The organism is Polaromonas sp. (assembly GCF_029945685.1).
Classification (GTDB): Bacteria; Pseudomonadota; Gammaproteobacteria; order Burkholderiales; family Burkholderiaceae_C; genus Polaromonas.
Window position 1 is genome coordinate 170304 of the sequence record NZ_JAQSDA010000009.1, and the last position, 44549, is coordinate 214852.

General features: G+C 64.9%; 42 protein-coding genes and 1 rRNA gene (1 of these 43 only partly in view). 19 read left to right on the top strand and 24 right to left on the bottom strand.

Annotated features, from left to right (window positions below):
- The 7 genes from soxC to soxB form a co-directional block, all read left to right on the top strand.
- A protein-coding gene (gene soxC / locus PSV26_RS07580; protein ID WP_300519740.1) for a sulfite dehydrogenase crosses the window boundary here: on the top strand, positions 1–823 show its 3' portion. The gene continues 545 nt to the left of window position 1, outside the view; 823 of the gene's 1368 nt are visible here — the last part of the coding sequence; the start codon falls outside the window, past its left edge; its stop codon occupies positions 821–823.
- A gap of 19 nt (positions 824–842) precedes the next feature.
- The gene (locus PSV26_RS07585; protein WP_300519850.1) at positions 843–1922 is read left to right on the top strand and encodes a c-type cytochrome; all 1080 of its coding nucleotides are present in this window, start codon (positions 843–845) and stop codon (positions 1920–1922) included.
- A 70-nt stretch (positions 1923–1992) separates the two neighbouring features.
- The gene (gene soxY / locus PSV26_RS07590; protein WP_300519743.1) at positions 1993–2451 is read left to right on the top strand and encodes a thiosulfate oxidation carrier protein SoxY; all 459 of its coding nucleotides are present in this window, start codon (positions 1993–1995) and stop codon (positions 2449–2451) included.
- A gap of 44 nt (positions 2452–2495) precedes the next feature.
- Entirely contained in the window at positions 2496–2807 is a 312-nt protein-coding gene (soxZ, locus tag PSV26_RS07595; protein ID WP_300519746.1) for a thiosulfate oxidation carrier complex protein SoxZ, read from the top strand.
- A gap of 84 nt (positions 2808–2891) precedes the next feature.
- Positions 2892–3695, top strand: a complete 804-nt coding sequence (gene soxA / locus PSV26_RS07600) for a sulfur oxidation c-type cytochrome SoxA (protein ID WP_300519749.1) — start codon at positions 2892–2894, stop codon at positions 3693–3695.
- Between the two features lie 12 nt (positions 3696–3707).
- Positions 3708–4355 carry a sulfur oxidation c-type cytochrome SoxX gene (gene soxX, locus PSV26_RS07605; RefSeq protein WP_300569459.1) on the top strand — a complete coding sequence of 216 codons (648 nt, stop codon included), beginning with the start codon at positions 3708–3710 and terminating at the stop codon, positions 4353–4355.
- A 66-nt stretch (positions 4356–4421) separates the two neighbouring features.
- Positions 4422–6158, top strand: coding sequence for a thiosulfohydrolase SoxB (soxB, locus tag PSV26_RS07610; RefSeq protein WP_300519755.1), 1737 nt, complete (start codon positions 4422–4424; stop codon positions 6156–6158).
- A gap of 288 nt (positions 6159–6446) precedes the next feature.
- Here the strand turns inward: soxB and PSV26_RS07615 are convergent, their stop codons facing one another.
- Positions 6447–7661, bottom strand: coding sequence for a phospholipase A (locus PSV26_RS07615; protein ID WP_300569461.1), 1215 nt, complete (start codon positions 7659–7661; stop codon positions 6447–6449).
- Positions 7655–8191 (bottom strand): hypothetical protein, encoded by a 537-nt coding sequence (locus tag PSV26_RS07620; protein WP_300519761.1) that lies wholly within the window; start codon positions 8189–8191, stop codon positions 7655–7657. Before PSV26_RS07620 ends, PSV26_RS07615 begins: the two co-directional genes overlap by 7 nt.
- A 286-nt stretch (positions 8192–8477) precedes the next feature.
- Here PSV26_RS07620 and PSV26_RS07625 point away from each other — a divergent pair, with 286 nt between their 5' ends.
- A complete protein-coding gene (locus PSV26_RS07625; protein WP_300569463.1) occupies positions 8478–9296 on the top strand; it encodes a phosphate/phosphite/phosphonate ABC transporter substrate-binding protein in 819 nt (272 codons plus the stop codon).
- 28 nt (positions 9297–9324) lie between these two features.
- Here the strand turns inward: PSV26_RS07625 and PSV26_RS07630 are convergent, their stop codons facing one another.
- Positions 9325–11445: an ATP-dependent helicase gene (locus PSV26_RS07630; protein WP_300569466.1), complete on the bottom strand. Its 2121-nt coding sequence runs from the start codon at positions 11443–11445 to the stop codon at positions 9325–9327.
- 134 nt (positions 11446–11579) lie between these two features.
- Here PSV26_RS07630 and PSV26_RS07635 point away from each other — a divergent pair, with 134 nt between their 5' ends.
- Positions 11580–12533 carry an AEC family transporter gene (locus PSV26_RS07635; RefSeq protein WP_300569469.1) on the top strand — a complete coding sequence of 318 codons (954 nt, stop codon included), beginning with the start codon at positions 11580–11582 and terminating at the stop codon, positions 12531–12533.
- A gap of 121 nt (positions 12534–12654) precedes the next feature.
- Here the strand turns inward: PSV26_RS07635 and priA are convergent, their stop codons facing one another.
- The 8 genes from priA to PSV26_RS07675 all read right to left on the bottom strand — a co-directional run bounded on the left by priA (position 12655) and on the right by PSV26_RS07675 (position 21712).
- Entirely contained in the window at positions 12655–14805 is a 2151-nt protein-coding gene (gene priA / locus PSV26_RS07640; RefSeq protein WP_300569472.1) for a primosomal protein N', read from the bottom strand.
- A 365-nt stretch (positions 14806–15170) separates the two neighbouring features.
- Positions 15171–16271 (bottom strand): uroporphyrinogen decarboxylase, encoded by a 1101-nt coding sequence (gene hemE / locus PSV26_RS07645; protein ID WP_300519773.1) that lies wholly within the window; start codon positions 16269–16271, stop codon positions 15171–15173.
- A gap of 181 nt (positions 16272–16452) precedes the next feature.
- Positions 16453–17196 (bottom strand): hypothetical protein, encoded by a 744-nt coding sequence (locus tag PSV26_RS07650; protein ID WP_300519776.1) that lies wholly within the window; start codon positions 17194–17196, stop codon positions 16453–16455.
- A gap of 46 nt (positions 17197–17242) precedes the next feature.
- Positions 17243–17689: a CoA-binding protein gene (locus PSV26_RS07655; RefSeq protein WP_300569553.1), complete on the bottom strand. Its 447-nt coding sequence runs from the start codon at positions 17687–17689 to the stop codon at positions 17243–17245.
- 8 nt (positions 17690–17697) lie between these two features.
- Positions 17698–18336 (bottom strand): thioredoxin family protein, encoded by a 639-nt coding sequence (locus PSV26_RS07660; RefSeq protein WP_300569475.1) that lies wholly within the window; start codon positions 18334–18336, stop codon positions 17698–17700.
- A 40-nt stretch (positions 18337–18376) separates the two neighbouring features.
- On the bottom strand, positions 18377–20530 hold the full coding sequence (locus PSV26_RS07665; protein ID WP_300569556.1) for a thioredoxin family protein: 2154 nt from the start codon (positions 20528–20530) through the stop codon (positions 18377–18379).
- 61 nt (positions 20531–20591) lie between these two features.
- Positions 20592–20930 (bottom strand): DUF167 family protein, encoded by a 339-nt coding sequence (locus tag PSV26_RS07670; protein WP_300519781.1) that lies wholly within the window; start codon positions 20928–20930, stop codon positions 20592–20594.
- Between the two features lie 8 nt (positions 20931–20938).
- On the bottom strand, positions 20939–21712 hold the full coding sequence (locus PSV26_RS07675) for an alanyl-tRNA editing protein (RefSeq protein WP_300569478.1): 774 nt from the start codon (positions 21710–21712) through the stop codon (positions 20939–20941).
- A 17-nt stretch (positions 21713–21729) separates the two neighbouring features.
- Between PSV26_RS07675 and PSV26_RS07680 the strand changes: the two genes are divergently transcribed.
- From PSV26_RS07680 to cutA, 4 genes are all read left to right on the top strand, one after another.
- Entirely contained in the window at positions 21730–23373 is a 1644-nt protein-coding gene (locus PSV26_RS07680; RefSeq protein ID WP_300569481.1) for a DUF4080 domain-containing protein, read from the top strand.
- Positions 23374–23396: 23 nt separating this feature from the next.
- Positions 23397–24203, top strand: coding sequence for a creatininase family protein (locus PSV26_RS07685; RefSeq protein ID WP_300569484.1), 807 nt, complete (start codon positions 23397–23399; stop codon positions 24201–24203).
- Between the two features lie 126 nt (positions 24204–24329).
- Entirely contained in the window at positions 24330–25682 is a 1353-nt protein-coding gene (locus PSV26_RS07690) for a sorbosone dehydrogenase family protein (RefSeq protein WP_300569487.1), read from the top strand.
- 12 nt (positions 25683–25694) lie between these two features.
- Positions 25695–26030: a divalent-cation tolerance protein CutA gene (cutA, locus tag PSV26_RS07695; RefSeq protein ID WP_300569490.1), complete on the top strand. Its 336-nt coding sequence runs from the start codon at positions 25695–25697 to the stop codon at positions 26028–26030.
- On the opposite strand, the gene PSV26_RS07700 is transcribed toward cutA, so the two are convergent.
- The 11 genes from PSV26_RS07700 to PSV26_RS07750 form a co-directional block, all read right to left on the bottom strand.
- Positions 26025–26693: a histidine phosphatase family protein gene (locus tag PSV26_RS07700; protein ID WP_300569493.1), complete on the bottom strand. Its 669-nt coding sequence runs from the start codon at positions 26691–26693 to the stop codon at positions 26025–26027. The genes cutA and PSV26_RS07700 overlap by 6 nt on opposite strands.
- Positions 26694–26822: 129 nt before the next feature.
- Positions 26823–27845 carry a threonine dehydratase gene (locus PSV26_RS07705; protein WP_300569496.1) on the bottom strand — a complete coding sequence of 341 codons (1023 nt, stop codon included), beginning with the start codon at positions 27843–27845 and terminating at the stop codon, positions 26823–26825.
- Positions 27846–28559 carry a VOC family protein gene (locus PSV26_RS07710; RefSeq protein WP_300569499.1) on the bottom strand — a complete coding sequence of 238 codons (714 nt, stop codon included), beginning with the start codon at positions 28557–28559 and terminating at the stop codon, positions 27846–27848.
- Entirely contained in the window at positions 28556–29539 is a 984-nt protein-coding gene (locus PSV26_RS07715) for a PhzF family phenazine biosynthesis protein (protein ID WP_300569502.1), read from the bottom strand. Before PSV26_RS07715 ends, PSV26_RS07710 begins: the two co-directional genes overlap by 4 nt.
- Positions 29540–29580: 41 nt before the next feature.
- Entirely contained in the window at positions 29581–30201 is a 621-nt protein-coding gene (locus PSV26_RS07720) for a glutathione S-transferase (protein WP_300519810.1), read from the bottom strand.
- Between the two features lie 3 nt (positions 30202–30204).
- The gene (locus tag PSV26_RS07725) at positions 30205–30843 is read right to left on the bottom strand and encodes a LysE family translocator (protein WP_300569505.1); all 639 of its coding nucleotides are present in this window, start codon (positions 30841–30843) and stop codon (positions 30205–30207) included.
- Positions 30840–32045, bottom strand: coding sequence for a PLP-dependent aminotransferase family protein (locus PSV26_RS07730; protein ID WP_300569508.1), 1206 nt, complete (start codon positions 32043–32045; stop codon positions 30840–30842). The genes PSV26_RS07725 and PSV26_RS07730 overlap by 4 nt, the downstream gene beginning before the upstream one ends.
- Before the next feature lie 20 nt (positions 32046–32065).
- Positions 32066–32395, bottom strand: a complete 330-nt coding sequence (locus PSV26_RS07735) for a DHCW motif cupin fold protein (RefSeq protein ID WP_300569511.1) — start codon at positions 32393–32395, stop codon at positions 32066–32068.
- Complete coding sequence (locus tag PSV26_RS07740) at positions 32392–32739, bottom strand: antibiotic biosynthesis monooxygenase (protein ID WP_300519821.1); 348 nt, start codon at positions 32737–32739, stop codon at positions 32392–32394. Before PSV26_RS07740 ends, PSV26_RS07735 begins: the two co-directional genes overlap by 4 nt.
- Positions 32739–33683, bottom strand: a complete 945-nt coding sequence (locus tag PSV26_RS07745) for a DMT family transporter (protein ID WP_300569514.1) — start codon at positions 33681–33683, stop codon at positions 32739–32741. Before PSV26_RS07745 ends, PSV26_RS07740 begins: the two co-directional genes overlap by 1 nt.
- A complete protein-coding gene (locus PSV26_RS07750; protein ID WP_300569517.1) occupies positions 33680–34291 on the bottom strand; it encodes a LysE family translocator in 612 nt (203 codons plus the stop codon). The genes PSV26_RS07745 and PSV26_RS07750 overlap by 4 nt, the downstream gene beginning before the upstream one ends.
- A 132-nt stretch (positions 34292–34423) precedes the next feature.
- Between PSV26_RS07750 and PSV26_RS07755 the strand changes: the two genes are divergently transcribed.
- The 3 genes from PSV26_RS07755 (at position 34424) to PSV26_RS07765 (ending at position 37001) form a co-directional block, all read left to right on the top strand.
- Positions 34424–35902, top strand: coding sequence for a PLP-dependent aminotransferase family protein (locus tag PSV26_RS07755; protein ID WP_300569520.1), 1479 nt, complete (start codon positions 34424–34426; stop codon positions 35900–35902).
- A gap of 118 nt (positions 35903–36020) precedes the next feature.
- Positions 36021–36551 (top strand): GNAT family N-acetyltransferase, encoded by a 531-nt coding sequence (locus PSV26_RS07760; RefSeq protein WP_300569523.1) that lies wholly within the window; start codon positions 36021–36023, stop codon positions 36549–36551.
- A gap of 36 nt (positions 36552–36587) precedes the next feature.
- A complete protein-coding gene (locus PSV26_RS07765) occupies positions 36588–37001 on the top strand; it encodes a low affinity iron permease family protein (RefSeq protein WP_300519833.1) in 414 nt (137 codons plus the stop codon).
- 46 nt (positions 37002–37047) lie between these two features.
- On the opposite strand, the gene PSV26_RS07770 is transcribed toward PSV26_RS07765, so the two are convergent.
- The gene (locus PSV26_RS07770) at positions 37048–38664 is read right to left on the bottom strand and encodes a phospholipase D family protein (protein WP_300569526.1); all 1617 of its coding nucleotides are present in this window, start codon (positions 38662–38664) and stop codon (positions 37048–37050) included.
- Positions 38665–38852: 188 nt separating this feature from the next.
- On the bottom strand, positions 38853–40781 hold the full coding sequence (locus PSV26_RS07775) for an ATP-binding cassette domain-containing protein (RefSeq protein ID WP_300569529.1): 1929 nt from the start codon (positions 40779–40781) through the stop codon (positions 38853–38855).
- A gap of 142 nt (positions 40782–40923) precedes the next feature.
- On the opposite strand from PSV26_RS07775, the gene PSV26_RS07780 reads away from it, so the two are divergent.
- The 3 genes from PSV26_RS07780 to PSV26_RS07790 form a co-directional block, all read left to right on the top strand.
- A complete protein-coding gene (locus PSV26_RS07780) occupies positions 40924–41403 on the top strand; it encodes a (2Fe-2S)-binding protein (RefSeq protein WP_300569532.1) in 480 nt (159 codons plus the stop codon).
- Positions 41400–43670, top strand: a complete 2271-nt coding sequence (locus PSV26_RS07785; protein WP_300569535.1) for a molybdopterin cofactor-binding domain-containing protein — start codon at positions 41400–41402, stop codon at positions 43668–43670. The genes PSV26_RS07780 and PSV26_RS07785 overlap by 4 nt, the downstream gene beginning before the upstream one ends.
- 501 nt (positions 43671–44171) lie before the next feature.
- A 16S ribosomal RNA gene (locus tag PSV26_RS07790) occupies positions 44172–44549 on the top strand; the annotation flags it as partial.

The following is a 44549-nucleotide window of genomic DNA, read 5'->3' on the forward strand; positions in this document are numbered from 1 at the left end:
CGAATGCGGCGCCAACACGGCGGTCGAATGGGGCAATGTGGCAGTGCCCACAGTCCAGTACACCCACGGCATGATCTCTTGCAGCGAGTTCACCGGCGTGCCGCTGATCACCCTGCTCGAGATGGCGGGAGCCGACCTCAGGGGCGGCAAGTTCGTCCTCGCCGAAGGTGCTGATGGGTCCTCCATGACGCGCACCATTCCCATGAGTCTCATCAAGTCTGGCGAGGTGTTCGTGGCCTATGGCCAGAACGGTGAAATGCTGCGCCCGGAGCAGGGCTATCCATTGCGCCTGATCGTGCCGGGGGTGCAAGGGGTGAGCTGGGTGAAGTACCTGCGCCGGCTGGAGGTGGGCGACCAACCCTATGCCACCAAGGATGAAGCGATTCACTACATCGACTTGCAGCCTGACGGCACCCATCGGCAGTACGCCAGCATCCAGGAATGCAAAAGCGTCGTGACCACACCTTCGGGCGGTCAGGCTCTGCTTGACAAGGGTTTTTACAACATCAACGGGCTGGCCTGGTCAGGCCGGGGCAAGGTCAAGCGGGTCGATGTGTCGGTGGACGGCGGGCGCAACTGGCGCACCGCGCGGCTGGAGTCGCCGGTGCTGACGAAGGCGCTGACCCGCTTCAGCCTTGACTGGGTATGGGACGGTCAACCTGCCATCATTCAAAGCCGCGCCATGGATGACACCGGTTACGTGCAGCCGAATTACAAGCAGCTTCGCGCGGTGCGCGGTACACGCTCCATCTATCACAACAATGCCATCCAGTCCTGGTTGGTTCAGGCAAACGGCGAGGTGAAAAATGTCCAGGTTTCCTAAAGCGGTTCTGGCCGCTGCCATGCTTGCCCTGGTGAGCCATGCGGGCGCGCAGACCGCCGCCAACTACCCGGGCGTTGGACGCGCCGCAACGCCCAAGGAAATCGCCGCCTGGGATATCGATGTGCGGCCGGATTTCAAGGGTCTTCCGCCAGGATCGGGAACGGTGGCAAAAGGGCAGGAGGTCTGGGAAGGAAAATGTGCGTCGTGCCACGGCGTTTTTGGCGAGTCAGGCGAAGTGTTCAGTCCCCTGGTCGGTGGCACCACGGCAGAAGACATCAAGAAAGGGCGCGTCGCCAATCTCACGACGACAACCTATCCGGGGCGCACCACCCTGATGAAGGTGTCCACCCTCTCGACCTTGTGGGACTACATCAATCGGGCCATGCCCTGGACGGCCCCCAAGTCGCTGACGACCGAGGAAGTCTATTCGGTGACGGCCTTTTTGCTCAACCTGGGGGGCATTGTCCCGGACGACTTCACGCTCTCCAACAAAAACATGGAGGAAGTCCAGAATCGCATGCCCAACCGCAACGGCATGACGACCAGGCATGCGATGTGGCCGGGCAATGAACTTGGCGGTGGCGCCAAGCCTGACACCCGCAATGTGGCCTGCATGAAAAACTGCGCGCCGGAGCCCAAGGTGGCGTCGTTCCTGCCGGACTTTGCGCGCAACGCGCATGGAAATCTCGCGGAGCAGAGCCGACTGGTTGGCGCGCAGCGTGGCGTCGACACGACCAGGCCGGAGGGCTTGGCGCCGATGCCTGGCGTGGCAACGGCGCCTGTCGCCCTGAAAGCGGCCGAAGCGGCGCCCGCCAGGGCAGCGACCCGGGCCGAGCCGGCTGGAGTCGGCAGCAAGGCAGCACTGGCATTGACGCAGAAGTACAGCTGCACGGCGTGCCACTCGATTGACAAAAAGATCATCGGCCCCAGTTTCATGGACATTGCCAGGAAGCACGCCGGGAAAGAGGACTATCTTGCAGGCAAGGTGAAGGCGGGCAGCGTCGGGGTTTGGGGTGCGATGCCCATGCCTGCGCAAAGCTTGAGCGAGGCCGAGGCCAAAACCATTGCCGCGTGGCTGGCAGCAGGTGCGGGAAAATAAGGGCCGGGAATGTCCCCATGCAGGGCATTGATTCTTATATTAGTATTTACATTGACCAAGGAGATTTCACATGCAAACACGTCGCGAGACACTCAAACAGGGCGCCATCGTTGCGGGCCTGCTGGCATCCACGGGCTTGTTCCCCCAGTATGCGATGGCGGCCTACAACAAGACCGCATTCGAAGCCAAAACACCGGCGGACGTCATGAAAGCACTGGGCGCTGGCGCACCGGTCGAGAGCAAAGACGTCACCATTGGCGGCCCCGACATCGCTGAAAACGGCGCTGTGGTGCCTTTGACCGCCAGCACCACGCTTGCCGGCGTGAAGCAGATTCTGATTTTGGTCGAGAAAAACCCATCCGCTTTGGTGGCAGTGTTCAACATGACCGACAGCGTCGAGCCAAGCTTCGCCACCCGTACCAAGATGGGCCAGTCCTCGGACGTGTACGCCGTCGCGGTGATGGCGGATGGCAAGGCGTTTTTCGCGAAAAAGGAAGTCAAGGTCACGCTTGGCGGTTGCGGCGGCTGATCGCCCTTCTTTGAACAATTCAATACAGATTCAGGAGTAAGAAAATGGCAGATCCGATGCGTATTCGCGCCCAGGTGGCAGGCAACAATGCAACCGTCCGTGTTTTGATGAGTCACGAGATGGAATCCGGCCAGCGCAAGGACGCGGCAGGCAAGCTTGTGCCTGCCTGGCATATCGCCGAAGTCACCGCCACGCATAACGGCAAGACCGTCATGACGGCGGAATGGGGTCCGGCGGTTTCGAAAAATCCGTTCCTGCAGTTCACCGTCAAGGGCGCCAAGGCCGGTGACAAGGTCGGTGTGAGCTGGAAGGACAACAAGGGCGAAAGCAGGGCCGACGAGGCGACGGTTTCCTGAGCTTTCGGATTCCATGTTGAGAGTGGAGAAGGGCTTGCTCTTCTCCATTTACGTTTGGCTTCATAACAAGTTCAAGAGGTGACAATGACACAAGCAAAACTACTGATCATGGCTGCGTTGGCTGCTGTCATGGCAGGCAACGTGCTGGCGCAGAAGTCTGCGTCAGAGGGCATTGCCGAATACCGGGCCATGCTGCAGGACGGTAACCCCGCAGAATTGTTTGAAGCCAAGGGCCAGGAACTCTGGAAACAGAAACGCGGTGTCAAAGCGGAATCGCTTGAAAAGTGCGATCTGGGCAAGGGCCCTGGCGTGGTCAAAGGTGCCTTTGTGGAACTGCCGCGTTATTTTGCGGATACCAAGCGGGTGCAGGATCTGGAGTCCCGTCTGCTCACCTGCATGGAAACGCTGCAGGGCTTCAATGCTGCCGAGATGGCCAAGACGCCTTTCGGCAAGGGCGAGCAAAACAACGTGACGGCGCTCGCGGCCTGGATCTCGGCTGAATCGAAGGGCATGAAATTCAACCTGCCACAGGACCATGTACAGGAAAAAACCATGTACGAAGTGGGCAAACGCCTGTTCTTCGCGCGTGGCGGCACCCATGACTTTGCCTGTGCTTCGTGCCATGGTGCGGACGACAAGCGCATCCGCTTGCAGGATCTGCCCAACCTCACCAAGCAACCGGGCGCCGGCAATGGTTTCGGTGCCTGGCCGGCTTACCGCGTCTCCAACGGGCAGTTGTGGGGCATGCAACTGCGTCTGAATGACTGCTATCGGCAGCAACGCTTTCCTTATCCCCTGTTTGGCAGCGATGCGACCATCGCACTGGGTGTCTATATGGGTGTGAACGGCAAGGGCGGCGAGTCGATCGCCCCGGCTCTCAAGCGTTAAGGAGACAGCATCATGAAAAAAACCATCAAATACCTTGTTCCTGCCCTCGCAGTCTTTCTGGCTGGCTGTGCTGTCATGCCCTCCAGTGCGGATCTGGACAAACTGGCAGCGGACATCGCCAAAGCATCGTTCCGGGACGAGGGTCAGGCCAAAGTTGATCGTCTGGTCCAGGATGATGCCAACCGTCAGTGCAGCGCCGCCGATGTGGCCGGCAAACCGCTGGATGAAAAAGTGGCCCAGGCGATAGAAGCCGCAAACATGAAAACCATCAAGTGGCCTTCGGACGGGAAATTTCTCGGCGACTGGAAAGAGGGCGAGAAAGTCGCTCAGGATGGACGCGGCATGACATGGACTGACAAGGCGGGTTCGGTCAATGGCGGCAACTGCTACAACTGCCACCAGATCAGCAAGGAGGAGATTTCCTTCGGCACGATTGGCCCCAGCCTTTACAACTACGGCAAGCTGCGCGGTGTGGCGGACCCGGCCAGCCCGGCCTCCAAGCCGATCGTGGAATATACCTGGGGAAAGATCTGGAATGCGCGCGCCTACAACGCCTGCTCGCAAATGCCGAGGGCTGGCCACAATGGCTTCCTGACCGAACAGCAGATCAAGAATGTCATGGCTCTGTTGCTGGATCCGAAATCGCCGGTCAACCAGTGATGTGAATCCGACCCAGGCTTGTCCTGGGTCTTTTTTATTGACCACTAATTCAGTAGTTGCAGATTTATGAATTTAACAAAGCGCGAATTTTTTCAGGTCCTGGGCGCGGGCACCATGGCTGGCATGGGCCTGGGCACCTACGCCGAGGCGGATGCCGCGACGGCCTCCAACGGGCTGTACGACATTCCCAAATTTGGCACTGTGTCGTTTCTGCACATGACGGATTGTCATGCCCAGCTCAAACCCATTTACTTCCGTGAGCCCAATGTCAATCTGGGCATCGGTGACATGAGGGGCAAACTGCCACATCTGGTCGGTGAGCACCTGCTCAAAGTGTCCAAAGTGCGACCCGGTACCGCAGAAGCCCACGCGCTCACCTACCTCGATTATGAAAAGGCTGCACGCCGGTACGGCAAGGTCGGCGGATTCGCGCATCTGGCGACGCTGGTCAAGCGCCTGAAGGCAAGCCGTCCCGGCGCGCTGCTGCTTGACGGCGGTGACACCTGGCAGGGTTCGGGCACCGCGCTGTGGACGAATGGCCAGGACATGGTCGATGCCTGCAAACTGCTGGGCGTGGACGTCATGACCGGTCACTGGGAGTTCACGCTGGGCATGGAGCGCGTGAAGGAAATCATCGAGAAGGACTTTGCGGGCAAGGTCGACTTTGTGGCGCAGAACGTCAAGACCAACGACTTTGGCGACCCGGTTTTCAAGCCTTATGTGATGCGTGAAATCAATGGCGTTCCCTGCGCCATCATTGGGCAGGCCTTCCCCTATACGCCGATTGCCAATCCACGCTACATGGTTGCCGACTGGGCCTTTGGCATCCAGGACGAAAACATGCAGAAGATGGTGGACGAGGTCCGTGGCAAGGGCGCGCAGGTGGTGGTGGTCCTGTCGCACAACGGCATGGACGTGGACCTGAAGATGGCCGGCCGGGTGACGGGCATCGACGCCATCATGGGCGGTCACACCCACGACGGCATGCCGGTAGCTTCACTGGTCGGCAACAAGGGCGGCAAAACCATTGTCACCAACGCCGGTTCGAACAGCAAGTTCCTGGGCGTGCTCGACTTTGATGTCAAGGACAGGAAGGTCCGCGATTTCCGCTACAAGCTGCTGCCGGTTTTTGCCAACATGCTGCCGGCTGACCGCGAGATGGATGCACTGATCACCAGGGTGCGCGCGCCGTATGAAGCCAAGCTGTCGGAGAAGCTGGCCATCACCGAAGGCACGCTGTACCGACGCGGCAACTTCAACGGCACGGGTGACCAGTTGCTGGTCGACGCGCTGATGGATGTCCAGGGGGCTGACATCGCGTTTTCACCGGGCTTCCGATGGGGCACCAGCCTGTTGCCGGGGCAGGCCATCACGCGTGAATGGATCATGGACATGACGGCCACCACCTACTCCTATGCGACCCTGACCGAGATGTCCGGGGAGACCATCAAGACCATCCTGGAGGACGTGGCCGACAACCTGTTCAACCCCGATCCCTATTACCAGCAGGGTGGCGACATGGTGCGCGTGGGCGGCCTGCAATACAGCTGCAACCCGATGGCCGGCATGGGCAAGCGCATCGACGAGATGCGCCTCAACGGCAAGCTGATCGAGGCCGACAAGAAGTACAAGGTGGCCGGCTGGGCGCCGGTGGCCGAAGAAGCCAGAAACCAGGGCAACAAGCAGATGTCAGAAGTCGTGGAAACCTGGCTCAAGTCCCAGGGGGGCAAGGTCGGCACCCGCAAGCTCAACACACCCACGCTTTCTGCCGTGTTGCCCAATCCTGGCTACGCGCCGGCGTGAACTGAACGCTTCTCCCAGCCGATGACGGGCGATGACAAGGCCGCCATCGGGCAGGACCTGCTGCGCAAGCTCACCGGCTCCATCACAAACGCCTGGGTCGCCCGGTTTGAACGCCACGGCCGCATTGTGCTATTGAATTAATAGCTGCATGCGCACGCCCATGCTGGGCTGCAGGTTTATTTGATGAAAAGAATCACGCGATGGCTACGGTGGACGGGCTCTGGTGCGGCAGGCAAGCCGCCCGGGCCATTCTTCGCCTGCGGCTACGCGTCGGACAGCTCGTCTGCCCTACCAGTCCACCAGGCTCAGCCCGACGCTGAGAACCGTCCTGCGGCGGTTGTAGTCGACCAGGCTGTCGCCGTAGCCGCTGAACAGCTGCACGTGGTAACGCAGGGCGGCGCTGTCGGCGATCGAGGTGGACGCCTTCATCCATTCCAGCCGGGCTGATCCACGGGCTTCGGATCTGAGCGAATGGCGCAGCGTCAGGCCCAGGGAGTGTGTGCGGTTGATCTGCCAGTGCCCGGCCACCTCGGCCCGGCCGATGTAATCGGAAATGCCGGGGTTTTCGTCCTGACCCGAGCGTTCGCGCACACGTTGCCAGACGCGTGCCTGCAGGTCCAGCCGGCTGTCGCCGCCGAGTTCCTTTTCGGCCGCACCCATCAGGTAGACCCGGTTCCAGCTGCGTGACTGCGGCAGACCCTGGCCGTTGGACTGGTGGTTCAGACCGAGGCCGCTGAGCCGGTACTTCCAGCCGCCGGCCAGATCGATCTGGTGCGGATAGATGTACACCAGCTCGGGCTCATGGTCGGTGGTGCGGAACGGCCGCGAAGCCGCGCTGTTGAACAGCTGCCAGTAACTTTGCTGCGTGTAGCCGAACCACAGCGAATCGATGCTGGATTCATCGTCGCCGCCCGAAACCATCAGGCCCTTGGCGATCTTTGTACGCACCGACAGCTGAAGACGGGTTTCGTTGCGCCTGAAGTTGGAGGTCGTGCTCGCCGAGTATCCTGGCGCCGGCGAGCTCGGCTGGTTGTTGACGCTGTTCGATCCCGACCACATCACGCTGATGGGGCGGTAGCCGCGCAGGCCGAAGGTGTCGCAATCGCTGCCACGCTGCAGCTCCCAGAAGCGGGACAGCTCGGAATACCTGGTGTTGCGGCAGCCGAGTTTCTTGCCATCCGGGGCCTCGGTGTTCATGGCCGGCAGCAGCAGGACCTGGGCGGACTCCTGTCCGGTGTCGGCATTGGCGGTCGCCGTGGTCAGGCTGGGCGGCGGCGTGTCGGCCGGCAATTGCGAGGCCGCCCAGCTCTTGAAGCAGGCCAGCTGCGCGGCGGCATCGCCGCTCATGGCGTGGCAGGCCTGCCAGCCCTGGCGATTGTTGCGCTCCGGCACGGTTGGCGTGACGCTGCCGGTCTGGGCCTGCACCGTGCCTGCGGCCAGCAGTGCTGCATATAACCAGGCTGCTGCAAGGCGGCTGCGTTTTGGTTGGGTGATGACTACCATCCGGAGACCCTTTCCAGCGTGAACGGTATATCGGGTGCGTCGGCCGGGGCGCTGCTGCTCATGTCCTTCCAGGTTCCGGAAATTTTTCTTCCGCAGGTCCCTTCCACCATTTTGCCGTTCCATGCCCCGGTGATGCTGATGCCATTGGAGGACTCGTCGAGGGTCAGGTGTCCGTCTTCCAGGTCGCCGGCCAGCTGCGCCTTCGCCGCGTGGCCGCCCCCGGCGGGTTGGACGGCCGTGGGCCCCAGCTCGCGGGTGACGAAGCCCGCCACACTCTCGCTGAATTCTGCGTGCCGCTCCAGGCGCAGCGTGGCGTCGGCAGGCAAGCCTGCCGGCGCTGGCGCGAACCGGACCCGCCATGTGCCGTGGATGGAAGCCGCCTTGAGTTGCGTGACGGGCGGACAGGCCGACATGCCGGGCGAGCCTGCGCGCGGTGCCTGCAGGTCCGGGTTGTTTTGACCGTTTGCCCCCGTGATGACGGCGCTGGCAGCTATAAAAACAAGAGCAGATCTGGGAAAGGTCAATGGCATGGGTATTTTCGGGGGCGGCGCCGTCTGGCTGCGGGGCTCTCGGACCTGCAAGGGCAAGGCAACCGGGGACTGTACCGCAGTCCGCCGGGAAGTCCCATTCCCGGCTGCCTTCGCCCGGGCATTTATGCCGCCATGCTTTCTGCATGAAAGCAACGTTTGTCGGCCCCAACGACGACTCCTGGACGATTCGGTGTTTACACCTACATCAAAGAGGTCCAAAGTACCTAAAGTGAAACAGTATGTAACTTCAAGTGGGTATTTTTAGTTAATTTTCAGGGAGAAAACAATGAATCGACGTTTGTGGGTTGGCGCGCTGGCGCTGTTTCTGGGGGCTGGTCAGGTGTGGGCGCAGAGCGGTCCGCTGCTTTTCGCGGTGAACGAGGGCGTGACTTACCGGGTCAACCCGGGAGCCACCGTCGAGCGTTTCAGGGAGATTTCCGAGGACCTTGGCAAATTGCTCAAGCGACCGGTCAAGGTGCAGGCGGTGACCGACTACAAGGAACTCGCGGCGGGCCTGGCCGATCAACGCTACGACCTCGCCTGGGTGCACCCGGCGCACCACGCGATCCGGGCCATGACCAAGAATGGCTACAACCTGGTTGCACTCACCAAGGGGTTTACCGAATACCGCGCGTCCTTCATGGTGCGCGGCGACTCGCCCCTGAAAGCGCTGGCGGAGCTGAAGGGCATGAAAGTGGGTGCGCCCGACGAAGATTCGATCACCTCGGTGATCATGCGGGCCACGCTGCGTGACGCCCTGGGCCCGCAGCCGCTGGAAACCACCTATGTCAAGCTGCAGGACGCCGTGCCCTTCATGGTGGAGCACGGCTTGGTCAAGGTTGGCGTCAGTGCTTCGCGTGCGGTGGTCAAGGACTGGCAGGACAAGGGTGGCAAAGTGCTGGCAAGCAGCAAACCCGTGCCGATCAAGCACCTGCTGGCCAGCGGCAAGATGTCGGCCGCCCAGCGCGCCCTGGTGACCGAGTACTTTGTCGGCCTGGATCAGAGCGCCGAGGGCAAGCGACGCCTGGAAGCCCTGAATGTGCAGGGCTTCATCGAGTTCGACCAGAACGCGCTGGTCGGCATCGGGACGTGGCTGGGGATCTGAACCCAGGGGCGGCGCCCACCCCGCTCCTTTAGCGCTCTTCGGCTGCAGCCGCGGCCGCCAGGGCGTCGGCCGATTTTTTGGCAAATTCAGCGCGCAGTGCCCTGATTTTTTCGCGCGGGTCTTCCCTGACCGTGGTCTTGTCGAGGCCCATCTCGGCAATAAAGCGGCTGGGGACGCCGGCGACGGTGTCACGCCCCTTTTTCCGCCGGCGCAGCCAGTTGACCGACAGTGTGTACTGGGCCCGGGTGATGCCGACGTACATCAAGCGCCGCTCTTCCTCGAGACGCTGCGTTATCTCGCCGGTATTGGTCCCGTCATCGTCTCCGAGCTTGAAAGGCAGCAGGCCCTCGTTCACGCCGGCCAGCACGACATGCGGCCACTCGAGTCCCTTGGCCGCGTGCAGCGTGGACAGGGTCACGACGTTCTGGTCGCCTTCGCGCTCGCTGATGGTCGACAGCAGGGCAATCGTCTGCACCACCTCCAGCATGGTCTTGGTTTCCGCGGCCACTACCGCGCCCGAGGTGTCGTCGATCTGGCCGCCGCAGCGCTGCGCCATCCAGTCGCAGAAGTCCATCACGTTGGTCCAGCGCGCGGCGGCGACGTTCTCGCTGTCCTCGCTGTCGTAGATGTGTTTTTCGTAGTCGATGTCCTTGAGCCAGGCGGTGAGAAAAGCGCGCGCATCCTCGGCGCCCACCGTGCGTCGGGCGCGGTATTCGAGGTCGTTGAGGTAGCGGCCGAATTCATGCAGCGACCCGACCGCCTTGGCCGGCAGGACGGCACTGAGGGAATTGCTGAACAGCGACTCGAACAAGCTCAGCTTGTATTGCTCGGCAAAGGTGCTCAGCGCGCCCAGCGTGGTGTGGCCAATGCCGCGTTTGGGTGTCTTGATAGCGCGGATGAAGGCCGCGTTGTTGTCGTTGTTGACCATCAGCACCATCCAGCTGCACAGGTCCTTGATTTCGGCGCGGTCGAAAAAGCTCTGCCCGCCCGAGACCTTGTAGGGGATCTGCGCCTTGCGGAAGGCCTTTTCAAACGGCTTGGCCATGTGGTTGGCGCGGTACAGCACGCAGAAGTCGCCCCACTCCTTGTGCTGGCCGCCCACCGCCTGCAGCGTGCCTTCGGCGCGCAGGCTCTGGATGCGCGCCACCACCCGTTCGGCTTCGTGCTCCTCGCTGTCGCAATCGACCACGCGCACCGGCTCGCCTTCGCCCAGTTCGCTGAACAGCGTCTTGGGGAACAGCTTGGGGTTGGGGGCAATCACGTTGTTGGCCGCGCGCAGGATGGCGCTGGTGGAGCGGTAGTTCTGCTCGAGCTTGACCACCTTGAGGCTGGGGTAGTCCAGCGGCAGCTTTTTCAGGTTGTCCAGCGTGGCGCCGCGCCAGCCGTAAATCGACTGGTCGTCGTCGCCCACGGCGGTGAAACGGCCCCTGGCACCGACCAGCAGCTTGAGCACCTCGTACTGCGTGGCATTGGTGTCCTGGTATTCGTCGACCAGCACATGGCCCATCGAGACCTGCCACTTGTCGCGCACGGCCTCATGCTCGCGCAGCAGCTTGAGCGGCAGCCCGATCAGGTCGTCAAAGTCCACGCTCTGGTAGGCCGTCAGTCGCTCTTCGTAACGCGCCATCACGCGGGCCACCAGGCGGTCTTCGTCGCTGGCCGCCTGGGCGTCGGCCTGGGCCGCATTCAGGCCGCTGTTCTTCCAGGCGCTGATGGTCCATTGCCATTGCCGTGCCGTGGCGGCGTCGGTGCTGCCGCCGGCGTCCTTCAGGATGCTGGTCACGTCGTCACTGTCCAGGATGGAAAACTGCTTCTTCAGCCCCAGCACCTCGCCGTCCTGGCGCAACATGCGCACGCCCAGCGCGTGGAAGGTGCAGATCAGCACGCCCCGGGCCGGCTGGCCGATCAGTTTTTTGGCCCGTTCGCGCATTTCCGCCGCGGCCTTGTTGGTGAAGGTGATGGCCGCGATCTCCTGCGGCGGCAAGCCGGCCTGGATCAGGCGGCCAATCTTGTGCGTGATCACCCGTGTCTTGCCGGAACCCGCACCCGCCAGCACCAGACAGGGGCCATGCATGTAGTTGACGGCTTCCTGCTGGGCGAGGTTCAGGCCGTGGGCCTGGGGCGATGCAAAGGGCGGGGGGGACGACATGCAGTGAAGAGGGGCGAACAGGAAGGGCCGAAGCAGTTGCAGCCACCCGTCACGGGGCTGGCTGAAAGATGGACGCAAGCGGGTCATCATAGCCAGTCCTCTGGGGGGCCTCTTTGGCGGTGACAATACGTCTTGTGCTAAGCATTCTCCTGGTCACCTTTCCCTTCTTCGCGCTGGTGCTGTGTGGCTATCTGGCGGCGCGGCGCGGGTTGCTGCCGCAGGCTGCGATTCCGGGCCTGAACACCTTTGTGCTGTATTTCGCGCTGCCCTGCATGTTGTACCGCTTTGGCGCGAACACGCCGGTGGCGCAGTTGCTGGACGGCGGGCTGGTGGCGGTGTACCTGCTGTGCGCGCTGATCATGGTGGCGTTCACGATCGCCGTGACGCGCAACCGGCGCATCGGCTGGAACGACGCATCGTTCGGCGCGCTGGTCGCGGCTTTCCCGAACACCGGTTTCATGGGGGTTCCCTTGCTGGTGGCGCTGCTGGGCGCGCAGGCGGCGGGGCCGGCCATCGTCACCATTGTGGTGGACCTGCTGGTGACCAGTTCGCTGTGTATTGCGCTGTCGCGGCTGGATTCAGCCGATATCCATGGCGCAGAGGTCGCGGCAAAAAACGCGCTCAAGGGTGTGGCGCTGAACCCCATGCCCTGGGCCATCCTGCTGGGCGCCCTGGCGTCGGGACTGGGGTTGGCCCTGCCGGGACCGGTGATGCAGACGGTGGCCCTGCTGGCCGATGCCGCCTCGCCGGTGGCGCTGTTCACGATAGGCGCGGTGCTGGCACGCTCGCAAATGAACAGCGTGGAAACCATTCCCGTGCGGGACTATGTGCCGGTGGCGCTGATCAAGCTGGTGCTGCACCCGCTGCTGGTCGGTCTGGTGGGCCTGGGCGCGATCCAGCTGGGGGTGCCGCTGCAACCCTTCGCCCTGACGGTGATCGTGCTGGTGGCCGCCCTGCCGAGTGCCAGCAACGTGTCGCTGCTGGCCGAACGTTTTGGCGCCAACAACGGCCGCATTGCCCGCATCATCCTGCTGTCCACGGTGCTGGCGTTTTTCACTTTTTCAGCGGCGGTGGCGCTGCTGACCTGAGAAAGCTGAAGTAGGGGCTCTTCAGTCAAGCCGGGGCCGCGGGTCCGGCTCCGCCGGCCCGCAGGCGCAGCGCCCCCTCGGGCGGGGGCAGCGACCCGCGCAGCGGCGGAGCGTGGGGGCGTTAGATCGCCAGCGGATCCACGTCGATCGCCCAACGCACCAGACTTTTGAATTCGGCCTGCCTGCGCGTCTCGTGCAGCAGCGGCTGCCAGGCCGCCAGGAAACGCTGAAGCGCCGCGCGCGAGGGGCTTTCGACCAGCATCTGGGCACGCTCGATGTTGGCCACGCGCTGGATGGTCATGGGTACGGCCGGGTAGGGCGTGACCGCCTCTATCCCGGGCAGTTGCTGCGCCTGCGCGGCCGCTGCTGCCGCATTCAGAAAACCCTGGGCCACCGCCTGGTCCCGGGCTTCTGCGCGCACCAGGGCTGAAAAGCCGAAGGGCGACATGCCGGCCGCCTCGCGCTCCTTGAGTTCCTGCGCCGCAAACGTCGGGTAGTCGTGTTTTTTCAGCGCGCCAAACAACGGGTGCTGCGGATGGAAAGTCTGCACCCACATCTCGCTGGCTTCGCCATGGTCGGCGTCGCGCCCGGCGCGCCCGGCGGCCTGCATGAGCAGGCCGAACAGGCGCTCGGGCGCGCGGAAATCGCTCGAGAACAAGGCGCCGTCGGGGTTGATGGCAGCCACCAGCGTGATGTGGCGAAAGTCGTGGCCCTTGGCTATCATCTGCGTGCCAACCAGCACATCGACCTCGCGCGCATGCACGCTGGCCAGCTGCGATTCGAGCGCGCCCTTCAGGCGCGTGGTGTCGGCGTCGATGCGTGCAATGCGCAGGGGGCTGCCGTCCGGCCGCGTGACTCCCGCCAGCAGCTCGGCGATGTGTTCCTCCAGCCTCTCCGTGCCCTTGCCCACGGGCGCGATGTCGATGTTGCCGCAGGCCGGGCAGGCGCGCGGCACCCGTTCGGTGAAGCCGCAGTGGTGGCAGCGCAGGGTACGGTCAATTTTGTGGAACACCCGGAAGGCGCTGCAATGCGGGCACTCGCTTTTCCAGCCGCAGTCGTGGCAGGCCAGCACCGGTGCGTAACCGCGGCGGTTCAGGAAAATCAGCGACTGCTCGCCGCGCGCAATGCGCTGGGCGATCGCGTCCAGCAGCGGCGGCGCGATCGTGCAGTGTTTGGGCTGGTGGTTCATGTCGACCAGCCTGACGGCCGGCAGGCTGCCTTGTTGCTCCGCGCCGCCGATTCGTTCGCTCATGGTCAGGCGCTGGTAGCGGTCCACCATGGTCGCCTGCCAGCTTTCCAGCGAAGGCGTCGCCGAACCGAGCAAAACCCGGCAAATACCGGCCGGCTTGCCTTCGTGCTCCGGCCTGGCATCGGCGCTTGCCGCCGGGGCGTCCGGCGAGCTTTCGATCATGGCGCGGTAAACCGCCAGATCCCGCGCCGAATAACGCGCGCCTTCCTGCTGCTTGTAGCTCGGGTCGTGTTCCTCGTCGACGACGATCAGGCGCAGATTGGGCAGGGACGCAAAAATCGCCATGCGGGTGCCCAGCACCAGCCGCGCCTGGCCGGCATGGGCGGCGAGCCAGCTCTTGAGGCGCTGCGCCGGTGTCAGGCCGCTGTGCAGCGCCACCACCTGGGCTTTGCCGAGGTGGGCAAATCGTTCCTCGAAACGCGCCTGCAGCTGGGGCGTCAGGTTGATTTCGGGCACCATCACCAGCACCTGGGCGCTGGCGTCGCCGGCCAGCACTTTCGCGGCGGCGCGCAGGTAGACCTCGGTTTTCCCGCTGCCGGTGGCGCCAAACAGCAGCGCCGGCCGGGTATCGGCATCAAATTCGGCAATAGCCCTTTCCTGTTCTGCGCTGAGTGCTATCAAATCAGTAGTATTCGGGGTGTCCGGCGAGGGGGCCACCGGCCGCTTGAGCCGGCGTGCCAGCTGTACGGTGCTCAGCTCGCGCAGTTGCGGCGGCAACGCGGCCAGTGCCACCTCGCCGAGCGAACGCTGGTAGTAGCTCGCGGTGAAACCGACCAGCCGCCGCCAGGTGGCTGACAGGGGCGCCAGGCCGTCCAGCGCGCCCAGCACCGCTTTGGACTGGCTTTCCGGCAGGTCGCCGCTGTCTGGCAACAACTCCCACACCACGCCCAGAACTTCGCGTTTGCCCAGCGGAACCCGCACCAGGCTTCCCGGCGGAAGCGGCCACTCGCTTCTATAGGTCAGCGGCCCGGCCACGCTGCTGTGGGCGGGGGTGGCGACAACGATGCTGAGCCAGTACCTCATTTTGGGGTGGATCGATTGGGAGAACAGAGGGGATAGTTAACCAGATAGTCCTAAGATACATTTGCGAACATCGCTGTAAGTGCTTGATTTAAAAAAGCTTTGACGGTCTTCCAAGGTTTCTGTGGATAACTTTGTTGATAGATTGCCCCGGCACGCGTCCGGGCCTTATAAATCAAGGCTTTTCTTAAATTGCCCGCAAAAAAAGCAGTTTAAAGATCCTATATGAATCAAGCACTTAGAAGCGCTATGGCTTTGATAGCGGGAGACCGACTTGTTACAGCTTCATGCGGCACCGCAGCACAAATTTTGTGAATAAGTCCGGTCTGCGGAGCCTGGATTTGTGCTAACAGGCGGCAAAACCCGCATCAATGCGGGTTTCCCGTGCGCATGCGGCGGGAATAGGCATGGACGGCGCGGACCAGCACCTCCACGTTTTCGGGCGGGGTGTGCTGGCTGATGCCGTGGCCCAGGTTGAAGATGTGGGTCGGACCGCTGCTGTGCAGGTCTGCATGCGGCTGGCCAAAACTGTCCAGCACCGCAGCCACTTCCTTCTCGATCTGCACCGGGTTGGCGAACAGCACGTTCGGGTCCAGGTTGCCCTGCAGCGCCATGCGTGCACCGACCCGAGCCCGCGCCTGGGCCAGGTTGACGGTCCAGTCCAGGCCCAGCACCTCGCAGTCGAGTCCGGCCATCTGCTCCAGCCACAGGCCGCCGCCCTTGGTGAACACCAGGCGCGGAATGACCACGCCGTCATGGCTGCGCTTGAGCTGGCTCAGCACGCGCTGGGTGTAGGCCAGGCTGAAGGTCTGGAAGGCCGCGTCGGCCAGCACACCGCCCCAGCTGTCGAAAATCATCACCGCCTGGGCGCCGGCCTCGATCTGGGCGTTCAGGTAGGCCGCCACCGCGTCGGCATTGATCGTCAGCATTTTGTGCATCAGGTCGGGGCGCTGGTACAGCATGGTCTTGACCAGGCGGTAGTCGTCCGAACCGGCCCCTTCAACCATGTAGCAGGCCAGCGTCCAGGGGCTGCCGGAAAAGCCGATCAGCGGCACGCGGCCATGGAGCGCCTTGCGGATGGAGGTGACGGCGTCGAACACATAACGCAGCTTGTCCATGTCCGGCACTTCGAGTTGGGCCACGGCCGCCTCGTCGCGCACCGGCGTCGCAAAACGCGGACCTTCGCCCAGCGCAAACGACAGGCCCAGGCCCATGGCGTCGGGCACGGTCAGGATGTCGGAAAACAGGATGGCCGCGTCCAGCGGGTAACGCTCCAGCGGCTGCAGGGTGACTTCGGTGGCGTAGTCGGGCGAGGTCGCCAGACCCATGAAACTGCCGGCCTTGGCCCGGCTGGCGCGGTATTCCGGCAGGTAACGTCCGGCCTGACGCATCAGCCAGACGGGGGTGTAATCGGTGGCCTGACGCAGGCAGGCGCGCAAAAAAGTGTCGTTTTGGAGGGGAGCAAACATGCTTGTATTGTCTCAGGTCGGGGGGGCATCCTTCGACAAGCTCAGGTCGAACGGTATTCGGTGAGCGATCGCACGGCGATGTCTTTTCAAGCAGGGGCCGCGGGACCGGCTCCGCCGGCCCGCAGGCGCAGCGCCCCCTCGGGGGGCAGCGAACCACACGAAGTGGGGAGCGTGGGGGCCTTTATCTGACCGGCAAGAACTGCAGAAACGAGGCGCCGGCCAGGCTCTGCACATAGGTGATCACGGCGCGGCGGTATTTCTCGGTCAGGACTTCGGAGAGCAGGTCGAGCCGGCCGATGACCTTGCCGAACTCGCGCTCGAAACTGAGGTTGCGTTCGCGTTCGGAGATCTCGTCGGCCAGCAGCAGGGGCTGGCCGGCCGGGTTGCGCCGTGAGGCCAGCAGCCAGACGGCCGACTCGATGTTGCGTGCGGCGTTGTAGATGTATTGCGCGTCCAGGCTGTCGACCAGGTAGAAGTCGGTCTTGCCGTTGTGTGCAACGATCAGCATGTCGGCGCTGGCATAGATGAAGGCGGCGACACGGTCGCCCTTGAAGTCGGGGCTCAGGGCCAGCGACAGGGCGGCGATGTCGCGTTTGCCCAGCAGCTCCGGCCAGGGTGTGCGGCTGTCGATGGCGCTGCGCACGCGCCGGACCGCCGCTTCGCGGCTGTCAATGCCGGTCTTGCGCCATTCGGCGGGGTTGCGCCGGTACAGCTTGTCCAGCAGGCGGTACAGGCTGCCCAGGTTGTCGCGCATGCCCAGGCTGGCCATGCGGTTCACATCCGATTGCGCCAGCTCGCCCGAGGTCAGCGGCGCCACCTGCGTCTCGCCGCGGTGGGTCGGGGCGGTCTGCAGGCAGCCGCCCAGCAGCAGCAAGGCCGGCAGACAGGACAGGGACACCAGCAGAGGCCGGCGCGGGGAAGGCATGCGGCGATTATCCCGGAGCCGCCGGATGCCACCCGCGCGGGACCCCTCAGTCGGCGGGGGGTTGCAGCAGGCCGCGCGACTGCAGCACCTTGTGATCGACCTTGATGCAGTGGTCCTGCACCACCAGCAGGCCTGCCGCTTCGGCCTGGGCGGCGGCCGCCGGATGGCGGATGCCGAGCTGCATCCAGACGGCCTTGGCGCCAATGGCGATCGCCTCCTCGACGATGGGCGGAATGTCCTCGCTGTTGCGAAAGCAGTTCACCAGGTCGATGTGTTCGTGCTGCGCCGCTTCCGTCAGGCTGGCATAGGCTTTTTCTCCGAGCACCTCGCTGACATTCGGGTTGACCGGAACGATGCGGTACCCGTGACCCTGCATGTAGCGCGCCACGTCGAAACTGGCGCGATGCGGCTTGGGCGACAGGCCCACCACCGCAATCGTGCGGCAATGGTTGAGGATGTAAGGCAGACGTTCGGCCGGCGGGACCGGGCTCACGCCGGAACTCACGCCTTGTCCTTGTATTTGATCGAGCAGCCGTAGGCCCGGCTGCTTGCCACACTGAGGGCCTTGCCGGCCAGTACTTCGTTCAAGCCCTGGCGCACATGGTTGGTCGCGGTCCGGATGTCGTCCACCCGGGCTGAAGCAATGCTGTCAATCGCCCCGGCATACACCAGCTGCCCTTGCGGGCTGATGATGTACATGTGCGGCGTGGTCCGGGCGCTGTAGAGCTGGCCGATGCTGCCCGACTCGTCCATCAGGGTGGCGCTGGCGGCCGCCTGTTTGCCCGCCATCCAGCCGGCGAGCCTGGCGGGCGCCAGGTAGTCGCTGCTGCCGGTTTCGGTCGAGTTGATGGCCAGCCAGACCACCCCTTTGCCCACCGCCTCTTTCTGCAGGCCCTGCATGTTGCCGTTGTAGTGTTTTTGCACAAAAGGGCAGCCGGGGTTGGTCCATTCCAGCACCACCAGCTTGCCCTTGTAGTCGCTGAGGTGATGGGTTTTTCCGGCTGTGTCCAGCGCTGAAAAGTCCGGCGCGGCCTGGCCGACGGCCACGGCCGCGTGGGCGGCCTGCGTGAAGGCGGCTGCCCACGGGGCGGTGACCAGCGCGCCGGAAAAAATGCGGCGATTGACAGGGTGATTCAACATGACTTGATCTCCTTCAGAAAAATGAAGTGACAGACAGGTTCTACAGCTTGGCCAGTTCGGCCCGCACATCAGCAACCGACAGAATTTCCGACAGCACCACCGGCGCGCGGCCGGGTTTGTAGATCACGTACACCGGCACGCCGTTGCGGCCCAGCTGCGCCAGCGCGGCGGTCACGGCGGGGTCGCGGCGCGTCCAGTCGGCGCGCAGCAGCACCACGTTTTTGGCATCCATGTCGGCCAATACATCGGCATCGGCCAGCGTGGTTTTCTTGTTGTACTGGCAGGTGACGCACCAGGCGGCGGTGAAATCGACAAACACGCTCTGGCCCTGGGCCGCGAGCTGGTCCACGCGGCCCGGCTCCCAGGCCTGCCAGCGCCCAGGGGCTGTTGCGGCGACGCTGGAAGTCTCCAGGGGTTTGATGACATTTTGGCCCACAGCCCAGACCCCGAAAGCGCCAAGCGCTATCGAAAGTGTAGCAGCAACAGTCCGGGTCCGGCCCCGCAGCGTCAGCGACCACAACACCAGCGCCATCAGCACCAGCAGCGCCAGCAGGGCGCCGGCGCCGTCGATGCCGCTTTGCTGGCCCAGCACCCAGACCAGCCAGGCGACGGTGGCAAACATCGGAAACGCCATCAGCTGTTTGAAGGTCACCATCCAGGCGCCCGGACGCGGCAGGGCACGCGCCACTGCCGGCACCGCACTGGCCGCCAGGTAGGGCAGGGCCATGCCCAGACCGATGGCCCCGAACACCGCCAGTGCCTGGGTCGCCGGCAGGCCCACGGCGTAACCGAGCGAGGCTCCCATGAAAGGCGCGGTGCAGGGCGAGGCAATCGCGGTGGCGAGCACGCCGGTCAGAAAGGCATTGAGCGTCGGGTTTTTAGCCTGCAGGCCGGCGACCTTTCCGGGCACAAAGCTGCCGAACTCAAACAGGCCCGCGAGGTTCAGGCCGATCAGCGTGAAAAGCACAGCCAGCGCGGCCACCACGGCCGGGCTCTGCAGCTGGAAGCCCCAGCCAAGCTGCTCGCCGGTGGCGCGCAGGCCCAGCAGCAGGGCGCCCAGCGCGAGAAAAGACAGCACCACGCCGGCCGTGTAGGCCAGCCCGCCGGCGAGCCGTGCCGCGCGACTTTTCTCCTTGGCAAAACTCATCACCTTGATGGCCAGCACCGGAAACACGCAGGGCATGAGGTTCAGGATCAGCCCGCCCAGCAGCGCACCCAGCAGGGCGGCGAGCAGCGTGAGCGGCGGCGCGCTGGGGCCGGTGGGCGCCGCGCCCAGCGCCGCATTGGCCTTGAGCGCCGCTTCCAGCGCCGGCGACATCGTGGCCGCGGCGGCCACAGCCGGCCAGTCGCCCCGGACCGGCAGCTCGATGCGGTAGGCGCTCTGGTCCAGCGCCACCACCACCGGCATCACGCGCGGGCTTTCGCTGCGCTGGCTCGAGAGCGGCAGCTGCGCGGTCCACACCGCGCCCCGCCAGGCTTGCTGCCAGGCGCCCGCGGGCTCGATCACGCTGCCGGTTTCGGGGAAAAAGTCCAGGGTTTTGCCCTGCAGGCGCGCGGGCAGACCCGCGAGCACCACCTGGATGGCTTTGGCGCTGACCTGCACCTGGCTGCCGGTTGCGGCCAGCGGCTGGGGGCTGGCGGCAAAAGCGGCGGCAAACAGGCCGCTGCTGCTGCCGGTCGAACTCCGGACCGGGATCTGCAGGGAAAAATCACCTTCCTGCGGAATACATTCCTTCTTGCAGACCAGCCAGCTGGCCTTGAGCCGGATGTCGAGGTTGGCGGCGTTGAAGCCGGGCGCCACGGTCAGCGGCACCGGCAACAGCACCGTGCCCTCGTAGCCATAGTTGGCGAGGGTGCCAATCGGTATCTTTTTCGGCGTCGGCCAGGCGATGTCGCCAGCCGTGATACCGGCTGGCAGCGTCCATTCGAGCTGCGTCGGCAGGCCGGAATCGCCGGAGTTTTTCCAGTAGGTGTGCCACTCGGGAATGTGCGCCAGCTGCAGGGCCACCCAGACCGGCTTGCCCGGCTCCACACCATCGGGCGCCCAGGCCAGCAGTTCGGCACGCACCTGGTCGGTGCTGACCACGGCATTCACCGCGGCCTTGTTCGTGAAGCTGATTTGGGCTGTGGCGCCCGTCGATAAAGCGCAGGCAGCTATCAAAAACAGAGCGGACGCGAAGCGGTGAAAAATCATGGTCATGGTGTGAGCGGCACGCTGGCCTTTAGTTCCTGGGACGGTGCCCGCGTACGGGTCCCTATTGTCGTCCGGCAGGGTCCGTGGGCAGGGCGGGCTGCGCAAACACCGCCGGAAGTTTTTTGGGTGCGCGGATGCGCAGCTGCTTGTTGACGTTTTCCTGGCCGAAGACCACCTCGATGTCGCTGACCGCCACACCGAACAGGGGCGCCAGGAAACGCAGCATGTGGTCGGTGGCCTTGCCGGCCTGCGGCGCGGCGGTCACGCTGACCTTGAGCTGGGTGCCCTTGGGTTTGCCGATCGCGTCACGGCTGGCCGACGGTTTGCCCAGGATGTTGACCACCAGCACCTCGCCGTCCCAGGCAAAAAAGGTGTCGCCGGTGGCATTTCTCGGACGCATCGAAGAAATCAGGCAGCGAAGCCGAGGACGATGCGGCGCGTGGTGGCGCTTTTTTTCTCGATTTTGGTGACCACCACCGCGCCAATCTCGGAGGTGTTGGCCACGTGGGTGCCGCCGCAGGGCTGGAAGTCGATCATGGCGTCTGCACCGGCGCCGCCTATGCGGATGGTGCGGATCTGGCCGCTGCCGCGCGGCGGCTGCACGCTCATGCTTTTGACCAGGGCCGGGTTGGCGTCGAGCTCCGCGTCGCTGATGTTGCCCACGGTCACCGGGTGCGCCGCGGCCACCAGGCGGGCAATGCCGGCGCTCAGAACGTCCTTGTCCAGAGGGTCCGTCATGTGGAAGTCCAGCCGCGCATAGTCGGGCGTGATCGAGCAGCCGTTGACCAGCTGCGGCACCAGGTGGCACAGCAAATGGGTGGTGGTGTGAAAACGCATGAGCCGGTGCCGGCGCGCCCAGTCGACGCGGGCGGTCACCACATCACCGACCTGCACGCCCAAACCAGAGAGATGCGCCTCGACAGACGCGGCCGGGTCCGGCAAGGCCGGCAGGTGGCAGATCGCCTCGGTGAACTGGCCTTCTGCGTTTTTGCCCTTGCGCGTGTCGGCGATGGGGATTTCGCGCCCATCGGCCAGCACCAGCACACCGGTGTCGCCGGCCTGGCCGCCGCCCAGCGGGTAAAACACGGTGCGGTCCAGCACCAGGCCCTGGCCGGTTACCGCGGTCACGGTTGCGCTGCATTCGGCCAGATAAGCGTCATCACGAAACAGGGTTTGTGTCATGGTTTGATAATACCGGCATGAACTCCCTCGCGCCTTCGCCCGTGATCCCTGAGCCCCGGGGCGGGGCGCGTATTGTCCTGGCCACGCTCAACGCCAAATACATCCATGCCTCGCTGGGCCTGCGCTACCTGCTGGCGAACATGGACAGGCATGGCGGCGCGGGCCTGCGCGCGCAGACACAGCTGCGCGAGTTTGTCATTGGCCAGCCCGCCACCCGCATGGTGGAAGACCTGCTGGCGCTGCAGCCCGAAGTCATCGGCCTCGGCGTGTACATCTGGAACGTGGTGGAAACCACGCAACTGGTGCGCCTGCTGAAAACCTTGCGGCCCGACATCAAGATTGTGCTGGGCGGACCCGAGGTCAGCCATGAGGTCGGGGAGCAGGAAATCTGCCGCCTGGCCGACCATGTCATCACCGGCTGGGGCGATGTGAGTTTTCCCAAGCTTTGCCGCGCGCTGCTTAAATTACCGGGTGGGGGCCCGCAGCCGCTGATGAAAGTCATTGCCGGCGAGCAGCCGCCGCTTGATGATCTGGCGCTGCCCTACCAGGACTACACGGCCGAAGACCTGGCGCAGCGCCTGCTCTATGTAGAGGCCTCGCGCGGCTGCCCGTTCAAGTGCGAATTCTGTCTGAGTTCGCTCGACAAGACCGCCTGGGCTTTCGACCTGGACAGCTTCATGGCGGAGATGGAGGCGCTGTACCGGCGCGGCGCGCGCAACTTCAAGTTTGTGGACCGCACCTTCAACCTGAAGATCGACAACTCGGTGCGCATCCTGCAGTTTTTCCTGGACCGCATCGCCGAGGCACCCGATGTGTTTGTGCATTTCGAAGTCGTGCCCGACAGCCTGCCGGACCGCCTGAAAGAGCTGATTGCGCAGTTTCCCGAGGGCGCGCTGCAGTTCGAGGTCGGCATCCAGAGCTTCAACCCCGAGGTGCAGCAACGCATCTCGCGCAAGCAGGACAACCTGAAAACCGCCGAGAACCTGCGCTGGCTGGTCACGCAAAGCCGCGCCCATGTGCATGCCGACCTGATCTTCGGCTTGCCCGGCGAGACGCTTCAGAGTTTTGCCGAGGGCTTCGATCGCCTGCACGCCCTCGCGCCGCACGAGATCCAGTTCGGTGTGCTCAAGCGCCTGCGCGGCACACCGATCACGCGGCACACGGCGCAATTTGCGATGGCCTACGACCCGCACACGCCCTACACCATCCTGCAGAACTCGACAGTGGATTTTGCGACCATGCAACGCATCAAGCGCTTTGCGCGTTACTGGGACATGGTCGCCAACTCGGGCCGGTTTGCCTTGAGCCTCGATCTGCTGCTTGCGCCCGGCTCGGCCTTCGGGCATTTCCTGGCCTTCAGCGACTGGCTCTGGCAGACCACCGGCAAGACGCACGAATTTGCGCTGGAGAAACTGGTGGACCTGCTGTTTGCGCATTTGACGCAGGTGCGTGGACTCGATGAACAAGCCGTGCGTGACGCCTTGCTGGTCGACTACCAGGCGAGCGGCGCCCGGGCCCGGCCGCGCTGCCTGGCGGATTTGCTCAGCGGTGCGCAGAAGCCGGAGGCATCCGACAAGCGCTTGACCGGGCGGCAAAACCGCCACCTGAGCCAGCAGAAAAACCTGCGCGAAGACATTCGCCAGGCCGCTGCGGCTGCCTGAACGGCAAGCGGCACAATACGGCCATGACAACCCCCAGCCTGCATAGCCACTTTTGGGCCGATCTCAAAAGCCCCGACTTTGCCCGGCTGGACCTGGCGCGCACCCTTGCCGTGTTGCCGGTGGCCGCCATAGAGCAGCATGGTCCGCACCTGCCGCTCAGCGTGGACACCGACCTGGTCAACGGTGTGCTTGCGCATTGCTTGCCGCACTTGAACCAAAGCGGCGCCGTGCTCTTCCTGCCGACCCAGACCGTGGGCCGCAGCATCGAACACATTGCCTTTCCCGGCACCTTGACCCTGGGCGCGGCCACCCTGATCCAGAGCTGGATCGACCTGGGTGAGTCGGTCGCGCGCACCGGCATCAAAAAGCTGGTGTTTCTCAATGCCCATGGCGGCAATGTCTCCACGCTGGACATCGTCGGCCGGGAGCTGCGAGCGCGTTTCGGCATGACGGTGTTCACCGTCAACACCTTCAGCCTGCCGCTGCCGGCTGCCGTGAAGCAGCTGTTCGGCCCCGGCGAAGAACGTTTTGGCGTGCATGGCGGCGACGTGGAAACTTCCATGATGCTGGCCTTGCATCCGCACAAGGTGGACATGGCGCTGGCGCAGAACTTTCACTCCAGCAGCCAGGACCGGGCGCGGCAACACGCCATCCTCGGCAACGGCAGCAGCGCCAAACTGGCCTGGGCCGCGCAGGACCTGAACCTGCAGGGCGCGGCTGGCAATGCTGCGGCCGCCACGGCCGACAAAGGCCTGGCGGTGTTGCAAGCCAGCGGCGCGGCGCTGGCGGGCCTGCTGGGCGAGATCGGCCAGCTCCCGCCGCTGGCCTGAATCGCCGCCCCGCCGCCCTGACAAAAACTGGGGACTTCAGCTGACAGAACACAGCAGCGTGCGGGGACAACAATCAGCAGGATGCGCGTCCCCATGCGCCCCCCCATCACCCACCAAGGATTGACCATGCCAGCCTCGCCTGTTTCCCGCCCTGCCGCCCTTGTTTCCCGTTTCGTGCTGGTGCCGCTGTGCGCAGCGTTGGTGCTGGGCCTGAGCGGCTGTGGCGACACGACCAAGCTGCCGGCCGGCGCCGATATGGGCGTCACACCCACGCTGTCCCAGCCGGTCAGGTCGCTGATCCCCACCGTCAACATTGCCCCGGCACAGGGCTGGCCGGCAGGCGTGATGCCGCAGCCCATGGCCGGCACCACGGTGACAGCCCTGGCCACCGGCCTGGACCATCCGCGCTGGATCTACACCCTGCCCAACGGTGACGTGCTGGTCGCCGAGAGCAACAAGCCGCCCCGGCCCGACGCCGGCTTCAGCATCAAGGGCTGGATCATGGGAGTGGTCATGAAGCGTGCCGGTGCCGGCGTGCCGAGTGCCAACCGCATCACACTGCTGCGCGATGTGGACGGCGACGGCAAGGCCGAAACCCGCACGGTGTTTTTGCAGGGTCTGAACTCGCCGTTTGGCATGGCGCTGGTCGGCAAGGAACTGTTCATTGCCAACGCCGACGCACTGGTCAAGGTGCCTTATGAAGAGGGCCAGACCGCCATCACGGCCACGCCGGTCAAGGTGGTGGACCTGCCGGCCGGCCTGAACCATCACTGGACCAAAAATGTCATCGCCAGCCGCGACGGCAGCAAGCTCTACGTCACCGTCGGCTCGAACAGCAACGTCGGTGAAAACGGCATGGACATCGAGACCGACCGCGCGGCCATCCACGAGGTCGACCCCAAGACCAACACGCGCCGCCTGTTTGCCTCGGGCCTGCGCAACCCCAACGGCATGGGCTGGGCGCCCGACGGCACACTCTGGACCGTGGTCAACGAGCGTGACGAGATCGGCAGCGACCTGGTGCCCGACTACCTGACCTCGGTGAAGGACGGCGCCTTTTATGGCTGGCCCTACAGCTACTACGGGCAGACGGTGGATGTGCGGGTGACGCCACAGCGGCCGGACCTGGTGGCCAGGGCGATAGCACCCGATTACGCGCTGGGCTCGCATGTGGCGCCGCTGGGCATGGTGTTTGCCGAAGGCAACACGCTGCCCACCGCGCTGGCCAGCGGTGTATTCGTCGGCGAACACGGCTCCTGGAACCGCAAGCCGCTGAGCGGCTACAAGGTGGTGTTTGTGCCCTTCATCGGCAGCAAACCCTCTGACAAACCCATCGATGTATTGACCGGCTTTGTCAGCCCCGACGGCAAGGCCTGGGGCCGGCCGGTCGGTGTCGCCCTCGACAAACGCGGCGCGCTGCTGGTGGCCGACGACGTGGGCAATGTCATCTGGCGCGTGGCCGGTACAACGCCGCGCTAGGGCCGGTCAGTCATGGATGCGGTTTGCATGGTGATGACGGCCGTGGGCAGCGAGGCCGCGGCGGAAATGCTGGCGCAGCAACTGGTGGAAGCCCGCCTGGCCGCCTGTGTGCAGGTGATGCCGGTGAAAAGTTTTTATGTCTGGCAGGGCAAGAGCCGGAAAGAGGCTGAATTCCTGCTGCTGATCAAGACCCGCGCGGCCTTGTACGCGCAGGTGGAGGCCTTCATCATTACCCGGCACCCGTATGAAACGCCGGAGATCCTGCAGGTGCCGGTGAGCGCGGGCGCAAACGCCTACCTGCAATGGCTGGGGGCTGCCACGCTGGGAGCAGGCGACCAGGCCTTATGAGTAGGTGATCCAGTCCGCGTGTTCGGGCGCATCCAGGTGCGGCAGCGTGTTGTAGGTGACCAGCATGTGGCGTTTGGGCGTGAAGGCAAACTCGGTCAGCGAGCAATTGCGGATGCGCAGGTTGAGGTCGATGGTGGCCTCGGGGCTGGTGCCCAGCACATGGCCGACGGCGGTGGCAATCGGGCCACCGCTGGAGACCAGCAGCACGTTGCCGCTGTAGCTGCTCTTGACGTGGTCCAGCACCCCGGTGATGCCCGCCACAAAATCGGTGTAACTGGGCATGCCGCGCGGGCTGACCACGCCGGCCATCCACTGCGCCAGTCCGTCCTTGAGCAGGCGGAAGTGGCCGCGGACCATTTCGGGCGAGGTCGGCTTTTCTAGTTGGGCCGGATGGATGGCCGCGATCACCGCCTCCGCGTCGTATTCATTGAGCCCGACCTGCCGCGATGCATCAAGCGCCATGCCCATGCCCTCGCAGATGCCGGCAAAGGTCTGGATCTGGCGGTTCAGCGTGCCGGTCAGCGCCGCGTCGAAGGTGAGGCCCTTGTACTTGAAGTATTCCCCCAGACGCACGCTCTGCCTGTGCCCCATGCTGCTCAGCACATCGTAGTTGTCAGCGCCAAACGAGGCCTGGCCGTGGCGCACGAGGTAAAGGGTTCCCATGGCCAAATTGTGGCGCGTGCCGCAGGTGCGCCTAGTCACGCGTGTGACCGAGCGTCGCAAAAACCAGTCAAGCAGGGGCCGCGGATCTGGCTTTGCCAGTCCGCAGGCGCAGCGCCCGGGGGCAGCGCACTATGCGAAGCGAGAAGCGTGGGGGCCCAATACCTTGGCGACAGTGGCGCTGTCCACATTGCCACCGCACAGCGTGGTGCCCACCACCCGCCCCTTGAGTTGCGCGCGTTCCTGCATGGCGGCCGCAAAACTCGCAGCCCCGGCGCCTTCGGCCATGTTGTGGGTGTCGGCGTACAAGTTGCGCATGGCCTGCGCGACTTCGTCGTCGCTGACCTTCACGATGTGGTCCAGATGCGGCAGCAGGATGTCGAGCGCGGCCGGGTCCGCGATGCGGCAGGCCATGCCGTCGGCCAGTTGGGTGCTGACCGGCGCTTCGACCACGTGGCCGGCGGCCAGCGAGTCGGCGTAGGTCGTGGCATGGGCACTGACAACACCCACGATACGCAATTTTCGGCCCAGGGCGAGTTTGGCGGCAATCGCCGAACACGCGCCCGAGCCCTGGCCGATCGGCACATAGACCACATCGAGCTGCGGCACGGCCAGCATGAACTCCCACCAGTAGGTACTCACGCCGCTGAGCAGGTCGGCATGGAAACTCGGCACCATGTGGGCGCCGCGTTCAGCCGCCAGGCGCATCGCGTATTCGCGGCTTTCCTGGAAGTCTTCGCCGTGTTCGATCAGGGTGACGCCGAGCGCGCGCATGGCGGCATTTTTCTCCAGCGAATTGCCGCGCGGAACCACGATGGTGCAGGCCACGCCATGCGCGCGCGCCGCCCAGCCGATGCTCTGGCCGTGGTTGCCGCGCGTCGCGCTGATCACCTCAGCGGGCAGTTCCCCGCGCTGTTTCAGCGCCTCAAAGTAAGTCAGCCCGCCGCGTATCTTGAAAGCGCCGACCGGTGTGTGGTTCTCGTGTTTGATCCAGCAGTCGGTGCCCAGGCGCTGGCTCGACAGACCCCAGCGGTACTGCGGCGTGGCCTGGAACTCGCGGTACACGACCCGGGCCGCGTGTTCGATGGCCTGCAGGTCGGGCAGGCCGGTGATGGAGCGGTTGGCGGGCGGGGTCAGCGCTTGCGTTCGGTACATTCAGATTCCTTTGGATTCCAGCGTGACCGGGCCGCGCGGCGTCTGTAGCGTGGCGTGAAGACTGGGCGGGCCCGGGGTCACGCCCACACCGGTCAGGCCGATCGCGGCATATGCAGCCTGAAGCTGTTCCGGCCGTGGGTGGCGGACCTGCAGCGCCTGCAGTGTCACGCCCGAAGCAGGCATTGCATCCAGTGGATGCGTCGCCTGCGCCGGGTCCTCTCCGGCCTCGCCCCACTGGATCAGCGTCGGCAAGGTGCCGTAGAACAACCGCTGGCCGTCGTCGCGCACGGTGATGCGCCAGCTCAGCAGGCCGGTGGCGGTCTGGCGCGAGGCTTCCACGACGCTGCCGCGGTCCAGGCCCTGTGTGGCCAGTGCCTTGACGGCCGAGACCACGCCCGGAACGCTGGCGACAAAATGCACCAGTTGCGGGCCTTCACTGGCCACACGCGCCTGCAGTTCGCGGTCGTCCATGTCGAACCAGCGCTGCCTGCCGGCCGCCCGCAGTGGCGCGACGCCGGGCTGGATCGCAATGATCTCGAAGTAGGCGCGCGGGAAGGCCGTGCCGGCCACGCTGAACAGGCGGTTGTGTGTGCCCATCAGCGGATGTTCGCCGCCGGGCCCCGGTGTGATGCCCAGTGTTTGCTCGCACCAGGCCACGCCCTGGGCCAGGCTGGCGGCCACGACAACCAGGTGATCGACCTGGGCGCGGCTCACAGCGTCACCGTGCCGTTGATGCAGGTGACCGATGGGCCGCCGACCCAGACCTGTCCTGAGCCTGTCGAAGTGGCCTGCGCAGAGCCCGACATGTCCGTCTCGCGTGTCAGGTAGACGCGGCCGGCGCGGCCCAGGCAAGTGCCCTGGGCGGCCACGTAACGCTCGGGCGCGTGACCTTCGGCAATCAGCCATTGCGCCAGACTGGCGTTCAGGCTGCCGGTGACCGGGTCTTCCTCGATACCGATGGGTGCTGCAAAACCCCGCACCTCAAAGTCTGCCGTTGCCGATTCTGCCGCGCTGGCGGGCATGCTGCCGGCGAAAGCGCGAGCCTCGCGGTTGGCGCGCGCTATTAAAACAGGAGCTGTCCGCGCAGGATGGGGGCCGATTACCCCCACTTTGAGGCCATGTTTCTTGAGGGTAACGTGATCCGGCGCCAGCTGCAGCACGGTGTCCGCGCTGTCCAGCAACAGGCCCAGCCAGACCGGTCCGTTGTCGAGCAGCTGCGCGGCCAGGATGTGTTGCGCTTTCAGGCCGAGGGCGGCGGCCACCTGCGCCAGTACCGCCGGGCTGGGCGCCGAGCGCTGCAGGGGCGGTGCGGCAAAAGCCAGCCGGTCCCCGTCCTGCCCTGAGCCTGTCGAAGGGTCGCGCCGGATGTTCACCAGGCCGACCTGGCATTCCTGCACGATGAAGTCCTGACGCCTGGGCGTGCCGCCGGCCTGCAGCCAGGCGTGGCAGCTGCCCAGCGTGGGATGGCCGGCAAAAGGCAGTTCGCCGCCCGGCGTGAAGATGCGCACCCGGTAGTCGGCCGCCGGATCGGTCGGTGGCAGCACAAAGGTGGTTTCCGAGAGGTTGGTCCAGCGCGCAAAACGCTGCATGGCTTCGTCGTCCAGCCCGCTGCCGTCCAGCACCACCGCCAGCGGGTTGCCGAAGTAGGGCAGGTCGGTGAAGACGTCGACTTGTTTGAAGGGCCTTGTTTTCATGGTGCGGAATCAGAAGGTGAAAGGGAGAAAGTTGGCGATTGTCAGGACAGCGCGAGGTCCAGCACACCCTTGCTGGCCTGCCGGGCGCACAGGCTGTCGTACCAGCGTTCGAGGTGGGGCCGGCTCTGGCGCGGCTGTGGCAGGCCGAACCAGCGATGCACCTCGCAGGCCACGGGAATGTCGGCCATGGTGAAACGCTCGCCGACCATGAAGGGGCGTTGCGCGAGGTGGGCGTCCAGCATCGCCATCAACGCCTCAACTGCGGCATTGGACCCGTCAAGCAGCGCGGCATCGCGCTGCTCGGGCGGCGTGCGCACCAGCTGCCAGAAGCCCGGGCGGCTGGCCGGGTTCAGCGTGGTCTGCTGCCAGTCCATCCAGCGCTCGGCGTCAAAACGCTCGCGCAGGTCGGTCGGGTACATGTCACCGGCTGACTGCCGGGCACACAGGTAACGCACGATGACATTGGACTCCCAGAGCACAAAACCATCGTCCTCGATCACCGGCACCATTGAGTTGGGATTGAGCAGCATGTACTCGGGCGTCTTGACCAGGCCAAACAGGCCGCCCGCTTCCGTGCGCTGGAAATCCAGGCCCAGCTCCTGCGCTGTCCACACCACTTTCTTGACGTTGATGGAGCTCATGCGCCCCCAGATCTTCAGCATGGTTCAGACTCCTCTGGAAGGGCGGTCAAGCAACAACAGCCGCAGCGCAAGCCCTGCCATGACAAAAGCCATGAAACCGCGCTGGAATTTCGCGGCGCCGGGCGCCGCCTGCAGGCGGCGCCCGATCTGCCCGCTGAATGCGCCCAACACGGTGTTGAACACCAGTGCCGCCACCGACAGCGTGACGCCCAGCACCAGCAATTGCAGCGTGACCTGGCCGCGCGCCGGTTGCACGAAATGCGGCAGGAACACCATGAAAAACAGCAGCGCCTTGGGATTGGCCAGGTTGTTCAGCAGCGCCATGCGCACGATGCGCGCAAAGCCGGCGGGCCGGGCCTCAGCGGCGCTACGTGCACCGGCTGGGCGCAAGGCTTGCCAGGCGAGCCACAGCAAATACAGCGCGCCGGCATAACGCAGCACGTCAAATGAGGGCGGCCAGGCCGCCACCAGCGCAGTCACGCCGGTGGCGGCGCACAGCGTGTGGACCAGATCGGCCGCCGAGATGCCGACGGCTGCCGCAAAGCCGCCGCGCGCGCCGTGCACCAGGCCATGCGACAGCACAAAGGCCATGTTGGGGCCGGGCGACAGGAAAAGCGCCAGCACCGCCAACAAGAACAGCGACAGCGTGGCCGTGTCTATCATGCTGCGCGCAGTTCGGGCACGCCGGCAGGCAGTTGCTCACGGATGGCTGCGGCCAGCGCGGCGATGCCGATGTTGATCTGCTCGACACTGGACGTCACGAACGAAAGGCGCAGCGTGCGGGCGTCGGCGTGGTCGGCGTAAAACGCCCAGCCCGGCACAAAGGCCACATTGCGCTCCACCGCTTTGGGCAAGAGGTCGATGGCGTTCATGCCTTCGGGCAGGCGCACCCACAGGAACATACCGCCGGCCGGCGTGTTCCAGCTCACGCCTGGGGGCATCTCGCGCTTCATCGCGGCCAGCATGGCGTCGCGCTGCGACTTGTAGAGCGCACGTATCGTGGGCACGTGGCGGTCCAGGAAGTTGTTCTTCATGGTCTCGACCACCATGCGCTGGTTAAAGCCGGGCGTGTGCAGGTCGGCAGCCTGCTTGGCTTGCAGCAGCTTGGAGTAAAGCGATTTGGGCGCGACCAGAAAACCCAGGCGCAGGCCGGGCGCCAGGATTTTTGAGAACGAGCCCATGTACACGCAGCCCTCAGGGTTGCGCGCGGCAAGCGGCAGCGGCGGCGGCGTGTCAAACCACAGGTCACCGTAGGGGTTGTCTTCGACGATGGGCAGGCCCAGGCGCGCGGCCGCGGCGCTCAGCGCGACGCGACGCGCCTCGGTCATGGTGCGGCCGGTCGGGTTCTGGAAGTTGGGCAGCACGTAAAAGAAGCGCGCGCCGGCTGCTTTGCCGGCGAGATCGGCGATGTCAACGCCTTCGTCGTCGCTGGCCACGCCCACCACTTCAGGCTCCATGGGCGTGAAGGCCTGCAGCGCGCCCAGGTAGGTGGGTGTTTCCACCAGCACGCGGCTGCCGGCGTCGATCAGGATTTTGGCGACAAGGTCCAGGCCCTGCTGCGAGCCTGTGGTGATCAGCACCTGCGCGGGGTCAACCTCCCATGGCAGCATGGCTGCCACCATCTCGCGCAGCGGGGCATAGCCTTCGCTGGCCGCGTACTGCAGCGCAGCATGGCCGTCTTCGCGCAGCACCTTGTCGCAGGCTTCTCGAAAGGCGGCGACCGGGAAAGTCCTGGGCGAAGGCAGGCCGCCGGCAAAGCTGATGATGCCGGGCTTTTCGGTGACCTTGAGGATCTCGCGTATCACCGAGGGGTTCATTTTTTCGGCGCGTGCGGCCAGGGTCCAGTGCATGTTGCTTTTTTCCATGGTTGTTCTCTTTTCTGTCGTCAATCCACGATAAACAGTGTCGCACCTTTGGGTGCGCTGGAGCGGTGCGCCTCGGCGTTATCTGCCACCTGGTAGCTCATGCCCGGTCCCAGCGTGAACCTGCGTCCGTCTTCCAGCTCGGTGTGCAGCTGCCCCTGCAGGCACAGCAGGATGTGGCCCTTCCTGCACCAGTGGTCAGATACATAACCCGGCGTGTATTCGACCATGCGCACGCGTACCTCGCCGAACTGCTGCGTACGCCAGAAGGCCTGGCCCGCCAGGGCCGAGTGCTCCGTGCGGGCCACGGTGGACCAGTCGGTGGTGCCGAAGGGGATGCCTGCGATGTTCACGCGGGCACCCCCTGGCTGCGGTCGCGCTGGTTGGGCGTGATGTGCGCGATCGTGCCGTCGCCGTAGGATCGCAGCACCTGCGAGATGACGACGTGAAAGCCCCTGTACCACCGCATGTACTGGCGCTTGGCTTCCAGGTGTTTCGGGTGCGCGGAGAATGCGCGCAGCGCTTCCAGGTTGTCCCAGAAGTAGGTCGCGTTGTTGCACGTGCCGTCGGGCGAGCGCCAGGTCTGCGCACCCAGATAGCCGGGGGTGGCTTGGGCGGCCTCTTCGATCAATGCGTCCAGCGCGTGGAAGTGCTCGTCGTAAGTGCCGGGCTCAAAAATGAAGGCAGCGGTGTACATCAGGTCTTCCCCGGTTGCAACAGTGGATTGTCGTTGGCGGTTTTGGGGTGGACCGGCATCTTCTTGCCGATGAATACCGTGGCGATCACCGCCAGTCCGAAACCCACGGTGACCGCATCCAGGCGCTCGCCCAGCAGCGGCACGGCAAACAGCATGGACAAAAAGGGCTGCACCAGCTGCACCTGGCTGACGCGCACCGTGCCGCCCAGCGCCAGGCCGCGATACCAGGCGAAAAAGCCCAGCCACATCGAAAACATCCCGAGGTAGGCAAAACCGGCCCAGGCGCTGGTCCGGATCGTCGTTTCGGGCCAGCTGGCCAGCGCCAGTGGGAGCGTCAGGGGCAGGGAGATGAGCAGCGCCCAGCAGATCACGTGTTCGGCCTGCATGTGCTGCGACAGCCGCGCGCCGTAACCGTAACCGACGGCCGCGCACAACATGCCGGCCAGCAGCAGCCCGTCTGCAAAATGGATGGACAGGCCCGCGGCGCCGCCGGAACGCAGTACGGCAAACACCACCACCAGCGCGCTGCCCAAGGCCGCGCAGAGCCAGAAACCCGCCGATGGGCGCTGGCGGTGCAGCAGCGCGCCGACGGCGGCGGTGGCCAGCGGCAACACGCCCACGATCACGCTGGCATGCATGGCCTCGACATAACGCATGGCGATCGAGGTGAACAGCGGGAAGCCGAACACCACGCCGCCGGCCGTGATGGCCAGCGGCAACCAGTCGCGCCGCTGCGGCAGCGGTGCGCGGGTGGCCAGCAGAAACAGCGCCGACAACGCGGCCGCCACCACGGCCCGGCCCAGCGCGATGAACAGGCCCGACATCTGCGGCGCCTCGGGTGTGCCGACCGCCAGCCGCGTCATCGGCAGGGTCACCGCAAAAATCACGATGCCGAGCAGGCCCAGCCAGAGCCCTTTGCTGATGTTGGCGGGGGTGGCGTTCATAAAAACAGCATCCAGATCGCGGTGGCCACCAGCACGGCCGCCATGGCGCGGTTGAACCACACCAGACGTCGGCCGCTGCCGGCCGGGCCGCTCAGCCACTCGCGCAACAGCGAGCCGGCCAGCGCATACAACAGGTTGCTGGCAAAGGCATAGGCCAGCATCACTGGCAGCACCACGGCAAAACGCAGGCCGGGGTCGCTGCGCCCGGCGATCCAGCCACCCACGATGGCGAGCGCCAGCATCCAGGCCTTGATGTTGACGAACTGCAGCGCCGCGCCCTGCCAGAAGCCGACATTCATGCGTTCTGCGTCGGCTTCGCTGAGCTGACGCGAGCGCGCGATCTTCGAGGCCAGCCACAGCAGATACGCCACACCGATGAACTTGATTGCCAGGCCCAGCAGCGGGATCGCCAGCAGCAGCGCGCCCAGACCGAACGCGCACAGGCTGAGCAGCACGCCCCAGCCCACCGGCACCGCGCAGACAAAAGGCATGGCGCGGCGCAGGCCGTGGTTGGCCGCCAGCGCCGTCGCGAGCGTGGTGTTGGGGCCGGGTGAAAAGCTCATCGCTGTCGCCAGCACCAGCAGGGCGGTAAATTCTTGCCAATTCATGGCTCAGACTTTATAGTTCAAGCCAGCACACTACCCATACAGTTGGGGTGACAAATTTTGAAACTGTGCTGGTCAAATTATCAGCACACAGGCCGCTGGTGTTGCCTTGCACCGGGCCAGCCGGGGTCCGCCATGTTGATGAAAACCGCTTCCCAATCCCTGACCGATCAGCTCAGCGCACGGTTTGCCGAGCGCATACGCAGCCGCTTGCTGGCGCCCGGCGCGCGCCTGCCCTCGGTGCGCCTGTGCGCCGGGCAGCAAGGCGTCAGCGTGTCCACCGTGGTCGCGGCGTATGACCAGTTGCAGGCGCAAGGCCTGGTGGTGGCACGCAAGAACCGCGGCTTTTTTGTCCGCGATGCGTCGTTCAATGCGGTTCTGACGCCCGCCCATCCAGCGCAGGTTGCCGCAAAAAACGCAGCGGTGGCACCCGACACCCCGCTGCGGCTGAACAGCTGGAGCACCGCGACCTGGATGTCCACCCGGCAGGCGCCGGTGGATGCCACCGCGCTGATCCGCGGCATGTTCCACAAGGTCAGCAACAAGCCGCAGCCGGGCATGGGGGTGTTTCCGCCCGAATGGCTGGAGACCAGCTTCATGCCGGCGGCGGTGCGCAAGGTCACAAGCGGCAGCGCGCTGCGCGATTTTTCACTCAGTTACGGCGAGCCCATGGGCGACAGCGGCCTGCGCCGCGCGCTCTCGCAGAAACTCAGCGCGCTCAATGTGCATGCGGTGCCCGAACAGATCATCACCAGCGTGGGCGCCACCCATGCGCTGGACATCGTGAGCCGCACGCTGCTGCGCGCCGGCGACTGCGTGATGGTCGAGGAGCCCGGCTGGGCGGTCGAGTTTGCGCGCCTGGATGCGCTGGGCATGCGCATTCTGCCGGTGCCGCGGCGCGCCGACGGCCCGGACCTGGAAGTGATGGCGCGGTATTGCGAGGCCCATGCGCCCAAGCTGTTTGTCAGCGTCAGCGTGTTCCACAACCCGACCGGTTACTGCCTGAGCCCGGGCAGCGCGCACCGCGTGCTGCAGCTGGCCAACCAGCACAATTTCCACATCGTCGAGGACGACACCTACAGCCACCTGGCACCCGAACACGCGACGCGGCTGTGCGCGCTCGACGGCCTGCAGCGCACGGTGTATGTCAGCGGTTTTGCCAAGATTCTGGCGCCCGGCTGGCGCGTCGGTTTCATGGCCGCGCCGCCCGCGCTGGTGGAGCGCCTGCTCGACACCAAACTGCTGGGCACCCTGACCACCCCCGCGCTGCTGGAAAAGGCGCTGGCCTGGTGCATCGACCAGGGCCAGCTGCGCCGCCACGCCGAACGCATACGCACGCGGCTGGATGCAGCGCGCGCGCGCAGCGTCAAGCTGGCGCTGGCGCACGGCTGCAGCTTCGCGGCGGAACCGGCCGGCCTGTTCGGCTGGGTGGAAACCGGGGTGGACACCGACGCGCTGGCGCAGCGCATGCTCGACGAGGGTTACCTGATCGCGCCCGGTGCGCTGTTTCACGCGGTGCGCAAGCCCAGCACCCTGATGCGCATCAACTTTGCGACCACGCAGGAGGCGGCGTTCTGGAAGGTGTTCGCGCGGCTGCGGGACAGCATGAAGTGAGCGGTCTCCAGTTTTTCATGTGTTTTTGGCCGGTAGCCCTTTCTGGATGGGCGCAAGCAGCTATTGAATTCATAGCAAATTCAGCTTCCCGGGGCGGCAAGGTGAAAGGTGTCCGCCCATGCTGATCGAGCAGCTCCGGCCTGTCCATGCGGGCGACTACCGGGCGCTCATGCTCGAGGCTTATGCCCTGCACCCCGAGGCCTTCAGCTCCAGCGTCGCCGAGCGCGCCGCCCTGCCGCTGTCCTGGTGGCAGTCGCGGCTCAGCGAAGAGCCGCTTGCCCAAGAGCGGGTGCTGGGTGTTTTTCAGGACGACCGCCTCGCTGGCGTCGCCGGCCTGTCGTTCGAGTCGCGTGAGAAGCTGCGCCACAAGGCCACCCTCTTCGGCATGTACGTGCCCGACCGGTTCCGCCTGCAAGGGCTGGGCCGCCGGCTGGTACAGGCCGTGCTGGCGCAGGCGGGCGCCCGTCCCGGGGTGCGGCTGGTCCAGCTCACCGTCACGCAGGGCAACCACGCGGCCCGCGCCCTGTATGAAAGCTGCGGATTTGTTTCTTACGGTGTCGAACCCTTCGCCGTCGCCGCAGGTCCGGCCTATGTCTCCAAGATCCACATGTGGTGCAACATCGGGTTTCCAGATACCCGCCTCGCCTGACCCCTGACCCTTCATCCCGAACCCCGGACACACACCATGGCAAGCAAGAAAAACTGGTATTCGAACGCAGCCAAGGCCGCCTCGCGTTACGCCGGCCGACCGGCCACCTTCTTCACGGCGCTGCTGGTGATCCTCGCCTGGATCGTCACCGGCCCGCTGTTCGGCTTCAGCGATACCTGGCAGCTGGTGATCAACACCGGCACCACCATCATCACCTTCCTGATGGTTTTCCTGATCCAGAACTCGCAGAACCGCGACACCGAGGCGATCCAGATCAAGCTCGACGAACTCATACGTGCGACCCAGGGCGCGCATAACGCGCTGCTCGATCTCGAGGAGTTGAACGAAGAGTCGCTCGACGCCTTCCGCACCCGTTACGGCGCGCTGGCGGCCGCCGCACGCAAGGGCTTGCTCGATGGGTTGCGGGATACCGACACGCCGGAGGCGTGAGGAAGTTGGGGTGCGTGCTCGGTCCCGGCCGCTCCGCTCGGGACGCTCAGAGCATCTCGTCAGGCGCCAGCGGTCCGATCAGCGTGAGCATGAGCTTGAGCCCCAGGCTCGCATCCGGCTCGGTGCGTGAGTCTTTCAGCTGCGAGCCTTCAGGCGCACGCCAGACCAGCTGGCCCTTGTCCAGTTCGACCTTGTAGGCGCCCTTGGCGAGTGCCGGCTCGATCAGCCGGGTGGTGTCGTCCGAGAGTTTGCGGCTGCGAATCACCAGCGCCACCTCGCTGTTCTGCAGCTGGGAGCGCAGGTCCAGGTTCATGGACCCGATCACCAGCAGGTTGCCGTCCAGCACCACGATCTTGGCATGCAGGCTGGCGCGGGAGCCGCCGGCCGAGCCGGTGCTGCCGAGAGAGCTGAAGCCGCTCAGCGTGCCCTCCTGCTCGGCGCGCATTTCATACAGTTCAATGCCCAGGCGCAGCAGTTCCTTGCGGTAACGGGCATAGCCCACATGGGCGGCGGGCGCATCGTTGGACGCCAGCGAGTTGGTCAGCACCCGGATGCGCACGTTCTTTTGCCGGATGGCCGCGAGCTGGTCCATCATGCGGCGGCCCGGTACAAAGTAGGGCGAGACGATCAGCAGATCGCTTTTGGCCTGCGCCATCAGTTGCAGCAGGCCGTCGACCGTGGTGTCCTGCGACGCCTGCACGTCGTCGGCATCCGCGGCGATCTTGGAGGCCTTGTCGACCAGCAGTGTCGACGGCGCCCAGGTCCATTCAAGCAAGGCCAGGTTGGTGCTGTCGGGCAGGGGTTCGATGGCGCTGACCGTGCCATCCAGGGCCGTGACCGTCCGCGGCGCGGCCTGCGCTGCAGCCGCAACGCCGGCCGGGGTGGACGGAGGGGCCGCTTCACCGCCGGCGGGCGCCGGCGCGCCGGCCGGCTGGGCCGGCGGCGGTTTCAGCGCCGCAATTTCTTCGGCGCTCATCAGGGACTGCACCGGATAGGCCAGCGGGTTGTTCCAGTACTGGTCAAAGCTTTGCGACAGCTCGCGTGCGATGCGGCCGGCCGCCAGCACGTCGGCGTCGATGAAGTTGGTGGCTTCGCCCTGGCCGAAGTAGGTTTCGCCGAGGTTGCGACCGCCGGTGATGGCGACCGCGTTGTCGGCGACAAAAATCTTGTTGTGCATGCGCCGCTGGATGCGGTCCACGTCTTTCAGCGAACCGAGGATGCGGAAAAACAGCGACCCGCGCCCGCCGGGCAGTGGATTGAACAGGCGCAGCTCGATGTTTTTCTCGAAAGCGAGCTTGAGCACCTGGGCGTTTTTGCCGGCGGTGTTGAAGTCGTCGAGCAGAATGCGGATGCGCACGCCGCGCGCGGCAGCGGCGCGCAGGGCGTCGAACATGCGGTCGGTGGTTTCGTCGGCGTGAATGGCGTAGTACTGGATGTCCAGGGTCTTCTGCGCCGCGCCGATCAGCGCCATGCGGCTGGTGAAGGCCAGCTCGGCGCTGTTGACCAGGGCAAAGCCGGAATCATTGCGGGTGCCGGCCTTGGCGGCGCGCTGCTGCACCGCATGGCCGATGCGGGTCTGTTCGGGGTTGGCCAGCGCGGTGGAGACCGGCCGGTCGACTTCGCTGGGCAGCGAGGCGCAGCCCGTCAGCCAGGCTGCGAGCATCAACAGGGCCGGGCCGCGCCAGCATGACGATAAAAGGCGGACGGAAGGTGGCGTACGTGGGTGCATGAAGCGGCTTTGGAGGATGCAGCCACTTTAGCGTAAGCAGCTGTTTCCGAGGGTTCCTGCCGGCCCGACACCGGCGCAAGATGCTGTAGGTGGTTTGCCCGACACCCCGCATGGCCTGCAGGCTAGCTGGACAGGCTTTCCCAGCGCTGCAGCGCCGCCATCAGTTCTTCCTCGATCTTGGTGTTGCGGGCGTTCAGTTCGGCCGCGCGTTTGGCGTTGCTGGTGTACAGCGTGCCGTCAAACAGCTCCTGCGTTATCGCCTTCTGCTGCGACTCCAGCTGCTGGATCAGCGCCGGCAAGCCGTCGAGTTCCCGCTGCTCCTTGTAGCTCAGCTTCTTTTTTAATAGCGGATCGCGCACGTCCTTGCTGGCCTCCGGCGTGTTTTTTCCTGCATTTTTGCCGCTGGAGGCGGCGGCCGCGGCCTTGTTGCCGCCGGTCAGCTGTGCCGCACGTTTGGACTGGGTGAGCCAGTCCGTCACGCCGCCCTCGTACTCGCGCCAGAAGCCCGGGTTCTCCGGCGTGCCTTCATAGGCGATGGTGCTGGTGACCACGTTGTCGAGGAAGCGCCGGTCGTGGCTGACCAGGAACACCGTGCCTTCGTAGTTCTGCAGCAGGTCTTCCAGCAGTTCCAGCGTGTCGATGTCCAGGTCGTTGGTGGGTTCGTCGAGCACCAGCACATTGGCCGGCCGCGCGAACAGGCGCGCCAGCAGCAGCCGGTTGCGTTCGCCCCCGCTCAGGCTGCGCACCGGCGAGCGGGCGCGCTCGGGGCTGAACAAAAAATCGGTCAGGTAACTCTTGACGTGTTTTTTCTGGCCGTTGATTTCGACCCACTCGCTGCCCGGGCTGATGAAGTCTTCCAGCGTCGCGTCCAGGTCCAGCGCGTCGCGCATCTGGTCGAAGTAGGCGACCTGCAGGTTGGCGCCCTGGCGGATCTTCCCGGGCGGCGTGGTCACGTCAGGCTGCAGCTCGCCCAGGATCAGCTTGAGCAGCGTGCTTTTGCCGGCGCCGTTGGGGCCGAGCAGGCCGACCTTGTCACCGCGCAGCAGCGTGGCGCTGAAGTTGTTGACGATGATCTTCTCGGCACCCGGGTGGCCAAAACTTTTCGTCACATTCGTCAGTTCGGCCACGATCTTGCCGCTCTTGTCGCCGCTGGAGACGTCCAGGTTGACCCGGCCCACCGCATCGCGCCGCGCCGAGCGGTTGTCGCGCAGGGCTTCGAGCCGGCCGATACGCGCCACGCTGCGCGTGCGCCGCGCTTCCACGCCCTTGCGGATCCACACCTCTTCCTGCGCCAGCAGCTTGTCGGCCTTGGCGTTGATGACGGCTTCCTGCGCCATCTGTTCTTCCTTTTGCAGCAGGTACTGGGCAAAGTTGCCGGGGTAGCTCAGCAGCTTGCCGCGGTCCAGCTCGACGATGACGGTGGCCACCTGGTCCAGAAAGGCCCGGTCGTGGGTGATGGTGATGATGCTGCCGTTGAAGTTGACCAGCAGTTCTTCGAGCCAGGCGATCGAATCGAGATCCAGGTGGTTGGTCGGCTCATCGAGCAGCAGCACGTCGGGTTTGGCCACCAGCGCCTGGGCCAGCGCCACCCGCTTTTTGGTGCCGCCCGAGAGCGAACCGACGATGGCGTCCTTGTCCAGGTGCAGGCGGTGCAGGGTTTCCTCGACACGCTGTTCCCAGTTCCAGCCGTCCAGCGCCTCGATTTCCGACTGCAGGGCGTCCAGGTCGGTGTGTTCGTCGGCCGCCAGGTACATCTCCACCACGTGCCTGGTCCTTGCCAGTCCTGCGCTGGCAGCTATGAAAACAGTAGCATGCGGGTCCAGGCTGGGCTCCTGCGGCACGTAGGCGATGCGCAGGTTCTGCTGCAGCTGCAAGGTGCCGTCATCGGGCTTTTCCAGGCCCGCGAGGATTTTGAGCAGGGACGATTTGCCGGTGCCGTTGCGGCCGATCAGGCCGATGCGCTGGTTCGGTTCCAGCGAAAAATCTGCGTGGTCCAGCAGTGCGACGTGCCCAAAAGCGAGTTGAGCGTCAAGAAGTGTAATTAGTGCCATGTTGTCAGGGATTATCCGGGTGCGCCATTTCGCATGCTGGTTTTCGGGCTTTGGGAGATGGGGGCGGGATGGCTATAGTGCAATGGACATCAGTTGTGGGCGGCCGCTTGCGCCGTGCCTGCCCGACACCACCGGACGTTTTATGGAACTACAAATCAACGGCCAGTCCGTGCAGGTGGACGCCGACCCGGCCATGCCTTTGCTGTGGGTGCTGCGCGACCTGCTCAACATGACGGGCACCAAGTTCGGCTGCGGTGTGGCGGCCTGCGGGGCGTGTACCGTGCGGGTGGACGGGCAGGCCGTGCGCTCTTGTGTCACACCGGTGGCCACGGTGGCCGGCAAGCGCATCCAGACCATCGAGGCGCTGGGCACGCCGGCCAAACCCCATGCCCTGCAACGCGCCTGGATCGCCGAGCAGGTGCCGCAATGCGGCTACTGCCAGTCGGGCATGTTGATGGCGGCGGCGGCCCTGCTCGAGAAGACGCCCAGACCGACCGATGCCGACATTGATGCCGCCATGACCAACATCTGCCGCTGCGGGACTTACCAACGCGTCCGTCTGGCGATCAAGCGGGCCGCAGACATGGGCGGGGTCCGGGCGCCCTTGAAGAGGCGCGCATGAAAAGAAGGACCTGGCTGCTCAGCGCGGCGGGCGCCGCCGGTGCCCTGATCGTCGGCTGGGGTGCGCTGCCGCCGCGCGCGCGCACCGGTTCCGGCCGGCTCTGGCAGCCTGCCGACGGGGAGGTGGCGCTCAACGGCTGGATCAAGATCACCGCCGACGGTTCGGTGGTGCTGGCCATGCCGCGCAGCGAGATGGGCCAGGGCGTGCACACCGCCCTGCCCATGCTGGTGGCCGAAGAGCTGGATGTGCCGCTGTCGCGGGTCCGTCTGGAGCAGGCCGGCGCCGACAGCATTTACGGCAATGTCGCGATGCTGGTCGCCAGCCTGCCGTTTCATCCCTTCGAGCTCGAAAACCGCCCGTTCAAGGTTCAGGCGGGCGAGTGGGTGGTTCGCAAACTGGCGCGTGAGCTGGGCATCAACGCCACCGGCGGATCCAGCAGTGTGGCCGACGCCTGGCTGGTGCTGCGCACGGCGGCCGCCACGGCGCGCGCCTCCCTGCTGGGCGCGGCTTCGCTGCAGTGGCGCCTGCCGGTGGCCGAGTTCACCGTCAGCAAGGGCGTGATTTCGCATCCTTCGGGCAAATCCGCGCATTATGGTGAGCTGGCCCGCTTTGCCGCCGCCACGCCGCCGGGCAGCGTGACGCTCAAGGCGCGCGAGAACTGGACGGTCATTGGCCGGAATGAAGCGCGCAAGGACATTCCCGCCAAGGTCGATGGCACGGCCCGCTACGGGCTCGATGTGCGTTTGCCCGGGATGCTGTACGCGGCGCTCCGCCTGTGTCCGATGCTGGGCGGTGCACCGGGCGCGATCGATGTGAACGCGGCGCTGGCCATGCCTGGGGTGGAACGCCTGGTGCGCCTGCCTGCTTTTGCCGGTTCCACCGCGGGCTTTGCCGTGGTGGGAAAAAGCTGGTGGCAGTGCCAACAGGCCGCGCTGGCGGTGCCGGTGGACTGGCACCAGCGCCCGGCCGGCGCGCTCGACTCGCGCCAGATCGCGATAGAGCTGGAGGCCGCCTTGCAGGGGGAAAATGGAGAGGAGGGCTTCACCTTCTACGAGAAGGGGTCCGCGGACCAGGCCGAGGCGGGCGCCGCCCGCAAGCTGGAGGCGGTGTACCGCGCGCCCTATCTGGCGCACGCCGCGCTGGAGCCGATGAACTGCACGGCGCAGGTCAGGGACGGCAAGGTCTTTCTCTGGGTGCCCACCCAGGTGCCGCAAATGGGCGCGGCGATTGCCGCGCGGGTGGCCGGTGTGGCGGTGGAGGATGTCAGCGTCATCGTCACCCTGCTGGGCGGCGGTTTTGGCCGCCGGCTGGAGGTGGACTACGTCGCCCAGGCCGTCCGGGTGGCCATGGAATGCGGCGGTCGGCCGGTGCAACTGATCTGGTCCCGCGAAGAAGACACCACCCACGACTTTTACCGGCCCATGCATGTGGCCAGGCTGGTCGCGGCGGTGGACGCCCAGGGCCAGCCCGTCAGCCTGCGTATCCGGTCGGCCGGGGACGCCATCAGCCCGCGCTGGATGGAACGCGGTCTGCCCATGCTGGCCGGCCCCGTCGACACGCCCGACAAAACCACGGCCGAGGGCCTGTTTGACTTGCCTTACGGCTTTGCCCATCAGCACATGTCGCATGTGGCCACCCGCAAGAGCGTGCCTGTCGGCTTCTGGCGCTCCGTGGGGCACTCGCACAATGCCTTTTTCTCGGAAAGTTTTATCGACGAGCTGGCGGTTGCGTTGCAGCAGGACCCGCTGGCACTGCGCCGGTTGCTGCTCAAGGATGCGCCGCGCTACCTGGCCGTGCTGGAGCTGGCAGCGACCCAGGCCGCATGGGGAGGAAAACTGCTCCCGGGTCGGGCCAGGGGCATCGCGCTGCATGAGTCGTTTGGCTCCATCGTGGCGCAGGTCGCCGAGGTCTCGCTGGTCGACGGGCAGCCGCGGGTAGACCGGGTAGTGTGTGCCGTGGACTGCGGTACCGTGGTCAACCCGGGCATCGTTGCCCAGCAAATGGAAAGTGCCGTGGTGTTTGCGCTGACGGCCGCCTTGTATGGCAAGGTCGACATCCACGGCGGCGTGGTGCAACAGAAGAACTTCCCCGACTACCGGATGCTGCAGCTGGCGCAGGCGCCCCTGGTTCAGACTCATCTGGTGGCCAGTACCCGGCCTCCTGGAGGTGTGGGCGAGCCGGGCGTGCCACCGCTCGCGCCCGCCGTTTCCAACGCCCTGTTTGCACTGACCGGAACGAGATTGCGGTCCCTGCCGCTGGTCCTCTAGGACAGCCCGGCGTGGGGGGGGGGGCACGCTGCGTGGGCTGGTGAAAGCTTGAAGCCAGGGGTATGAGCTGCGGTTTCCAACATTTTTTCTCGCAACCCCCAGAAAACAGTGCTATAGTCGATGGCTCTGCTGATGAAACAGCGACTCGCCAAAGGCGGTTCTGGTCAGAAGGCAGAAACAAAAAAGCTTCAAAAAAGTTTGACTGTGATGAAAAATCCGGTATATAATTTGAGGCTCAGCTGATTACAGCTAACGACGAAAGCGAAGCCGCCAAGCGGTGACGAAGGTAGTCAGGATCATTAAAAATTTACAGCCGATAAGTATGGGCGTTTGAAGGCGATTGCCAGGCGAAGTCAGCGAAAGCTGATCAGCCAAAGTCTTTTGACTTTAAACGCTCATGGAGATAGAAAAAGTGAAATCGTCAAGATTTCTCTTCAATTCCGTTTTTATGAGTTTCTTCCCGCAGTCAAATGCGGGGAGTTGAAAATTATTGCAGTGATTAAACTAAAGAGTTTGATCCTGGCTCAGATTGAACGCTGGCGGCATGCCTTACACATGCAAGTCGAACGGTAGAGTAGCAATACTCGAGAGTGGCGAACGGGTGAGTAATATATCGGAACGTGCCCAGTCGTGGGGGATAACGTAGAGAAATTTACGCTAATACCGCATACGATCTAAGGATGAAAGCGGGGGATTCGCAAGAACCTCGCGCGATTGGAGCGGCTGATATCAGATTAGGTTGTTGGTGAGGTAAAAGCTCACCAAGCCGACGATCTGTAGCTGGTTTGAGAGAACGACCAGCCACACTGGGACTGAGACACGGCCCAGACTCCTACGGGAGGCAGCAGTGGGGAATTTTGGACAATGGGCGAAAGCCTG

Coding starts and splice junctions, on each gene's coding strand:
- PSV26_RS07585 (WP_300519850.1), top strand. CDS start 843: ATGCTTGCCCTGGTGAGCCATGCGGGCGCGCAGACCGCCGCCAACTAC.
- soxY (WP_300519743.1), top strand. CDS start 1,993: ATGCAAACACGTCGCGAGACACTCAAACAGGGCGCCATCGTTGCGGGC.
- soxZ (WP_300519746.1), top strand. CDS start 2,496: ATGGCAGATCCGATGCGTATTCGCGCCCAGGTGGCAGGCAACAATGCA.
- soxA (WP_300519749.1), top strand. CDS start 2,892: ATGACACAAGCAAAACTACTGATCATGGCTGCGTTGGCTGCTGTCATG.
- soxX (WP_300569459.1), top strand. CDS start 3,708: ATGAAAAAAACCATCAAATACCTTGTTCCTGCCCTCGCAGTCTTTCTG.
- soxB (WP_300519755.1), top strand. CDS start 4,422: ATGAATTTAACAAAGCGCGAATTTTTTCAGGTCCTGGGCGCGGGCACC.
- PSV26_RS07615 (WP_300569461.1), bottom strand. CDS start 7,661: ATGGTAGTCATCACCCAACCAAAACGCAGCCGCCTTGCAGCAGCCTGG.
- PSV26_RS07620 (WP_300519761.1), bottom strand. CDS start 8,191: ATGCCATTGACCTTTCCCAGATCTGCTCTTGTTTTTATAGCTGCCAGC.
- PSV26_RS07625 (WP_300569463.1), top strand. CDS start 8,478: ATGAATCGACGTTTGTGGGTTGGCGCGCTGGCGCTGTTTCTGGGGGCT.
- PSV26_RS07630 (WP_300569466.1), bottom strand. CDS start 11,445: ATGTCGTCCCCCCCGCCCTTTGCATCGCCCCAGGCCCACGGCCTGAAC.
- priA (WP_300569472.1), bottom strand. CDS start 14,805: ATGAGGTACTGGCTCAGCATCGTTGTCGCCACCCCCGCCCACAGCAGC.
- hemE (WP_300519773.1), bottom strand. CDS start 16,271: ATGTTTGCTCCCCTCCAAAACGACACTTTTTTGCGCGCCTGCCTGCGT.
- PSV26_RS07650 (WP_300519776.1), bottom strand. CDS start 17,196: ATGCCTTCCCCGCGCCGGCCTCTGCTGGTGTCCCTGTCCTGTCTGCCG.
- PSV26_RS07660 (WP_300569475.1), bottom strand. CDS start 18,336: ATGTTGAATCACCCTGTCAATCGCCGCATTTTTTCCGGCGCGCTGGTC.
- PSV26_RS07665 (WP_300569556.1), bottom strand. CDS start 20,530: ATGATTTTTCACCGCTTCGCGTCCGCTCTGTTTTTGATAGCTGCCTGC.
- PSV26_RS07670 (WP_300519781.1), bottom strand. CDS start 20,930: ATGCGTCCGAGAAATGCCACCGGCGACACCTTTTTTGCCTGGGACGGC.
- PSV26_RS07675 (WP_300569478.1), bottom strand. CDS start 21,712: ATGACACAAACCCTGTTTCGTGATGACGCTTATCTGGCCGAATGCAGC.
- PSV26_RS07680 (WP_300569481.1), top strand. CDS start 21,730: ATGAACTCCCTCGCGCCTTCGCCCGTGATCCCTGAGCCCCGGGGCGGG.
- PSV26_RS07685 (WP_300569484.1), top strand. CDS start 23,397: ATGACAACCCCCAGCCTGCATAGCCACTTTTGGGCCGATCTCAAAAGC.
- PSV26_RS07690 (WP_300569487.1), top strand. CDS start 24,330: ATGCCAGCCTCGCCTGTTTCCCGCCCTGCCGCCCTTGTTTCCCGTTTC.
- cutA (WP_300569490.1), top strand. CDS start 25,695: ATGGATGCGGTTTGCATGGTGATGACGGCCGTGGGCAGCGAGGCCGCG.
- PSV26_RS07700 (WP_300569493.1), bottom strand. CDS start 26,693: ATGGGAACCCTTTACCTCGTGCGCCACGGCCAGGCCTCGTTTGGCGCT.
- PSV26_RS07705 (WP_300569496.1), bottom strand. CDS start 27,845: ATGTACCGAACGCAAGCGCTGACCCCGCCCGCCAACCGCTCCATCACC.
- PSV26_RS07715 (WP_300569502.1), bottom strand. CDS start 29,539: ATGAAAACAAGGCCCTTCAAACAAGTCGACGTCTTCACCGACCTGCCC.
- PSV26_RS07720 (WP_300519810.1), bottom strand. CDS start 30,201: ATGCTGAAGATCTGGGGGCGCATGAGCTCCATCAACGTCAAGAAAGTG.
- PSV26_RS07725 (WP_300569505.1), bottom strand. CDS start 30,843: ATGATAGACACGGCCACGCTGTCGCTGTTCTTGTTGGCGGTGCTGGCG.
- PSV26_RS07730 (WP_300569508.1), bottom strand. CDS start 32,045: ATGGAAAAAAGCAACATGCACTGGACCCTGGCCGCACGCGCCGAAAAA.
- PSV26_RS07740 (WP_300519821.1), bottom strand. CDS start 32,739: ATGTACACCGCTGCCTTCATTTTTGAGCCCGGCACTTACGACGAGCAC.
- PSV26_RS07745 (WP_300569514.1), bottom strand. CDS start 33,683: ATGAACGCCACCCCCGCCAACATCAGCAAAGGGCTCTGGCTGGGCCTG.
- PSV26_RS07750 (WP_300569517.1), bottom strand. CDS start 34,291: ATGAATTGGCAAGAATTTACCGCCCTGCTGGTGCTGGCGACAGCGATG.
- PSV26_RS07755 (WP_300569520.1), top strand. CDS start 34,424: ATGTTGATGAAAACCGCTTCCCAATCCCTGACCGATCAGCTCAGCGCA.
- PSV26_RS07760 (WP_300569523.1), top strand. CDS start 36,021: ATGCTGATCGAGCAGCTCCGGCCTGTCCATGCGGGCGACTACCGGGCG.
- PSV26_RS07765 (WP_300519833.1), top strand. CDS start 36,588: ATGGCAAGCAAGAAAAACTGGTATTCGAACGCAGCCAAGGCCGCCTCG.
- PSV26_RS07770 (WP_300569526.1), bottom strand. CDS start 38,664: ATGCTCGCAGCCTGGCTGACGGGCTGCGCCTCGCTGCCCAGCGAAGTC.
- PSV26_RS07775 (WP_300569529.1), bottom strand. CDS start 40,781: ATGGCACTAATTACACTTCTTGACGCTCAACTCGCTTTTGGGCACGTC.
- PSV26_RS07780 (WP_300569532.1), top strand. CDS start 40,924: ATGGAACTACAAATCAACGGCCAGTCCGTGCAGGTGGACGCCGACCCG.
- PSV26_RS07785 (WP_300569535.1), top strand. CDS start 41,400: ATGAAAAGAAGGACCTGGCTGCTCAGCGCGGCGGGCGCCGCCGGTGCC.